This window comes from Nocardia implantans (assembly GCF_035544775.1).
Lineage (GTDB): Bacteria > Actinomycetota > Actinomycetes > Mycobacteriales > Mycobacteriaceae > Nocardia > Nocardia implantans.
The window spans coordinates 285822-340415 of record NZ_JAYKYQ010000001.1; the positions used below are offsets into that span (position 1 = coordinate 285822).

Consider the following 54594-nt stretch of genomic DNA (forward strand, 5'->3'; position numbering starts at 1 on the left):
CGCCCCGCGTGGAGTACTCGCTCACGCCGCTCGGTGAGGAACTGGCGGTGGCGCTGCGTCCGCTCGAGGAGTGGGGCGGGCGGCACAAGCACGAACTGACCGCGAACCTGCTGGCGTCGGCGAGTTAACCCAGCCACTCGGCGGCGATCCGCGCCCCGACGCGTTCGAGCAGCGCCGCCGCCTCGGTCATCGAGCGTTCCGGGTCGGGTTCCAGATCCGCGAGCGCGTAGCTGCCCGCGAAGCCCGCGGCCCGGATTTCGGCGGACCCGAGCAGCGTGCGGCCCGCCACGACGATCACCGGGACATCGGCCTCGTGCGCGGCCGCGCACACGCCGACCGGCGCCTTGCCGTGCAAACTCTGCTGATCGAGCGAGCCCTCACCAGTGACCACGAGGGTGGCGGTGGCGAGCAAGGCGGGGAAATCGAGCAATTCGAGCACGACCTCGATACCGCTGCGCACCTGCGCGCCCAGCAGCGCGAGCGCGCCGAAACCGGTGCCGCCCGCCGCGCCCGCGCCGGGCAGGCGTGCGAACTCCGGACCGGCGAGTCGCGCCCACTCGGCGAGCGCGTTGTCGAGAAGGTCCACTTCGGCTGGCCCTGCGCCCTTCTGCGGCCCGTACACCGCCGCCGCGCCGGTCGGCCCGAGTAGCGGATTGTCGACGTCACAGGCGAGCGTGACTTTCGTCCCGGCGACACCGGGGTGCAGGCCGGAACGGTCCAGCCGCGCGGCCTGGGCCAAAGCCGCTCCGCCGCGCGGCAATTCCCGGCCATCGGCATCGAGGATGCGCGCGCCGAGCGCCTGCGCCATGCCCGCGCCGCCGTCGGTGGAGGCGCTGCCACCGAGGCCGAGCACGATCTCGGTCGCGCCGTGCTCCATCGCGTGCGCCAGCACCACGCCGAGCCCGTACGTGCTCGCGCCCAACGGGTCCGGCCGCCCGTCGGGCAGTATCGCCAGTCCGACCACGGCGGCCAGTTCGACGACCGCCGTCACACCGTGCCGGGCATACGACGTGCGACGCGGAACTCCGGTCGGCCCCGGCGCGGTCACCTCCACCCGCGTCCAGCCCGCCGCGACGAACGCTTCGACCGTGCCGTCACCGCCGTCGGCGACCGGCACCTGCCGGATCTCGGCGTCCGGCACACTCCGCCGCAATCCCGCAGCCAGCGCCGCCGCCACCTCCGGCGCGGCGAGCGACCCTTTGAACTTGTCGGGAGCGAGGATCACTCGCGCAGCGGGTGTCATCCCCACATTCTCGGACCCGGCCGCACGCGTCGCACCCCACCGCGCGGGTGACCCTCAGCGCGTTGGGATCGGGGCCTCGGCGGCCCGTGTGACCTCGACCCTTCCGGTGCGCAAGTAGGCGAGTACCGCGTCGTCCACCGCCGGATTGCCGCGGCCGAACGTGCCGTGGTCGCCGCCGTCCACGACGACCAGCGCGCCGCCGAGCGCCGCGGCCATGGCCGGGCCGCCTTCGTACTTGGTCAGCGCGTCATGGCGGCTCTGCAGCACCAGCGGCGGGGTGCGCAGCCCCGCGCCCGTGATCGGCACCGGTTTCGTGACGGGCTTCCAGGAACCACAGGCCATTCCCGAGCGCACCAGGTCGGCGCGCGCGTCCATGGCGTTGCCGCCGGAGGCTATGGTGCCCGCCGCCGCGCCGAGCAGCTCCGGCCTCCCGGCCACGGCGTTCTCGTTGCAGGTGATCGCGCTGAACACGAACCGCCCGGTGGGGTCGGTGGAGGTCGCGCCCTCGATGACCCGCAGGCGCTGCACGTTCGCCGGGTCGGCCGCGGCGTCGGCCATCGCGCGGGCGAACGACGGCCAGAAGGTGCGGGTGTAGGTGGCCACGGTGGTGGCGCCGAGCAACGGCACCTGCGCGGAAACGCCGCCGCTCACCAAGGTGCGCAACAGATTCTGCAGCTTCCCCAGTTGCTCGACGCCGCCGGTGTAGCCGTCCCGCGCGATCTCCGCCAGCGGCTCGGGCAGCGCGCCGGGCAGGTCGGCGATGCTGGCGGGCGGCGGGGTCAGGTTGGCGTACCAGCCGCCGCCCTGGCCCGCCGCCAACCGGACCCAGGTGCGGTAGACCTGCAAGGCGGTATCGCCCAGGTGGTATTCGCCGTCGTGTTCGGCGATCCAGGCGAACAGATCGTCCAGGCGCTGTTTGCCCGCGACCTGCTGCTGCGCGAACTCCTCGGTCCACACCCAGTCCGGATGGACGTTGGAGTCCAGGATCATCCGATCCACGCGGTCGCCGAACAGTGCCGCGTACACCGCGCCGAGATAGGTGCCGTAGGAAGTGCCGAGGTAGCCGATTCGCTCCAGGCCGAGCGCGGCGCGCACGGCGTCGAGGTCGCGCGCGGTGTTCTCGGTGGTGATGGTGTCCAGATAACCGGGCTGCGCCGCGTCACAGGCCTTCTTGATCTCGTCGCGGTTGCCGCCGCCGAGCGAGACCTGCTGACCGTCCCCGTTCTTCGTGCTCGTCCCGCATTGCAACGGTGTGGCCCAACGCAATCCGCGCGGCTGGACGGCGATCCGGTCGTAATGCTCGGCGAGCGCCGCGGGAAGCACATCCGAGCGCCGCGCCCAATAGTCCAGCGCATCCGCGCCGGGCCCACCGGGATTGGCGAACAGCACGCCTTCTCGCTCCCCCGTGGCCGCGATGCGGCTGACCGTCAGCTCGATCCGCGCGCCGGCGGGGTCGGCGTAGTTCATCGGCACGCTGACGACGGCGCACCGCACGCCCCGATCGGCGGGCACGGAACCCTCTGGACACGTGCCGAACACGACGCCCGGCGCGGCATCCGCGACGCCGGTGACGATCGATCCGCCGAGCAGACCCGCGGCGACGACGGCGGCCGCGAGCCGCGAAACCCGCGGTGTCCTCAACATTCCGGTACCTCCCCGAGCCTGCCCGCTCGCACGCGACGACGGACCCGACCAAGAGCATTCTGCGCAGGCCCGCCCGGACAGACAAGTCGATGGCGGGATTCCGCCTGGCCTGGCGTGTGATTTACCGGGACACCGGGGCACAGAGTAGCGTCGAGCCATGTCGACCGAGGTCAGCAACAACACCGCACTGGAACGCTTCGAGATCTACGTCGACGGTGCGATCGCCGGCTACGCCGAATACCAGGACACGGCCTCCGAGCGCGCGTTCGTGCACACCGAGATCTATCCGCGCTACGAGGGGCAGGGCTACGCGCGACTGCTGATCGAGACCGCCCTCGACAGCACCCGCGACGACAAGCTCGGCGCGCTGCCCATGTGCCGGTCGGTCCACCACTTCATCGAGACCCGCCCCGAATACCTGGTGATGGTGCCGCACTGGGCGCGCGACCGGCTGAACCTGCCTCAGTAGGCCGCGACGGCTCCGTCCAGCGCCTGCTGCAGATCGGCGCGCACCAGCTTGGCGATGTCGCCGGGGCGGGGCGGCAGGTCGAGCACCGGGACATTGAAGTAGAAGCTGGCCCCCTTGGCCTCCTCCTTCGTCGGCTGCACGGCCGGGTCCTCGCGCGGTCCGTAGCTCAGCGCCATGGACACCAGCGCGGGCTCGGCGCCGAGTTTCATCGCCCGGAACGCGATGTGCCCGATGCCGCTGCCCACCGCCTGCACGCGGGTGGGGTCCACGTCGTTGCAGGTGCCTTCGGGAAAGACCGCGATGCCGTCGCCGCGGGCCATCCGCTCCGCGCAGACGTCCATCATGCGCTGGCCCGCGGCGTTCACCGCGCGAATGCCGTGGTCCTTGCCGCGGAACACCGGGATGCCGCCCATCATGTCGATCTTGCGCCGCTGATCGGGATCGGCGAACAGTTCGTCCTTGGCCAGCACGCGCACCCGGCCGATCACCCGCCGTAGCCCGCTGCGCCACGCCGCCGCGGCCACGGTGTAGGGGTCGTTCTCGGACAGATGGTTGATCGCGATAAGCAGCGGCCGGTTCTGCCTGATCACCGCGCGCAGCGCTTCGCGAGCGCCGTCGGCGTAGGTGACGCGCGGATGGTAGCGGCGGCCGAGAATGGCGTAGGCCCCCCAGGCCTTCATGCGGTTCTGACGGTGCTCGCGGTAGAAGTCGTACACGGTCTCGTTGTTCTCGAGGCGCACCTCGGGCGGTTCCATGACGTGGAACTCTACGAGGTGGCGCCGATGGCGCAACGTGACGTCCTGCACCCCGCCCGCGACCCGTTCGGCAAATCCGGAAGACAGAAGTGGGCCGCAGAAGGCGCATTGTGGGCGAACAGCTGCGATGATGTCGGAGTGGCACGCGCAGAAGACCCGGACGATCGGAAGACCCGCGGCGGGCACGGCGACCGCAGACGACGTTATTTCCGGCACGGCGAGCAGGTGGTTCGTGCCGGGACGCTGCTGGTGTCGTCCACCGAACTGGTGGAACCGACCTTCCGGCGCACCGTCGTCTACATCATCGAGCACAACGAGGCGGGCAGTCTCGGCGTGGTGCTGAACCGCCCGAGCGACACGGCCGTGCACGAGGTGCTGCCGCGCTGGACGGACGCGGTCGCGGCCCCGCGCACGCTGTTCGTCGGCGGTCCGGTGAAACGGGACGCCGCGCTGTGCCTGGGCACGGTGCGGGTGGGCGCGCGGATCGACGGCGTCCCCGGGCTGCGCCGCATCGACGGACGCGTCGTGCTGGTCGATCTGGACGCCGATCCGGAGCGGGTCGGCCCGCTGGTCGAGGGCATCCGGATCTTCGCGGGCTACGCGGGCTGGACCTTCGGCCAACTGGAGGGCGAGCTGGAGAACAACGACTGGATCGTGGTGTCGGCCCTGCCGTCCGACCCGATCAGCACGGGTCGCCCCGACCTGTGGGCGCACGTGCTGCGCCGCCAGCCGCTCCCGCTGTCCCTGCTCGCTTCACACCCGATTGAACTCGAACGCAACTGAGACCGTGTACTCCTCGAGGGGACCGAAGGAGACACGACATGAGACCCGACAACTGAACCGGCAAGAGCATGGGTGACTCGTCGGCTGCGCCCACCGACCGGCCCCGCAACTCGAGCGGAGAGGTATCCAGTTGTGCCCAAGACGCGCGGCGAGACGGGACGGCCCGACGATCAATCCGAATTGATGCGGGCGCTCTATCGCGAACACGCCACGCCGCTGTGGCGGTACACGCTCGGCCTGGTTCGGGACCCGGGACGGGCAGAGGACATCGTGCAGGAAACATTGCTGCGGGCCTGGCAACGGCCGAATGTTCTGGATCAGTCCACCATGTCGGCGCGGGCGTGGTTGTTCACCGTGGCGCGCAATCTGGCCGTGGATGAGCATCGCAGCGCCCGCAGCAGGCGCGAGTTCCGCACCGACAACCCGCCGGAGCAGGCGACACCGGACCAGTCCGACCGCGCGCTGGACGGCTGGCTGGTCGCCGACGCACTAGGCAGGCTCAGCGCCGATCATCGCGAGGTGATCGTGCGGGCCTACTACCGGGGGCTGTCGACCCACCAGATCGCCGAGGAACTCGACGTCCCCGCGGGCACGGTGAAGTCCCGGATGCACTATGGCATGCGCGCATTGCGCCTGGCACTACAGGAGATGGGGGTGACAAACCAGTGACGGACATCACCGACGATTTCAGCACGTGGGACGCCCCGTACGTGCTCGGCTCCCTGACCCGCGACGAGCGCTTGCAGTACGAGAGCCACCTCTCGAGCTGCCCCGACTGCCGAGCGGGCGTAGCCGAGCTGGCGGGTTTGCCAGGCTTGCTCGCCCTCGTGGACGCCGACGTCGCGACCTCGATGATCGAACCGCCCGCGCAAGCCGCGGCGCCGCCACCGCCACCGCCGATGCCCGAGCTTCCGCCGCCTGCGCGGCTGGCCGACGCGGCCGAGCGCCGCCGCAAGCGCAGCGGGTGGGCTTCGGCCGGTGTCGCGCTGGCCTCGGCCGCGGCCGCGGTGGCGATCGCGGTTCCGATCACGGCTTCGATCACGGGATCGAACACCGAGACGGGGCCGGGCACCAGCGAACAGGCGTTCGTCGAACGCCAGATGACGCCGGTGCAGCCGACGCCGGTCTCGGCCAGCTTCAAGCTGGTCCCCGCGGGCGATCAGACGCGAGTCGTGATGTCCTGCAGTTATCCGCCTGGTGAGCCACTGCGCTACAACGCGAACCTCGCCCTGTACGTCATCCGCGCGAACGGCCAGCAGCAGCAGCTCGACCAGTGGCCGGCGGGCCCCGGCACCGAGCTGACCATCGACCGGACCATCGACGGCCCGCCCGACCAGGTTCGCGCGGTCGAGATCCGCGCGGCGAACACCGGGAGTGTGCTGCTCACCGGCACGGTCTGAGCGAAGCGACGATCCCCCGCGGACATCGTCCGCGGGGGATCCGCTGCGCTTCGGCCGGCTCAGCGGGTCTGCCGCCGGAAGATCGAGGACGACCAGAGATATCCGACGGCGGTGAGACCTGCGCACCAAGCGAGGGAGACAACTCCGTTGGCGCCGATCTCGGTGCCCATCAGCAGACCTCGGATGGTCTCGGTGAACGGCGTGAAGGGCTGGTACTCGGCGAACTGGCGCAGCCCGGCGGGCATGGTGTCGGTGGCGACCAGGCCGCTGCCGAGGAACGGCAGCATCACCAGCGGGAAGGGCGTGTTGCTCGCGCTCTCCGGATTCGGCGCGAGCAGGCCGAGCGCCACCGAAAGCCAGGTCAGCGCGAACATCACCAACGCGAGCAGCGCGAACACCGCGAGCCATTCCAGAGGGGTGGCATTCGGGCGGAAGCCGATGAGCAGTGCCACCCCCGCCATCGCGGCGATGCCGATCAGCGCTTGGATCAGCGCGCCGACCACATGGCCGGTGAGCATGGCCGACTGGGCGATGTCCATGGTGCGGAACCGGTTCACGATGCCCTTGGTGGTGTCGGTGGCGACCGACACGGCGACCGACACCGTCATGTACGCCGGAATCATCAGCAGCATGCCCGGCGCGAGATAGTCGATGTAGTTTCCGCCGGAGGACTTCTCCAGCGCGCCGCCGAAGACGAAGTTGAACACCAGCAGCAACACCGTCGGCATGACGATGACGCCGAAGCTCAGACTCGGATAGCGCTTGGCGTGCACGAGATTGCGCCGCAGCATGGTCGCCGAATCGGCGAGGGCGTAGGACATGCTCATCGCACGGATTCCTTTTCGGTCGTCGGGTGGCCGGTGAGAGTGAGGAAGACGTCGTCGAGGTTGGGCGTGTGCACGGCCAGGCCCTCGACCTCGATCTGCTCGTAGTCGAGCCGGTCCAGCACGGCGCGCAGCGATCTCACGCCGCCGTCGCTGGGCACCGCGAGGGTGAGGTTCTCCTCGTCGTCCGGCAGCGCGGCGGCGCCCAGCGCGTCGGCCGCGGCGGTCAGGGCCGCTCGATCGGCGAATTCCAGGCGGATGTGGCCGCCGGGCACCAGTCGCTTCAACTCCGCCGCGGTGCCTTCGGCGACGAGCTCGCCTCGATCGAGTACCGCGATGCGGTCGGCGAGTTGGTCGGCCTCCTCCAGGTACTGGGTGGTGAGGAAGACCGTGACGCGGTAGTCGTCGACCAACCCCCGGATGATGTCCCAGATCGCTCGCCTGCTGCGCGGGTCGAGCCCGGTGGTCGGCTCGTCGAGGAAGATGATGCGCGGATCGCCGACCAGCGTCATGGCCAGATCGAGGCGTCTGGTCATGCCGCCGGAATAGGTGGCCGCCGTCTTGTCCGCCGCATCGACCAGGTCGAAGCGCTCCAGCAGATCCGCTGCCAGCCTGCGGTTGTCCCGGCGCGAGAGGTGGTGCAGGTCGCCCATCAGCAGCAGGTTCTCCCGGCCGGTGAGCAGTTCGTCCACGGCAGAGAACTGCCCGGTGACACCGATCTGCGCGCGCACCTGCTTGCGCTCGGCGGCGAGATCGTGGCCGCCGACCTGGATCTCGCCCGCGTCCGGGCGGATCAGAGTGGTGAGGATCTGCACGGTGGTGGTCTTGCCAGCGCCGTTCGGGCCGAGCAGGGAGAAGACCGTGCCCTCCGGGACGGTGAGGTCTATCCCGTCGAGCACTACTTGCTCGCCGAAAGATTTCCGCAGGCCGCGCACCGAGACGGCGGGCGCGCGATGGCCGTTCACCATGGGCTCTTCCTTTCTGAAATAAATTCCACTATGCGCATGTGAGCATGTTTTACCCACACCGCTCCCCTACTGGGGCGCGGTGCCGGTCGATTCGTTCGGTCTGGCGGGTACGGCGGCTAGATGTCCAGGTCCTCGATCTTCGGCCCTTCGGCCACGTCGGCCACCCGCCGGTAGAGCTTGTCGGGCAGTCGGCCCTTCAGCTCGTCGAGCGAATCCACCACGACGAAGACGAAGTCACCCCAGTCCTGCTGCCCGACGCCGAGCAAGCGGCGCCAGCTCTTCGGATCGCGCCAGTCCTTGAGCCAATTCGTGCCCACCTCGGCGGGGTATTCATCCCAATTCGAATACTGGGCGTGCATCACGAATTTGCCCTTACGGCTGCGATAGACCTGGACGTGCTCGATCCGCGTATCGTTTACCTCGTGCCACTCCCCGAGCAGAGTGCCGGAGAAGCGGACCTGTCGCACACCGTCGCGACCGACCTTGAGCACGATCTCGTCATAGCCCTCCAGCCGGCCCTCCTCGAGTTCGATGAACCGGCGCAGCGCCGTGACCACCGCCCCCGAGAGGTTGCCGCCGACCAACTCCTGCGCGCGCTGGAAGAGCGGGAGGTCGTCATCGGCAACGTAGATCGTCTTGTTGGGCATGACCCAACTATACGTAGATGTATACGTACACGCAAGATCGGTCGCCGCCTCTTCTGATCCGCCGTTGAACCGATCGGCGACCGCAGCCGTATCACTCGTGTACGCAGTCGAGGTTTCGTCAGCGGAAAGGAGTGCCGATGCGGACTCGAGTCGTGGACCATCTGGTGCGAACGGTTTCGGCGCTGGGCGTGCGCCACATCTTCGGCGTGGACGGCGCCAATATCGAAGACCTGTACGACGCGATCTTCGACGCGCGGGACCGGATCACCGGGGTGGTCGCGAAACACGAGTTCTCGGCGGCCACCATGGCCGACGGGTACGCCCGCGGCACGGGCGGGCTCGGCGTGGTCGCCGCGACCTCCGGTGGTGGCGCGATGAACCTCGTCGCCGGGCTCGCCGAATCGTTCGCCTCGCGGGTACCGGTACTCGCCCTGGTCGGGCAGCCCCCGACCGGGCTGGAGGGCAACGGAGCCTTCCAGGACACCAGCGGGCGCGCGGGCGCCATCGACGCGGTCCGTCTCTTCGGCGCGGTCAGCACCTATTGCGCACGGGTGGAAACCGCGGCCGACCTGGCGGATCGGCTGGACAGAGCGGTGCTGGCCGCCCGTCGAGGCGGTCCGGCGGTGCTGTTGCTGCCCAAAGACGTGCAGCAGGCGGACGCGGGCCCGATCACGCCGCTCTGTCCGGCCCCTAGGGCGCATCGGTCCGACTCGGCCGGGCTCGCTCGCGTCCGCGTCGCGCTCACCACGGCACGGCACACCGGGAAGATCGTGATCATCGCCGGTGATCAGGTCGCGCGCGACGACGCGCGCGCCGAGCTGGCCCGCCTGGCCACCGCCCTGGACGCCGCGGTGGGCGTCGCGCCGGACGCGAAGGACGCCTACGACAACTCCGATCCGGCCTTCTGCGGCGTCGCGGGCACCATGGGTCACCCGGAACTGGCGGCGGCCATCCGGTCCTCGGCGCTGTGCCTGCTGGTGGGCACCCGATTGCCGGTCACCGCCCGTGCCGGCGCGGAGAGCGCGCTCGCCGACCGAACCGTCGCGAGCATCGGCAGCGCGCCGCCTTACCTGCCCGCCATCCACGCGACCAGCACCGATCTGGCGCGGACGCTCGCCGAACTCGCCGGCGAACTGGACGACGGCGGCACCGGAGCCGAACGCGTGCGCGCGGCGCAACCGCTGACATCGATGCGGGTGCCCGGCTCCTCCGGTCCCGGTCTGCGGTACCGGGACGTGGTCGAGACGATCGAGGCCGCGTTGCCGGAGGGCACCGACGTGTTCGCCGACGCGGGGAACACCGGCGCTTCGGTCGTGCACCACCTCCGGGTACCGCGCGACGGGCGGTTCGTGGTGGCCCTGGGCATGGGCGGGATGGGATACGCCTTCGGCGCGGGCATCGGGTCCGCGTTCGCGCGGCACGCCCGAACCGGCGGCGTCCGGCGGACGGTGGTCATCGCCGGGGACGGCTCCTTCTACATGCACGGCATGGAGTTGCACACCGCGATCGAGCACGCCTTGCCGGTCACCTTCGTCGTGCTGAACAACAACGCGCACGCCATGTGCCTGACCAGGGAACAGCTGTATTACCGGGACCGCTACACCTTCAACCGATTCCGCCCGGCCGACCTCGGCGCCGGCATCGCCGCGATGTTCCCCGGCCTGCCCGCGTTCTCCGCGCGCACCGGCGGCGAGCTCGCCGCCGCGCTGCGAAGCTGCCTGGAATTCGAAGGGCCGTCGTTCCTCGCGATCGAATGCGATCCCGATGAGATTCCGCCGTTCCTGCCCTTCCTGACCACCGTGGAGCAATCCCGCGATCACCGATGAACGCCCCCGCGGCGGCGCCCGCCGACGCCCACCCGAAGGAGTAACACCGTGACCACCAGTTCCCTCCCCGCCCTCAGCGACATCCCGCAGGAGGCCGTGCCGGGCGTGCTCCGCATCGAGAACTCCGACAAGGACGCGACCACGCCGATCATCATGGACATGCTGCGGTCGGTGTATCCGCACGACCAGATCTACGGCGAATTCTGTCCGGTGCAGGCGTACATCGACGCGCCGCCGCGCGAGGTCTACGAATACCTCGCCGACACCAGGTCGCTGGAGGAGTGGACCTACAGCCTGCGCGGGTTCGTGGAGACCGAGGAACCCGGACTCTGGCTGGCCCACGACCGCCTCGGCTCGGAGACCAAGATCTTCACCCGCACCGTCGCCAACCCCGACGCCATGACCGTTGACTACCACTGTGCCTGGGACCAGGGGAAACACCTGTGGATGATCTACCTGCTGCGCGTCGTCGACGCGCAGGTGGTGTTCCACAAGCCCGGTTCGGTGGTGCTGTGGATGAACTGCAAGCACCCGTTCTACGACGCCAACCCCTACCCGGAGACCGCGCCGCCGCAGCGGCCGGTGTGGGTCGGCGACTTCTGGGAGATGTTCTCCGCGGGGCATCAGCTGGAGATGGACAACCTCAAAGCCATTTGCGAGTACCGGGCCGCGCACGGCCTGCCCGTCAAGCCCGACTGGATGAAGTGAGACGCACGTGATCCCCACGCAACAACATCTGCCGCAGGTCAGTCTCGTCGACGTGGCCTCGTATCTGCCCGGAGAGCCGGTCGGCACCGAGTACTTCACCCAGTTCGCGCGCTCGGACCGGATGGCGAAGAACGTGATGTTCCGCGCGCCCAAGGGCCGCCACCACGTCGCGCGCGACGAGACCGCGGTGGACATGGTCGAGCGCGCCGTCGCACCGCTGATCGAACGCAACGGCGCCGACGCGATCGCCGAGGTCGACATCCTGATCACGCACACCCAACTGCCGGACAATCCGGTGCTCGGCTGCGGGCCGGAAGTGGCGCGACGGCTCGGCATTCGTCCGTCGTACGTCTACGACGTGCACAACGGCGGGTGCGCGGCGTTCGTGCACATGATGGCGATGGCCCGCATGATCCTGCAGACCACGCCCGCCCGCACCGCGCTGATCGCGGCGACCCAGAACTGCGCTGGACCGGTGTTCACCCAGACCGAGATCCGCAAGCTGGCGCAGGCTCCGGTGCCCGGCGACGGCTGCGGAGTCGGACTGCTCCGCAAGGACGACAGCGCGCCGATCCTCGACATCGAATGCCGGACCTATCCCGAATTCGCGGGAGACATGGACTTCTCCACCAACGGCGAGCGCAAGTACTGGGAGCCGGGCGAGGGACAGGGATGCGTCAGCTTCACCGAATCCAAGGTCACAAAGGTGTTCGCCAGGGGTAATCGGCTGGTGCCGGAAGTCGCCCTCGCGGTGTGCGATCGGATCGGTGTGCGGGGACGCGACGTGGACACGTTCGTCACCAATCAGCCGAACCGGCTGTTCCTGCGCAACTGGCACGACGCGCTGGAGTTGCCGCCGGACCGCCACCCCGACACCTTCGACTCCTGCGGGAACCTGTTCGCCGCGGGCATCCCGGTGACCCTGGACGTGGAGAACCGGGCCGGGCGGCTGCCCAACGGATCGCTGGTGCTGATGGCGGCGTTCGCGCACGCGGGCGACTTCGCGGGCGCGGCCGCCGTCCGCTGGGGAGCCGCGCGATGAGCGTGCACGTCGTCGACGGCACGCGGCCCTCCCGCAGGCACCGCGCGCCGCGGGTGCTACCGCGCTTCGACCTCACCCTGAGCGAGAACCCGTTCCCGCCGCTGCCCTCGGTGCTGCGGGCGGTGCACATGACGCTGGCCCAGGCCAACCGGTACCCGGAGTTCCTGCCGCACCGCCTGCCGCTGCTGATCGCGCGGCACCTCGGTGTGCGGGCGGATCAGGTGGTGGTCGGGTCGGGGGCGACCGGCGTGGCGCTGCAGATCCTGCAGACCCTGACCACGCCCGGAGCGGAGATCGTCTACAGCGCCCCGACCTTCGACGGGTATCCGATCATGGCCGAGATGACCGGCGTCACCGCGGTGCCGGTGCCGCTGGATGCGGCGGGGAACCAGGACCTGCGGGCGATGCGGCGGGCCGTCGACCGGCGCACCGCGCTGATCGTGGTGTGCCGTCCGCACAATCCCACCGGAACGGTCGTCCCGGCCGACGAGCTGAAGGCGTTCCTGTCCGACGTGCCCAGCCGGGTTCCGGTGGTTCTGGACGAGGCGTACGTCGAATTCCTGGGCGCCACAGAGTACGCCGACCCGCGGGCGTTGATCGCGAAGCATTCCAACCTTGTTGTGCTGCGGACTTTTTCGAAGGCGTACGGTTTGGCCGGGCTGCGCATCGGCTACGCCTTCGGTCGAACCGAGTTGATCGCGCGGATCGGCAAGCTGCAACTGCCGTTCGGGATGAGCGCGGCGGCGGTGGCCGCGGTCGCCGCCTCCTACGCCGCCGAACCCGAACTCGCCGCGCGCACCCTGCGCATCACCGAAGCGCGAGACGCACTGCGCGGCGCACTGCTGGCCCGTGGCTACGCGATTCCGGAGAGCCACGCCAACTTCCTGTACGTTCCCGGCCCCGGCGCGACCACGGCCCTGCGCCGCGCGGGCATAGCAGCCAAGTACTACGCCGACGGCAGCGCCCGCATCGCCGTCGGCGACCCGTCGTCCGACCATGCGGTGCTCCGGGCCCTGAGCGCTGACGGCTCCGGAAGCTTCATCTGACCCGGCATCGCACACATCGCCGCCACGCTGCGGGCGGCGGGTTGGTTCATCCGAACAGGGCCTGCCACACCGCTGTTCGACGGTGCGGAAGGTCCCGCCTGCGCCGATCGCCCGAAGCGTCGGTGCGGCCGGGCAGCCGAACGGTCGTATTCCCCGCTATCAATGCTGGGAATTGCGGCAGTGGGGTGGTGACGCGCCGCACCGATACGGTTAGCGGGCCACGGCATCGAACGGCACGTCCGGCGGGTCACCGTGGCATCGGCGAGAACAACCATCCTCGCTGAGATCGCTCACAGCAGCGGCCAGTGGGCGTGGTCGCGCGATGAACTATCGGAACGAGGAGAATGCTCGCCATAAAGCTGCTCGTGTGGGGCTTGGTCGCGGGGCTGCTCAGCACTGCCGCGATGGCGGTCTTCTACTCGAACCCGTGGGTGGTCCGCGTCCATACCCACCACCGGAAGACCACCCTCGCCGGGCCGGGTGAACACCCTCTGCCACGGAGTTTCACCGCGAATTTCCTGGGCACGCAGCTCGAGGCGTACGTCATGACCATCGGATACGCCTGGTTGCACCCGCTGCTGCCGATGAACGGACCGACCGGAGCCATCGCACTGGCCGCGCTCTTCGCGGCATTACGCGTCTGCGCGCCGGTGTGGGCACTGTGGATGCGGCGCGCCTATTCCCACGGCTACCTCGCCGTGGAAGTCGCCGCCGGAGTCCTCAGCAGCCTCGTCGTCACGCTCGCCCTCTACGTGCTCATGTGACGCGATCTATTCGCGCCGTTTCTGCCGGAAGCCCGCGGAGGGAGATGGTTCGATCGAGGCGTGTGGTCCGAATTCGAGGTGAACGCGCCGCCCGCCCGTGGGACGGCCAGCCGGGTCCTGTTCCGGTTCACGCTGGGACGGCGAGCGGTCATACTGCGCCAGACGCGCATCGAGCCGGGTGGCAGCAGCGGGTGGCACTACCACGACGGGACGTTGTTCGTCCTGGTCGCGCGGGGGACGCTGGATCATCCCGGCGCGGACTGCGCGCCGGTCACCTACCGGCGCTGGCGGGTGTTCCGCGAACCCAGCGGGCCGCGCTACCCGCATGTGGCGCGCAACCTCGGCACGGTGCCGGTTTTGCTGTGCGTGCTCTACTGCACGCCGGTCGGCAGTCCGCTGTCCCGCAGCGTCCCGCCGCCGGAGTGCGCGGACGCGCGATGACCAGACTCCGTTCGCGGGCTCGCAGGCATCGCGGAGTGCGGGGACGCGGGGTGACCGGCTTCAGCTCGCGGCCCGACAGGGCGTCGCGACGTGCGCGCGGGCGGGGTGATCGGCCTCAGCTCGCGGGCTGGCAGGCGTCGCGCAGCGAGCAGGCGCCGCAGGAGTTGCCGCAACCACCGGTCTGCGGCGGTGGAGCGATGGCTTCGGCCGCCTGGGCGGCGGCGTTCGCGCCCGCGCCGAGGGTGAACAGCGCGACGACGGCGGCGCAGGCCGCGACCGCCAGCGCGATGAAGCCGTCCGCGGCCAGCCCGACCAGACCGCCGGCGAACAGCAGCGCCCCGGCCGCGATCGAGGTGGGAGCGGCGACGCGGTTGGCGACGCGGAAGGTCTCGTCCGTCGACAGCGCGGCCTCGGTGTGGACACCGAAGAAACGATTGCGGGGCAATCGGCCGGTCAGCCCGAGTGCTCCGGTTGCGACGGCCACCACAGCCAGCACGAACAGGACGAGAGCGACGACGAACACTCATGCAGGCTAGCGCATCGGCGCCGCGCGCCCTCCGACGGGCGGCGACCCGGCGAACCCGGCCGCAACCGCAGGCCAGCCCGATTTTCGGTCCTGCCGACGCGACGTTCTACCCTGATAGACGAAGTTTGTCGGGGATCGGCGACCACAAGAAGGCAGGACCGTGCAAGACACACGTGCAACCGAAAGCGATGTACCTGAGCACCGGTACAACGCGGAGCTTGCCGGCCGCATCGAGCGCCGGTGGCAGCGGACGTGGGACGAACGCGGAACCTTCCATGCGCCGAACCCGGTCGGGCCGCTGTCCGGCCCGACGCCGCCGGACAAGCTGTTCATCCAGGACATGTTCCCGTACCCGTCCGGCGCGGGCCTGCACGTCGGGCATCCGCTCGGCTACATCGCCACGGACGTGTTCGCCCGCTACCACCGCATGCACGGGCGCAACGTGCTGCACGCCCTCGGCTACGACGCCTTCGGCCTGCCCGCCGAGCAGTACGCGGTGCAGACCGGCGCGCACCCGCGCGACACCACCGAGTCCAACATCGCCACGATGCAGCGCCAGCTGGACCGCCTCGGGCTCGGCCACGACCGGCGGCGCTCGTTCGCGACCACGGATCCGGAGTACTACCGCTGGACGCAGTGGATCTTCCTGCGGATCTACAACGCCTGGTACGACACGGAGCTGAACCGGGCCCGCCCGATCGCCGAGCTGGAAGCCGAGTTCGCGTCGGGTGCGCGGGCCGTGCCCGAGGGCAAGTCCTGGGACGCGATGCAGGCCGCCGAGCGGAACGCGCTGCTGGACTCGTATCGCCTGGTCTATCAGACCGATTCGATGGTCAACTGGTGCCCCGGCCTGGGGACCGTGCTGGCCAACGAGGAAGTCACCGCCGACGGCCGCAGTGAACGCGGCAACTTCCCGGTGTTCCGTAAGCGGCTGCGGCAGTGGATGATGCGCATCACCGCCTACTCCGATCGCCTGGTCGACGACCTGGAGCGGCTGGACTGGCCGGAGAACGTCAAGGCCATGCAGCGCAATTGGATCGGGCGATCTCGCGGCGCGCAGGTGAAGTTCGACGCCGACGGCGAGCAGATCGAGGTCTTCACCACCCGCCCCGACACCCTGTTCGGCGCCACCTACGTGGTGCTCGCGCCGGAACACGAACTGGTCGACAAACTGACCGCCGCCGCCTGGCCGGCCGGAACCGACCCCAGGTGGACCAACGAGGGGGCCGCCACACCGGCCGAGGCCGTAGCGGCCTACCGCAAGTCGATCGCGGCCAAGTCCGACTTGGAGCGCCAGGAGAACAAGGAGAAGACCGGCGTCTTCCTGGGCAATTACGCGATCAACCCGGCCAACGGCGCGGCCGTGCCGATCTTCATCGCCGACTATGTGCTCAGCGGCTACGGCACCGGCGCCATCATGGCCGTCCCCGGGCACGACCATCGCGACTGGGAATTCGCGTCCGTGCTCGGCCTGCCGATCGTCGAGGTGATCAGCGGCGGCGACCTGGAGCAGGGCGCCCACGCGGGCGAAGGCACGCTGGTGAACTCGGACTACCTCGACGGCATGTCCGTCGAGGAGGCGAAAGCGGCGATGATCGCCCGGCTAGAGGCCGACGGCCACGGCAAGGGCACCATCCAGTACAAGCTGCGCGACTGGTTGTTCGCCCGCCAGCGCTACTGGGGCGAGCCGTTCCCCATCGTGTACGACGAGCAGGGCGCGCCCCACGCGCTGCCGGAATCCATGCTGCCGGTGCTGCTGCCCGAACTGGACGATTTCGCCCCGGTGACCTTCGATCCCGACGACGCGAATTCCGAACCCTCCCCGCCGCTGGCCAAGGCGAGCGACTGGGTGGAAGTCGAACTGGATCTCGGCGACGGACCGAAGCGCTACCGCCGCGACACCAACGTCATGCCGCAGTGGGCTGGCAGCTCCTGGTACGAGATCCGCTACGCCGACCCGACCAACACGCAGACGTTCTGCGCCAAGGAGAACGAGGCGTACTGGCTCGGCCCGCGCACCGATGTCGGCGGGCCGAACGATCCGGGCGGCGTCGACCTGTACGTCGGCGGTGTCGAGCACGCGGTGCTGCACCTGCTCTACGCCCGGTTCTGGCAGAAGGTGCTGTTCGACCTGGGTGACGTGTCCGCGAGCGAGCCCTATCGGCGGCTGTTCAACCAGGGCTACATCCAGGCGCACGCCTACACCGACGAGCGCGGCGCGTACGTGCCCGCCGCCGAGGTCGTCGAGCGCGACGGCAAATTCTTCTGGACCGACGCCGCCGGCGCCGAGATCCAGGTGCGCCAGGAGTACGGCAAGATCGGCAAGTCGCTGAAGAACGCCATCTCCCCCGACGAGATGTGCGATCTGTACGGCGCCGACACCTTCCGCTTCTACGAGATGGCGATGGGTCCGCTGGACACCTCACGCCCGTGGGCGACCAAGGACGTCGTCGGCGCGCACCGGTTCCTGCAGCGCGTGTGGCGTCTGGTGGTGAACGAGGAGACCGGCGCGGTGCGGGTCACCGACGCGGCCGCGAGCGAGGAGACGCTGCGCCTGCTGCACAAGACGATCGCAGGCGTGGACGAGGATTTCGCCGCGCTGCGCGACAACACGGCGGGCGCCAAGCTGATCGAGCTGACCAACCACCTGACCAAGAGCTACCCCGACGGTGCGCCGCGCTCGGTGGTGGAGCCGCTGGTGCTGATGCTGGCGCCGCTGGCCCCGCACATCGCCGAGGAGCTGTGGGAACGTCTGGGCCACACCGGCTCGCTGGCGCACGGCCCCTTCCCGGTGGCCGATCCCGCACTGCTGGTGGAGGAGTCGGTGGAGTACCCGATCCAGGTGAACGGCAAGGTGCGCAGCCGGATTCAGGTGGCGGCCGACGCGGACAACGCGGCGATCGAGGCGGCCGCGCTGGCCGACGAGAAAATCGCCGCGCTACTCAACGGAGCCGCGCCGCGCAAACTGATCGTCGTCCCGGGCCGCTTGGTGAACATCGTCGCCTGACGCGTCGGCGCGTGTGACCGTGGACTGGTTGCGCTCTTCGGCCGAGATCGATACGGCCGGAGCGCGACCCCGGCGACGTGCGCGCCGACAGCCGTGCGCACGGTTCGGCCGAGAGAGCGCCCGCCGGTGTGACCGCGATCAGGACGGCCGCAGCACACCCTGACGGGCTACGCGCCGACGGGCGAACATTTCGGCTACGTGAGCGCCCGCCGGTGCATCAGCGATCAGTACGGCCGCAGGACAACCTCGGTGGGATGCGCGTCGCGCGGTGTGTCGATGGCGGTGCGCACCGTGTACGCCACGGTCTCCGGTGTGAGGAAGTCCTCGGGCCGGTACTCGCGCCCCTCGCCCGCGATGATCGCCCGCTGCATATCGGTGTCGATGCGGCCGGGATGGATCGAGGTGACCCGCAACTCCGGCTCCTCTAGGCGCAACGCGTCGCCGAAGGCGCGCAGTCCGAACTTGCTCGCCGCGTAGGAGGCCCAGCCCGCGTTGGCGCGCAGCCCCGCACCCGAGTTGATCAGCACCACGTGACCCTGGCCTTCCCGCAGCGCGGGCAGCAGCAGCCGGGTGAGTTCGGCGACCGCGATAACATTGGCTTCCAATGTGTTTCGCCACTGCTCGACTGTGGATTCCGCGATCGTGCCGAGATCGGCGATGCCCGCGTTGTGCACCAGCACATTCAGGCTCCGGATCGGCGCGACAGCCTCGGCGAGGGCGGCGTAGTCGGTCAACTCGACCGGCCAGCCCCGCGCGCCGGGCAACTCGGCGAGGATGCCACGCAGCGACTGCGCCGATCGCGCACCGAGCAGCAGATCGTGGGTCGGCGCGAGTTCCCTGGCGATCGCGGCGCCGAGGCCGCGACTGGCGCCGGTGATCAACGCGGTCGGTTTCGAGGACGCGACGGAACTCATGGGCCCCACCGTAACCGGCTGGGCGAAGAAGGCGTAAAAACCCGTAGCACTGGACGAACGACTAGCGCTGCGGGCCGCATCGGGGCGAGAATCTCGGGCAGCGAATCACGGACGGGGCGTGCGAAAGTGAGAACCGCCGAACACGAAGCGGCCACAGGCCGATCGGATGGTGATGAAACGGACACCGCTGAGCGGGCATATCTGCGGGTGACATCGCAGAATAAGGGGATGGCGCATCCGGGCTTCACCCCCACCCAGCTCGCGGCCCGCGCTGCCTACCTGCTGCGCGGTAACGACCTGGGCACCATGACCAGCGCGGCGCCCCGGCTGTACCCGCACATGTGGAGCTGGGACGCGGCGTTCGTCGCGGTCGGCCTCGCGCCGTTGAGCGTGGAGCGCGCCGTGATCGAGCTGGACACCCTGCTGTCCGCGCAGTGGAAGAACGGCATGATCCCGCACATCGTCTTCGCCAACGGCGTGGACGGCTACTTCCCCGGCCCGGCCCGCTGGGAATGCCGCAAGCTGGCGGCCAACGCGCCGGACGGTCCGGACACCTCCGGGATCACCCAGCCGCCCGTGCACGCCATCGCGGTGCAGCGCATCCTGGATCATTCGCGCAGGCACGGCCGCAGCACCAGGTCGGTGGCCGAGGAGTTCCTCAATCGGCGCTGGCCGGATCTGGTGCGCTGGCACCGGTGGCTGGCGCACGCTCGCGACCCCAAGGAGACCGGCCGCATCACGCTGTACCACGGCTGGGAGTCCGGGATGGACAACTCGCCGCGCTGGGATCGCGCCTACGAGCACGTGGTCCCCGGCGACCTGCCGCCCTATCGCCGCGAGGACGTGCTGGTGGTCTCCGATCCGACCCAGCGCCCGACCGACCGGGAGTACGACCGCTACTTGTGGCTGGTCGAGCAGATGCGCCGAGCCGGTTACGACGACTATCAGCTCGCCTCGACCATGAGCTTCGCCGTCGAGGACGTGTTCGTCACCGGGATCTTCGCGCTGGCCTGCGAGGTCCTGGCCAATATCGGCGAGGAGTACAAGCAACCGCACGCCGACGTGCGCGATCTCTACGCGTGGGCCGACCGGTTCCGCGCGGGAGTCGTGGCGACGACCGACGCGCGCACCGGCGCGGCCCGCGACTTCGACGTGCGGTTGCAGCGCTGGATCAACACCGAGACGCTTTCGATGTTCGCGCCGCTGCTGTGCGGCGGTCTGCCGCGCGACACCGAGCGCGCGCTGCTGCGCCTGTTCGAGGGTCCGCGCTTCTGCGGTCACCCGGATCTGCGCTACGCGCTGCCGCCCTCCACCTCGCCGGTGTCCAAGGATTTCCGTTCCCGCGAGTACTGGCGTGGGCCGGTGTGGCCGGTGATGAGCTGGCTGTTCTCGTGGGTCTTCGCCCGGCGCGGTTGGGCCGAGCGTTCCTTCATGCTGCGCGCCGAGGGCCTGCGCCAAGCCAGCGACGGCAGCTTCGCGGAGTACTACGAGCCGTTCACCGGGGAACCGCTCGGCAGTATGCAGCAATCTTGGACGGCGGCGTCGGTGCTGGATTGGCTGGGGTGAGAGCACAGAAGAGCTCTGACACCCCAGCTGTCACACTGGTAACGGCCAGAGCGAATGGCTATCGTCCTCCGGCATGGGCATCTGGAGGTCGACCACCCGCCGCGGCGCGGCGCTGTCACTGCTCACGCTGTCCGGCGTTCTCGTCGCCACGCTACCGGCGACCGCGACGCCGACCGGTCCGGACGTCTCTTCCTGGCAGCACACCGACGGCACCCTGATCGACTGGTTCGCCGTCAAACGTTCCGGCCACGACTTCGCGATGGTCAAGGCCACCGAGGGGCTGAACTACATCAACCCGTACTTCGTGCCCGACAGCCTGCTGATGCGCGCGGCCGGAATGGCGCGGGGCACCTACCACTACGCCAGGCCCAACCTGCCGCCCGAACCGCAGGCCGCGCTGTACGCGGCGGTGGTGCTGGGCCAGAACGGGCCGCTCGATCTGCCGCCGGTGCTGGATCTCGAGGTCACCGGCGGTCTCGCCCCGGCCGCCCTGATCGACTGGACCCGCCGCTACCTGAACACCGTGGAAACGCTCACCGGCCGCGTCCCGATCGTCTACACCTATCCCGTCTTCTGGCGCACCGCGATGGCCGACACCCACGAGTTCGCCCAGTACCCCCTGTGGATCGCCGACTATCGCGGCAACTCGCAACCCGAGGTCCCCGGCGGCTGGTCCACTTGGACGTTCTGGCAGACCACCGACAGCGGCGCGATTCCGGGCATCGAGGGCCGCGTCGACCTCAACGTCTACAGCGGCGCCCAAGGCGGTTTCGCCGGCTACGCCAACATGGGCGGCACCGGCAGCGGATAGGAGTGAGGCCGCTACCCGCCCAGTCGGGTAGCGGCCTCACTCGCGGGGAGAGCCGCGGAGAGTGGCCGTGGTTGCAGGGGGCCGGAGCGCCGCGGCTGCGGTATCAGACCCCGATGCGGCCGCCTGCCTTCTTCCAGACCGCCACGACCGAGGGGCGCGGCTGGGCCGTGCCGCCGTCGGGCCAGTGCGACAACGGGTTGTCCGGGGTGGCATCGTCGGCCTCGCCGGGATGCTGCACGCACACCATGACCCGCGCCTCGCTGACCACCGGGCCGCAGGTCTCCGCACCGCGCGGAACGGTGAGGAACTGCTTGGTCTGGCCGCGATTCGGGCCGTCGAGCACCACGGAGAACAATCCGTCGTTCGACTTCAGCGCGTTGCCGTCGGTGGCGATCCACAGGTTGCCGTACGGATCGAAGGCCAGGTTGTCCGGACAGGAGATCGGACTCACCTTGGACTTGTCGTAACCGGCGAAGTAGGTGTCGGCCGCCGCGGGATCGCCGCAGACCAGCAGCAGCGACCAGGTGAACGTGGTGCCGGTGTGGTTGTCATCGATCTCCAGGATCTGGCCGTTCTTGTTCAGCTTACGCGGATTCGCCTCGTCCGGCCCCTGCTTTCCTTCCGCGCCGCGGTTGTCGTTGTTGGTCAGCGCCACGTACACCTTGCCGGTGTAGGGGCTGGCCTCGAAGTCCTCCGGGCGGTCCATCTTGGTGGCGCCCACCTTGTCGGCTGCCAGGCGGGTGAACACCGCCACCTCTTCCGCGCTCATACCGTCGACCAGCGACTTGCCCTTGCCGTCCGCGCCGGTCTCCAGCAGTGGAATCCACTGGCCGGTGCCGGTGAAGCCCTTCTCGGACGGCTCGGCGCCGGTGCCGTCGATCTTGTCCGCGTGATCGCCCGTGAGCTTGGCGACATACAGCGTGCCCGCGTCCAGGATGGTCAGGTTGTGCCGCATGCTCGCCGCTCCGGTGCCCGGCTGGATCTTGCGCGAGGACACGAACTTGTACATGTATTCGAACTTCTCGTCGTCACCGGTGTAGGAGACGACGTCGCCGTTCTTCGTGACATAGATGGTGGCGGCCTCGTGCTTCACCCGGCCCATCGCGGTGTGCTTGATCGGCGTCGAGTTCGGGTCCCACGGATCGACCTCGATGACGTACCCGAAGCGGTTGGCCTCGTTGGGTTCCTGCGCCAGGTCGAAACGCTTGTCCGCGCGCTCCCACAGGTTGGCGGTCTTGCCCGCGGCGAAACCGTAGCGCTTCAGGCGCGCCGCGGCGGCGGGCTCGATCACCTTGTCGGCGTTGGCGAAGTAGCCGTGGAAGTTCTCCTCACCCGACAGCACGGTGCCCCACGGCGTCAGGCCGCCGGAGCAGTTGGCGAAGGTGCCGAGCACCTTGGTGCCGGTCGGATCGGCCGAGGTCTTCACGAATTCGCTGCCCGCGGCGGGACCGGTCAGCTTGAACTCGGTGGTCGCGGTGATCCTGCGGTTGTACTTGCCGAAGACGGGAACCAGCTTGCCGGAGCCGGATTCGCCCTTGACCTCGACCACGCTCAAGCCGTGCGCGGCCATGGTGACCGCGATCTGCTCGTCGGTCGGCGCGTCCTTGTTGTAGCCGCGGAACATGTGCGGGCTGGTGGTGTACTCGTGATTGACCACCAGCAGGTAGCCGTTGGCCTGGCCCTCGATCGGCAGCAGAGCGGCGAAGTCGTTGTTGTAGCCGAACTGCCTTGCCTGCGCGGCGGCGGTCTGCTTGTCGAAGTCGAAAGCGGGCGCGTCCGGGAACAGCGGATCGCCCCAGCGGATCACGACGGCCTGCTCATAGCCGTCCGGGATCACCACGGCGTCTTCTTTGTTCGGCGCGACGGCCGCGAAGTCGGTGCCGGTTCCGGGCGGCCCCGCGGGCGAGGTGGAGCCTACGGTGGTCGGCTCATCGTCGTCACCGCAGGCCGCGAGGACGCTGCCCGCGCCGACCGCGAGCACGGCGGCCGCGCCGCCCTTGATCAGTCCGCGCCGGTTCAGCGAGCTGACGATGTCACCGAAGTAGGCGCCCGAAGAAGTGTTCGGCGCCTCGTGGAAGCACGCGTTCGCGCACTTGTACTCACATGTCACGGCAGCGCGCGACGACTGTCCGTCGTGCTTCACGAAAAGGGCGAGTGGCTGAAGACTCACGGTGACTCCTGGGTTGGGCCGATGGCCGCACGGTAAACCATCCGGACCATCCGGAAGGGACGACAAAGTGAACAACCGCCCAACTAGGTAACCCTCGAATTGCCGAACCGCCAGGCCTGGGAACAGACGAAAGCCGCGCCGATTCGATGATCTCGAATCGGCGCGGCGTCGGTGTCGAAAGGTGGCTGCCTCGTTTTCGGTGAAACCGGCCCGGACCGGCTCACCCATCAGGCGTTCACCGGAAGGGCGATGACGACCTCGCTCTCGTTCTCCGGCAGGTAGTGCGCCCGCACGACGCGACCCACCTGCACCTGCCCGACGCTGGCGGGGGCGAGGAACTTCGTCACCCGGGTGGAGAAGCTCGACCCGTCCGGCCGGGTGACCACCAGGCCGAGCCCGACCTCGGAGTGCCCGTCGCGGATGTTGCCGGTGACCGACAGCGACTGCACCACCGCCTGGGTGGCGATGCCGCGCTCGGCGATGTCGAGCTTGTGCCGCGTGGTGATGCCCTTGCGGATCAGGGACTCGTTCATCGCGTTCTGCGCGGCGGAGGCGTCGCCGGACAGGTCGACCTCGACCCGGTCGGTCCGGCCGGGAAGGTAGCGCACGGGCAGCACCACCCCGGCGCGCAGCAGGGCCAGCTCGGTGAACGGCACGATCATCTTCGCGGAGGAGTGGAAGATCTTGCCGTCCGCGCCTTCGACGCTGAACTCGACATGGACCTGCGGCTGGTCGTTGACCGTGACCCCGGTCTGCCGCACCGATCGGACGGTGCCGAGGCCGGTGAGTCCGTCGCGGAATTCCGCGCTGTTGCGGCCGGTCAGCGCGCTCATGATGCCTTCACCGGTGAACGCGAAGACCATGGGAACCAAGGTGAGCGCGATGATCGGCAGCGCCATCTCGAAGCCGAGCCAACCCATTCCGGCGGGCTCCCATTCGCTGGTGGGCACGTAGGTGACGGCGTGGTAGACGTAGTAGCCGATCGCGGCGGCGCCGAGGGCGAGGGCGATCAGACGGATCTTGTTCATGACGTTTCCTTTTGGTGTTCGAGAGATTCGCCGCGCCCCGTCATCCCGGATAGTCCGGGATGACGGGGGCGGATCGGGGTGCATTGCGGCGATCAGGCGCCGACGATGGACGAGCAGGCGAAGGTGATGTCGAACTTCGACGTCTTCGGCCCGGCCAGCGGGTTGGTCAGGTCGGGGGCGCCGACGCCCTCGCCGGTGACCTTGAACGTGTTGCCGTCCTTGACGACCTTCGAGGAGCCGCCCGGCATGCCGTTGCCGAAGCCCACCGCGTAAGGCAGGCCGTTGTCGCCGCCCTTGCTGCCCGCGATCGCGACCGCCTGCACGGTGTTCGAGTCGGTGATGGTCGCGCTCACCGAGAGGTTGCCGTAGGCGGAGTTCGCCGTGTCGGTCAGCGCGAGCGCCAGCGTGCCGCCCTGCTTGGCGCAGGTGGTGTCGAACTTCGCGTCGAAGGTCTTGCCGTCGACCGAAGCGACCGACTTCCCCGCCGGAGCGGCCGGCTGCGCCGAGGACGGCGCGGGCGCGGCGGGCGAGCTGCCCTTGCTGTCACCGCATCCGGTGAGCACGGCCACCGCGGCGGCGGCGGCGAAAGCGGCGGCGGCAATGCGGAGCGAAGTGGCGTTCATGGTCTGTGTCCTTGTCGTTCGAGGGGCGAAGCCCCTGGTCCTGTTCTCCGGCCCTCCTGTTGGGCCGTTGAGAAAAAGGTACGAACGATTCGCCCCCTACCGATCCCAGGTTTTCCGCATTTTCGCTGGTAGAGGACTCGCACCCCCACGCAACCCCCGCCCAGCCGCCCTCGAACGCGACGGCACCAAGCCACCCGGCCCTGCCGTCGAGTGGCACATGGCTGTGGCATTTCGCGAGAAGAGGTCTCCACCGTGTGCCGCTGATCTTGATGTGCGCCGGTCTTGCTTGGCGGCTGCCTCGGTCGCGACTGTTCGATCGACAGGTACAACGAGAACGGCCCGGCCCCTGTCCCAAGGACAGCGGGCCGGGCCGTGGTGATCGCCAGTGCTACGGGCGCTTGAACTCGCCGTCGTTCACGCCGGCGGTGAAGGCGTCCCACTCACCGGGGGTGAACACCAGCGCCGGGCCGGTCGGATTCTTCGAGTCGCGGACGCCGACCTGACCGCCGTCAAGAAACGCCACCTCGACGCAATCCTTCGACCCGCTGCTGCGGCCACTCTTGAACCACTTGGCACCGGATAGGTCAACGTGCACTGTCATACTCCTTTTCGATCTTGGAGATGAGGGCTCGACTGCCTGCCTCATCCAGCGCCAGACGGTCCAGTTCGGCGCAGGCTTGACGGTACTGCCGGACCTCGTCTGCGCTCTCAAGGTACAAGTCGCCCAGGAAACCTTGCACATAGACCACAGGTGGCACCGTCAAATCTGCGGTCGGGTGGCGCGGAAACTCCAACAGCACGAATATGCCGACCAGCAGAGCGCGGTAGGCACCCACTGTCGTCGGCACAACACGAATCGATACGTTCGGCAACTGTCCGACCTCCAGCAAGTGTCGGAGCTGGGCAGTCATGATCGCGGTGTTGCCTGTCGTGCGCCGAAGCACGGATTCATCGACAAACACGTTCAAGGTGAGGGGATTGCGTTCGTCGGTGAGCCGTGATCGGCGTTTGAGTCCGACCTGCAACATGCGTTCGGCATCCTCGGCAGGCTTGTTCGGAAACTCCGTCCAGATCAGCGCCCGCTTGTACTCCTCAGTGTGCAGCAGGCCCGGCAAGAACGTCGTCTGGTACGAGGTGATCCGGTTGGCTGCATCTTCTAGGCCGACGAACAGGTTGAAGTCTTTCGGAATCGTGTCTTCGGTAAATGCCTGCCACCAACCCTTCGCGCCCTTGGTTTCCTTGACCAGCTCCAGGACAACCTGAGTCTCCTTCTCGGTGGCGTTGTAGAGCTGACACAGTCGCTCGATCAGGACCGGGTTGAAGCGGACGGGTTGACCCGTCTCCATCTTCCAGATCGTTGATCGAGCCGAGGCGATCGCAGCAGCTGCGGCCTCTCTCGTGATGTCGGCGCGCTCGCGCAGCGTCTCCAGCTGCATGCCGAGCATGCGCCGCGCGATTGTGGAATCCGTTGCCATCTCGACCTTTCGGAGTGCGTTGCAACTCGAACAAGGATGCAACAACAACTAAAACAGCGCCAGATTTTTGGAAACGTTCGCGCTGAAATCGTCGCAGCAAGCAGGGTTGTGGGTGTCTCCTTGGTAGCGCGCCCGGTGGCGTGAGTAGGTGACGGCGATCTTCCACTCACGTTCCCGACGCCGGTCACTCCCCAGCCTGGCTGGCCGGGCCGGGCGCACCTAACCGCCTTCGATGTGAGTTGAGGTCTGCCGATGGATGAAGGAGCGTTCGGGGACACACCGCTGTCCCGCTGCATGTTCTATCGCAGGGATTGCGGTTTCAATGCCGTGATCGATCCGCCGGAACTCGGCCGGATCGTGATGCGCGCCGGGTCGGTGTGGGCGGTGACCATGCCCAGCAGGTTGGGCCGAGCGGTGAAAGCGCACATGCAGAGCGGCGGCGGCGCGCTCGGACCCATTGTCGGGCATCCGCGTTCGGGTCGCTGGACGTTCCTTGTCCGTCCCGACATCGAAGACGACGACGTCAAGCTGTTCGCCGAGATGTTCCGCCGGGACGTGAGCATCGCGCGCGAGGGAGCCGTCATCGCGCTTCCCTCCCCTAGCCCGAACGGCTCCATCCGGCAATGGGTTGTTCCGGCTCGCAACGCTTTCCTTCCGTCCGGCCATGCTGTCGTCGAGGCCGTACGGGCGTGGTCCGAAGTGGTTCCCCAGGCCCCGCGCTATGGCCGGTAGCGCAATGCTGCCTGTGCTCATCGCCTTCGGGGTCGTCTCGTGGCTCGCGATCTGCTTCTTCGTGAGCACGGCGATCCTCGAGTACCGCGTCACCCGCGCGGAAAAGCTCTATCTGGAACTCGCAGCGAATCGATCAGTTCCATCCGATGCCGATATCGAGCGCTTGTGTGACCTCACCGAACCGCGCCGCGATCCGTGGGTGCGCCCGGATCTGATCTCGGCGTAAGCGGCCGTCGCTCCACCGCAACAGGCACATAACTCCGCAGTTCTCTCGCGGCTCCACGCCGCCGTCTCGTGGGAGGTGTTCACCAATGGCCGTCGAGGGCGATGCCGAGATCGACGCCGAGTCCAACGGGCCGTGCTACGACACCAACGTTCTCGCCCGGACCCTTTCCTGGTTGGACCACAACAACCCGCACTGGCCGATGCAGAGCTACGAGGCCGCGCGCACGGCCTACCACCATCACCAAGACTGCCCACCGATGACGTGCGCCACCTACATTGCGGCGCTCTACAAAATCAGGAAATGGACTGCTGTCGAGAACGATTCCGATGTCCCTCGGCAGCGAGTGATCATGCAAACCACGCGATCCACCGCACGGCGCGAATACAAACCGGCCCTCGACAACACCCGGGAACAACTGTCACCCCACCCGGAGCAGCCGGACGTACGCCTGGCGGTAGTGATCGACGGCCACCGCCTGGACTTCGCCGCCTGCCTCACCTCCGCCCTATGGTTCCTCCAAGAACAGCACCGGCGACGATTCGTCGACTCCGTAGAGGTGATCCCCGGCGACACAACCGGCTTACGCCGCTTGCCGAACGAAAGACTCTACGACGGACCCTGAATCAGTGGTACACCCGGCAACAGCTCAGCATGACCGAGCAGTTCCTCGCCTGCGGTGTCCACAGTGCCCACCGTTGAAGATTGCCGCGACGGCGCTGGCCGCGCTCGGACAGATTAGAAGCCTTCGTCAGCTGCCTTGCCAGGCTGATGGATGCCGCAGGTCAGAGCGATCGCACGCGGGTCGGTTCAGCGAAGCGCCGTCCGACGGACATTGCTGCGCGGGCCGGTTGCGGAGCCGTCCACGGCGAACGCGTGACACATAAATTACGTTGTGCTGGAACCGATCGCGATCTGCGTGCGTCCAAAGATATCGACTGCCTTTCTTCACAGGCCGGGGGGGTGTCTCGTACTCGGGGTGACGCGTATCCGGTGCCGGGATAGGCGAGTCGATTCATGTTTCGACGAAGCAGGGGGATATCCCATGAAGGTTCGCAATGACCAATCAGCTGCGCCGACAAGCCGAGTCGGTCGAACGCTTCTCTTCGCAACGACACTGGCGATCGCTATGATCGCGAGCGTGCTGACCTCCGGTTCCGCACAAGCGTCGTATCAGCCGTGCACCAACTACAGAGTCACCACCCAATGGGGCCGAGTCGAAGTCGACACCAGGCCGAAGGACAGAGACCCCATCGGCAACATCGCATGGGCCATGTTCCTCAACAACATCGCCGACATCCCGGGCAGGTACGACTACCAGATATTGGTCAACGGCAGGGCCATCGAGACGGACAACAGGTTCAAGGACGACAACTTTCACATGTCCATCCCAAGGTATTTGGATGGGCGTTATCGGTATGAGTCTGGGGATGAAATCCAGGTCATCGCCTCTCACGCCGCGGGCAAGAACCTGTACGTGACCCCCATCAACCGCTGCACCGTCCCCTACACGGCAGGATAGTTACATGGGTCAGGAAATTTCGAGGCGAGGCGCCGACCTGCTGGCGGCCGACATCGAGTCGGCTCTCGGCTTCGAGGTACACATCGATGAAACGATCCCTGAGCGCCTTCGCCGACTACCTGATCCACCGGGGTGGCGTATCGAGTTCACCGTCCCCGACTTGAGCGTCGTGGTCGGCACCACGCCCGTCGAGAGCACACCCAACGGTGTGGCGTGCAGACTGGCGCGGGAAGTCCACGACGACATCCTGTCCCGCAGTGGAAAGATCTGGCCCGCCGACCCCGCGGGTGGGGACCAGCCGTTGCTCCCCACTCTCGACGGATGGCGTGGGCCGGGTGGCTTGATACCGTTCGGGCAGGTCAAGACAGCCAAGGATCCTGATCCCAGCCTCGACGGCGTGGTCCGATGGTGGCTGCCCGACACCTACGACGGACTCATCGCCAGCCACTCCGGCGACGTATGGTTCTCCTTCTGGCAATACCAGGGCGACGAACAACTCATCACGCCGGACATGCCGGTGACATGGGTCGTCGGCGAAGGCGGGCACGGAAAGTACCGCAAGGCAGACGAAGTCCGGCCGGCTCAACCGTAGCCCAGTGTTCGGTCGGTATGCCGCCGACTGCGAGGGCAGACCAGCGAGAACGAGGCTTTTCGGCCTGGATATGGGCGACTTCACGCGATCGTCGCAACCTCCCGATCAGGAGGTTGCGACGAGCGTGTTGCTTTCGCAAGAGCGTGGAGTTTCCGTGATCAGGTTGTGCTGGACGGCCGGTATCTCGGGGCCTACGGCTACCCAGGTAGAACCCGGGCCGGTGCCACAATCGTGTAATGACAGCCGCCAGAATGGCCCTCCATCAACGGCTTTCGGTGTCCCTGGCTTCGCGCAGCGATGCCGAACTCGCTGAGCTCGTAGACACCGGTCGAGTCACGAGCCTGGGTGTGGGCGGCGGTACGGCGGTCATCGATGTCGACGGTGCGCCGGTGTTCACCAAGCGAATCCCCCTGACCGACCGGGAGCTCGCCGAGCCGGGTTCCACAGCGAACCTCTTCGACGTGCCGCTGTTCTGCCAGTACGGCATCGGCGGCCCAGGCTTCAGTGCATGGCGGGAGCTGGCCGCGAACATCATCGTCACCGACGGCGTTCTGGCCGGAGAGACGCAGTCGTTCCCGGTGCTCTACCACTGGCGGGTGCTGCCCGGCCGGTCGCCGGTCGCAGCCGAACACGCCGACATCGACACGGTGGTCGCCGCCCAGGGCGGCTACCCCACCGTGCGGACCCGTCTCGAAGCGCTGGCCGCCGCACCGTCCAGTCTCGTGCTGTTCTGCGAATACATCCCACACCCGATAGCGGACTTGCTGCGAGAGGACCCGGCCGACAAGGCCGCCACAGTCGAACGGCAGTTCTCAGAGATCGTGGCGTTCCTGCGCGATCGGAAGTTGCTGCACATGGACTGGCACTTCGGCAACTTACGCACCGACATGGAGCGCATCTATCTCAGCGACTTCGGGCTGGCGACCTCGCCGCGATTCGACCTGTCAGCCGCCGAGCGCGACTTCGTAGAACGCCACGCCACTCATGACGCCAGCTACTCCGCCATGCGACTGGTCAACTGGCTGGTGACCGAAGTCTGCGGAGTGCCGATGCCGTCCAGCGGCGGCCCCGTCGCCCGCAACGAGTACGTCCGCCAATGCGCCACCGGCCACATCCCGGATGACGTACCACCAGCCGTGGCCGCGATCCTGACCCGCCACGCACCTGCCGCCGCGAAGCTGAACGCCTTCTTCTGGAAACTTTTCGACGGCGACATGCACGCCGCGTACCCCGGCGCGTGAACGACTGGAGACCTTTCTACGTTTTTCGCTTTCGCCCTGAGCAACCTTGTCGACCACGACGCCGCCTCCGCGATTTCGCCCTGTCCCCGCGTGAGCATGAGATATGGACAAGATCCGCGGATCAGTAGGTCAGGCAACGTCCGTTCCGGTGGTGTCGTCGAGGTGCTTGTCGACGGTTGGCTGGAGCTGAGCGAGGATCATCCAGTTGTTCGGGTTCTTGATGTAGGTTGCCCGGACTCGGTAACGCCCTGGATCGAGGGCGATGTGGAGCTGGTTGTCGAGTTCGATCTCAGTTCCCGGCCAGGCCGAGTCGAAAAGCACGACGGATTCTCGTATCTCCCAGATGAGGTCTTCGCCTTGATCCCATGTGATGTGTTCTTGTAATGCTTGCTGCGCTGCGGCGACGAGTTCTGCTTCGGAGTCTGCCGCTGCCCATCGCAGGAACGTCCGCTCGGCTGGGAGATATGTCGTGCGAGCGGGTTGGTCTCCAAGGACCAATGCCTGCTGCGAGCCGACTGTGACCAGGCCGATGTACCCCTCAACCGAGCAGGCTCGGCCGTAGTCGCCCCACGTTTCTACGGGTCCGTCCATGTCGGCTGTGCCGCCCCAGTGGCCAAGTTCTGATTCGGGGGCGATCAGCAGGGGGCCTCCAGCGGACTCGACCCAGGTGTAAAGCATGACGGCTCACTCTTTGTCGTTTGTCTGTCGGTTTCTCGTACCTGTCATTGTCAACTAGTTGGATCCTCCATGGCCGACTCCTGACCTCATGATCCGCCGAAAAACGGAGCGGTTACCGAGGGACAACGATGACCTGGTTGGGATCGTCGTAGAGAATCCGGCCTGGATCATCCGATTCCAGACGAGTCCATGCGACGCCGTGGAAGTCCAGTATCGCGAGATAGCCGCCCACGCGGGCGAGGAACTGGGTGGCAGAGGACTTGAACCATGCTTCTGCCCTGGGGTGGCGGGTTCGATCGTAGGGCGAGGGATCGAGGCGTCCGGGGTCGATGAGATGTGCCTGATACCAGGCATTTTCGCGTCGACGAAAGTGTTCCTGGCTCAGCATTGAGGCAGCCGGACCATGCCAAACCGTTGACCAACGCGAAAACGCCCGGATAGCGGCCGTTCCGGTTCGGCGCCGCCGCTTGATATCGGACGAATGCCGTCTCGGTATCGCTCGAGTCGGATGACTGCACGAGTTCAGCAGACCAGGCGATAACGGTGGGGGCAAAGTATCGGCCGGGCGCACCGCCCTACTGCCAGGTCGCGGTATCGGGGTCGATGCCGTGGGCGCGCGCGCTGGCGTCGATGATTCGACGGAACCACGGGGCAAGGCCGGAGCGGATGCCGTCGTAGTGGGCGGCAAATCCCGGATCGGCCTCGTACCTGCGGCCGAGACAGACCTGCATCTGCCTGGTGAGGGGAAAGTACGAAGCGAAAACTTCACGGTGTCGCTCGACGAGTTGATTCGCTTCCGGGCTCCCAGGTGTGACACCGGCGTCCATCGCGTCCCCGAGGGCGCGGTCGAACTCGGCAACGGTGTCCGCGATGGCCTGCCATTCCTCCGGACCGCGCGAGGCCGCGTGTTCGGCGTACTGCTGCCATTGCGTCGTGTCTCCGTAACGCTCACGCGCTCGGGCGGGCCAGTCGGGGTCCCACTGGGGGCCGAAGATCGCGGCCTGCTGCTCGGCGGTAAGCAGCAGGCCGCGCTCGTGGGCGTCGATCATCCGGTCCAGTCCGGCGCTGAGTCGCTGGAGGCGGTCGATCCGTTCGGCGACCTGAGCACGCTGCGCGTGCAACGCGCCGGGCACGTCCGCGGTCGAGTCGTCCAGGATGGCCCGAATCCGGTCCAGCCCGAGACCGAGCTCACGGTAGACGACGATGCGGTGCAGTCGTTGCAGATCACCAGCGGTGTAGAGCCGATACCCGGCAACCGTGCGCAGCGACGGCCGCGCCAGACCGATCTCATCCCAGTGGTGCAGCGCGCGGACCGTCACGCCCAAACGCGCCGAGACCTGACCGACAGTCAGGCCATCGGTATCGGCATCAGGCATGCTCACCATTGTCACCGCGACCGGCGTCCGGTGGCCTGATCCCGACGGCCTCGAGGTCCCGCGCCTCCTGACTGTCCGGATCGAAGGGTTTCGCGGCGGTGAAAACGATCCGTGCGTTCTCAGGGGTTATCACCATCACGTCGCGGGTGTTCCAGGGAGTATCCCGGGGGCCATCGACCGAGTTCGGACGCAACGCACGGCAAGCCTCGACAAGAGAATCGACCTGGTTGAGCACGCACGCGAAACTGAAGCTCACCGCCGGTGGCTGCTCCGGAACGTTCTCGGCAGGGACGAGAAGTACGTCCTGAAAAGCCCATCGGCGCAGATGCACAACGCTGCCGGGAATACTGAACAGCTCGAAGAATCCGAGGCCACGAGTCCAGAAATCCACCGACACCGCCAAATCGCTCGTGGGGATCGTCGCGAACGCGGGCATTCCATAGATGCCACGGAACGGCTCCGGCGCGACCGCATCCGGACCGGGAGTGGGGACGGGGCTCATCTCGAACGCGTTGTAGTAGTCACTCATGCACCCCACCTTCCAGCCTCACGCAACGTAAGGGTCAAGCCGCCGGGCAGGGAACATCGCACTCGTAGGGGCGGCGGAACTAGACCGATAGATTCCTGGCTTCCCGGGCGTAGCAGCCATGCCCCGCCGACAGCCCGGGCATGATAACCACGTTGGCGGCAGCCATCCCCGATGCGGATGTGGAAGGGTGAGTCCACTTAAGAATTCGATTCGGTCGATATCCGGTTCGAGTCCAAGGAGCGAGGAGCGGCTTGGTGGAAGCAACGTTCGATGTGGCTGATTTGGTGGGGTATCGCTATCGAGTGGATGACTACTACGAAGTGGGCCGGGAGAAGATCCGCGAGTACGCGCGTGCTGTCCAGGATTTCCATCCGGCACACTGGAGCGAGGACGCTGCCTGCGAGTTCGGGTACGCCGGTTTGGTCGCGCCGACCACGTTCATCTCGACGGCAGCGATGCTGGCCAACCGTAAGCTCTTCGAGACAGTCATCAGCGGCTACGACGTCTTCGTGCAAACCGATCAAGTGTTCGAGGCGTACAAGCCGGTGCTCACCGGCGACCGGTTGATCAGCGATGTCGAACTCACCTCTGTTCGCCGCATAGCAGGCAAAGACCTGCTCACCGTCACCAACACTTTCGCCGACCAGACCGGCGAGGTGGTGCAGATCATGCATACGACCGTCGTCGGTATCACCGGTGAGGAAGTCGACGCAGGCATCAGTGCCGCGATCGAACGCGTGATCATGCACGGTATCGATGTGCCCTCGCGAACCGCGGCCGCGGCCGGGCAGAGTGCGACGAACCCGGTTCCGCAAACCAGCCCACGCCTCTCCACGATCTCGCGCACGCGTGTCCCGCATACCGCGATCCGATTCGAGGACGTCGCTATCGGCTCCGAGCTTCCTGCTCGGATCGTGTCGCTGACGCGGGGCGATCTGGTGAATTACGCAGGAGTCTCCGGTGACGCGAACCCGATCCACTGGCACGACGGGGTCGCCGCGCTGGCGAATCTCCCTGATGTGATCGCACACGGCATGCTCACCATGGGCCTCGGGGCAGGATTCGTCACCGGTTGGCTCGGTGATCCGGGTGCGCTCACCAGGTACGGGGTACGGCTGTCGAATTACACAATCGTCGAAGCCGCCGCTGCCGGGAGCGTCGAGTTCACCGGGCGCGTCAAGTCGCTCGACCCCGGGACCAGGACCGCTGTCGTCGTCATCGTCGCGAAGTCCGCAGGACGCAAGGTCTTCGGCTTGGCCACGGCGGAGGTGCGCCTCGCGTAGGGCGACAAGCGGACCGGCTGGCCCGCGCCCGATCCGCGCGCAACAACTGACGGCCGCGGCCTCACAAGCGAGTCGGATCGATGACCCGGCCGAGCCCTCAGCACCCCTACTGACGCCGTAATTCGCCGATACCACCGTTGGTCACAGCCACTAGCGTCGTCGAAATTGGCCGACACACAGATGATCTGCCGACTTCCGTCGCCAACACCGCAATCCACGAGAGACGAACCGCGCTACCCCCTCGCCTGCCGCGACATGCAGGTGAAGATGCCAATTGTGCTGTTCGTCGCCGAGCGCGGTCAGAACCTGACAACTCCCGCCCCTGAGCCGCCCACGGCACCAGGATTACCCGCCAAACGGCGTCAACATTTACCGTCCTAGCCGGATGTCGGAGGTGTTCAGCAGGAGTGTGCGGGGTTCAGATGCCCGCGCTGCCGGTGGATGGGCGTGCCCGGCGCAGTTCGCAGGCCAGCCGGTCGGCGTCGGGCCGGTCCTCGCCGGAGCGGGCGCAGCCCTGCGAGGTGTAGCCCTGTCGGTCGTAACCCCAACGGTCATAACCGTAATGGTCATAACCCCAACGGTCGTAGCCCCAACGGTCGTAACCCCAGACATCGAAACCGTCGGGGCCGTAGGGGTCTTCTGGCTCAGCAGGTTTCGGCAATGACGGGGTCGTCACGGGCGGTTCGGTCGTTACCGGCGGAGCAGTGGTGACCGGCGGAGCAGTGGTGACCGGCGGAGTACTGGTCACCGGTGGGACAGTGGTGACCGGTGGGACAGTGGTCACCGGCGGAGCAGTGGTCACCGGCGGCACCGTCGTCACGGGCGCGGTGGTGACGGGTGCGGTAGCGCTCGGGCTTTGATCAGAAGTTGCGAATGCCGGTATGACAAGCGCGGCCGGAGCAAGCGCCACCGTCCCGGCGACTGCGGCCAGCAGGACAGACTGCCGAACGGTGCGCGAACTTCTCCTCCACTGCGACATAGTTGACCTCCAACGCGATATGAGCGCGCTCACCGCACCCGAGTCCCCTATCGGTCGAATGTCCAAAATCTGTTACATAGGAGTGACTTTCGCGCCCGTCATGTTTCAGGAGGCGTGAGCCCTCAGGGGCCCCGGCCTGGTTCTGGCGAACGGAGTCGATCCGTGCGGGATTGATCCCGATACTGGTCGACGAGATGCTGGTAGAAGCTGTTCTCCGGCGCTTCCAGTGGGATGGCCCGCAGGCCGATCGTGACCTTCCGGCCGACCACCTTCGAGTATCCGTCTTGGTCGATGCCGAGATCCGCTACGACCGCTGATACCAGTTCGTCCAGTTCCTCGTCCGTCACATAGACGGCGAGACGGCATTCGACCGGGACGCGCGCCGGGTCGTACGCGTCGCCCCACGCGCGCTGAGCGAACTCGTCGACCGCCGTGACCGGCCCGAAGCTCGTGAAGCACGGGATACGGTTCACCTCGCGGATCCGATGGGTGCTTTCTTCGAGCGCCAGTGCGACGGGGTGGATTCCCTCATCGTGGAGGGCGCCCGGCCCGGCCGCGTCCGGCATCCCGAGTTCTACCGCGAACTCCCACACCTGATGTTCGTCGTCCACGTACAACAATCCCTGCTACTTCTTCGATGAGCTCTCGACGCGGCATCAACCGGAATTCGCGGCTGCTCCCCCGGACCAGTTGGCCGCTATCTCACCGGCCTTGGGTGGCGATGAACGCTTGTACGGCGTCGAGGAATTCCGGGCCGCCCACTACATAGCCGCCGACGGTTCCACCGATCAGTACGCCCACGGGGACGCTGACGCCCCAGATCAGGGGCATACACGCGCCCAGGAGGCCGCCCACGATCGCGCCGCCGACCACGCCGGGCAGGTTCTTGTCGATCTGCTCCTTGAGCCGGTCGTAGGAGCTGATGTCCTCCAGTTGCGCGATATCCGCCGGGGTCGATGTCAGGGTGCGGTCGTCCGCGCCGACGTGCTGGTAATTGACGCCATGATCCGAACCGGAAGTCGCGTCCCCCGCAATCACCGCGGCCGGCTGTTCCGTTACGACCGGTTCCGCATGAGCGGTGGCCGCGGCTATGCCCACGGTCGAGATGGCCATGAAAACGGCAGCGGTGATTTTCTCGAGCTTCATCTTCGAATCCCTCCACTCAGCTGCCCCTGATGGGCGGACCGAATCAGACCTTAGGCGTCGAAGTGGAAAGTGTGTGTAAGCCACACGCAGTTCGAAGTCACCGCGCCGCATTTGTGCACCGGCCCCAGCGCCGTTCAGTACAGCATTCAGCATGAGGTCAACAGTGGGGCCGACTCGATTCCGCGCCGAGCCCACCGTGTAGTCGCCGAGCGAGGGCTCGAGCGGGAGACTTCAAATCGGCTCGATGACGTTCTTCCGAAGGTGTCCGTAGACAACGGAAGTACGTACGTCTGCGAGTTCCTTTCGCTCGGTGAGCTTGTCCAAGACCACCGAGTGCAGGTGGTCGGTGTCGCGAACAGCCACATGGAGCAGGAAGTCGTCTGCGCCTGTCAGCGTGAAGATTTCGATCACCTCGGGCATCTCCGTGACGAAGGCCTGGAACTGCTCGATGACCGCACGCGTCGGCGGTCGTATCCGTACGGCGATGATCGCCTGCAGCCCCCGGCCGAGCGAGGGGAGGTCTACTTCGGCGTGGTATCCGAGCAGCACGCCACGCTCCCGGAGGGAGCGAATCCGCTCCAAGCAGGTGGAGGGTGCGATGCCCAACTCCTGGGCCATGTCCCGGTTGGTGCGCCGACCGTCCAACTGCAGAAGCCGAAGTATCGCCGAATCTAGTTCATCCATATTCTGCCTCTCCAACGAAAATCCGAATCAAATTCGGACATACCTGTGTTCGTTCGGCAGAATGCTACCTTGGTCGCAATATCTCCGTTCATGATTCGTTTCCGTAGAAGCGGTCGAACAGAGGCCACGAGTTCGGATGAAAAGGGCAGTGGAAGTGGACGAGCGGCTGGCCAAGGTGTTGGCGATCTGTTCGGTCGTAGTGGCCGCGCTGTTGTGGAGCAGCTCGTACGCGGTGACCAAGCTGGTGCTGACAGAGGTCGGCCCGCTGAGCATCGGGGCCATCCGCTTCACCCTCGCCGCGGTACTGCTCGGGATCATCATGTTCCTGCGCCGCAACCCGGCCGTCAGACCCGATGCTCGCCAGCGGCGGCTGATCTACCTCAGCGGACTATTGGGCATTACGGCCTACTTCGTGCTGGAGAACATCGGCGTCGAGTTGTCGACGGCCTCCGACGCCTCTTTGATCGTGGCCACCTACCCACTGATGACCATGCTCCTGGAGCTGGTGGTCTTCCGGACCAGAATGCCGCCGCTGCGGGTCGGCGGCGTGCTGCTGGCCACCTCGGGGGTTTTCCTCATCGTTCGCAACGGGGCGGACGTCGGGGGCAGCGCTCGCTGGTCCGGCGACATTCTGCTGTTGCTCGGCGGACTGGTATGGGCCGGGTACAACATGCTGGGCAAGCATGCCGGGCGCGGGCAAGACGCGGTGACCCTCACCTATTACCAGACCATGGCCGGCGCCACCGGCTTCCTGTTCGCCTCGCTACCGGAGATGAAGCATTGGCGGGTACCCGGCGCCACAGCCTCGGCGCTGCTCGTCTATCTGGCCGTTGCATGTTCGGTCGGCGCCTTTCTGCTCTACAACTACGGCCTCCGCCGGATGGCCTCGAGCGTCGCGGTGAACATCCTCAACCTGGTGCCGGTGTTCGGTGTGCTCGGCGCCGTGGTGATCAATGCGGAGACGGTCCGGCCGGCGCAGGTCTTCGGCGGCGTCGTCGTCATCGCCGGGGTGACACTCGGATTGGTCGAGCACCGTTCGCCCGCCGAGAAAGTCACAGTTGCCCGAACCGACCCGGCAACCGAGTGCGTGTGAAGGATGCGGGGGTACCGAAGCGCCCATGCACCTGTTGCCCTAGCCGCGATAAATCTCGACGTAAGCGTTGGTCGCCACCGCGACAACACCGGGACCCATTCCCGTGCATCCCGTGGTGACGCGCTGGCCGGTGGGTGTGAAGGGGTAGCTGAGCGCTTGGTAAGGACCGACACCGTACTGCGGGAACGGTCCGCTGGCGTAGAGCCCGAAGCAGTCGACATGCAGGACGTAGTTGCTTCCTCCGTCGGGTTGGCAAGTCGCCGACGCACCGAAGAGATCTCGCTCGACGACGCAATCCTGCGGCGCCGCTTGGGCGGTCCCGGAGCCGACGATTGCGGCGAAAGCCAGACCCGAAACTCCAGCGGCCGCGACACGTACGGCGGCGGTGAGAACATTCCTCATGAAAACTCCTCCTGTTACGGGGTTCTCTTCGACCTTCAGCGGCTGGACGTTACGGCTGTTGGTGCGACTTCCCCGATTCGTGCGATCGACACCGTGAACACGCCGGGATCAAGTCGCGGCCAATACACTGCACGCATGCGACGACCGCGCGCCATGGTGCTCGATGAGGTGTGGCGCAAGCTCGAGGGTGTCGAACCGCTCAGCGGCCCGCACGGGGGTCCGCTGCGCCGGACGGTGAAGCTCGTGCTCGACCCGTTGGTGATCCGGCCCGTGCAGCATCCGTCGTGCGCGGGGCCGATCCTGACGGCCGACGGCGCGGTGTTGCTGGAGGCGCGCATTCAGGCTGCGGCCGATGTGCTGCGCGCGACGGCGGCCTGGTTCACGGTGCTCAAGCAGGTGCGGCGGACGCTGCGGATCACCGAGGGGCACCCGCAGGATCTGTACTTCCAGCGCTGTTTCGAACTGGCGACCACCTCGGGCATGCCGGATGCGGCGCGGGCGCGCGCGGTCGCGGAGGACGCGTTGCGCGAGATCCACGAGTACACCGCGGGGCGCACCACGCAGGCGCTGAAGGAGTACCTCACCGACCACACCCGGGAACGAGAGCTGGCCGGGCTGCTCGATCTGGCCTGGCGGCGGCGTCCGCTCACCGGCCCTGCGGGTGCCGACCACGACGCGGAGGTGCGGGAACTGCTGGAAGCCTGCGCGGCGGCACGGCTCGGCGAGGACGCCGACCGACAGCCGACCCTGGGCCGGCTGGTCGCGGCCCACGCCGGTACGCACACGGGAATCCGGCTGTGGCAGGAGGAATCCGCTCAGGAATTGGGGCTGACGGCGCATCCGGTGCCGCTGCGCCCCGCGATCGGGTCTTCGGCCTCGAAATCGACCCTCGGGCTCCCGTTCGATCGCAGCGTCTACGAGCGGGTGTTCACCGTGTTGCAGGCGTCCACCGAACGCGCGGAGCTGCCGCCGATCCCCGAACTGGTCGACGCCGAGATCGCCCGCAGTTGCGCACCGTGGGCGCTGCTGGACGAGTCGCTGCGCGTGACGGCCACGGCGGGGGCCGCCCTGGCGACCGGCTTGGCGCCCATCGAGCACCGCCGCGGACCGTCGACCGGTCGGCCGCGTCTGCGTCTGGCCGGAACGGGGACAACGCCATCCAGGGCGCACCAGCTGGTCAACAGCCGTTGGCAGCGGGAAGCCTATGTGTTGCAAGCGCGGCGGCTGGTGGTCTCGGCCGAGCCGCCCACCGGTCCGCTGGCCGCCATCGCCGCGGAACTGATCACGCCGTGGCAGCCCTACCTGCGCCGATTGTGGGTCCGCCTGCACGGAAGGGATGTCAGGGAGTACGCGATCCACGATCCGGACGAGCTGTGGGATCTGCTCGACGGCGTGGCGCGTTCGGTCATCCTGGACCATCGCACACGGGTCAAGCGGGCGCTGAGCGTGCGGGCGGGCGCGGGTGAGCCGGACGCGGCGGAATCGAAGGCGAGCTGATGAGCACGACCGTACGCATCCGCCGCCGCGACGGCCTGTGGATCATCGCGCCGGACGACGCTCCGACCGTCGTGGACGACGCGGCCGGGGTGGACGTGCTGGTGCTCGAGGTGGCGGGCGGGCACTTGACCTGGAGCCTGCTCAGCGGGCAGGTGACACCGGCCGCGGTGCTCGATGACATAGCCCTCGCACAGGAATGGATCTGGGCGGTATACGGCGAGCAGGTGGCCGTCGCCCTCGACGAAACCACCGAAGGTGAATACGCGGTCCAGCCTGCCCTGCCCGACTTGTCCGCGCGCGCCTGGCGGCTCGGTTACGCCCGCTGGGCGGCGCGCTGGTGGCCCGCGTCGACGCTGGACGGCATCGCCCCGCTGGACGAAGGGCTGCTGGACGACGAGATAGCCACGCTGAGCGAGGAATGCGACCTGATCGTCGACGGCGCCGACGCGGTCGTCGAGGAGCGCACGACCACCGCCACGCTCGGCCGAGCGGAGGACTACGCGCTGGCCGCCGGACCGGCCACCGTCGCCGCCCCCGGTGCGCTCGTCTTGGCCAGGGGAACGGCGGGCTGGGACTGGCAGCGCTGCCCACCGGGCTTGCTCGACGCCTCGGAAAGCGCCGTGTCCTGGGAAGTGGTGCGCGCGGCCGGCTCGACGATCGTGCGGGTGAGCGCGGTGGCCGCCCCGCTCTCGCCGGCGGATATCCCGGCGCACCTGCATCCCCGCGCCGCAATCCGCACTCCGGCCGACGCCGCCGACGTGCCGCTGATCCGCGACGGCGAACTCTGGCGGGCCGAGACCACGGCCCCTGCCGGTGCGGAAGCGGGCGTGACGGTGCACATCTACGTTCCCGGCGTCGGTGTGGACGAACCGGAGCCGGACGCTGCGGGCAAGCGCGCGCGGATTCGCGACCTGGTCACCTCGCGGTTGCACCGCACCGACGACGCGTCCGGCAACCCCGCCGACTCGCTTCTGCTGGCGGAAATCGCCGCCACAGCGTCGGATTCGGATTTCTGATATGGAGACTCCGGACGACGGCCGGGAATTGCTCGCCGCGGGCGCCGCCGCGTACACCCGCGGCGACCCGGCCGAGGCGAAACGCCTGTTCGAGGACGCCGCCGAACGAACCACCGGCGACATCAGGCTCGGCGCGATCATCAATGCCGCGAGCATGGCCGACGAACTCGGCGACCACGCCGCCTCGCTCGCCCTCTACCGTTCGGCGCTGGCCGAAATGCCGGGGCACGCACCGCGATTGCGCCCGAACGCCCTGGTCAACATGTCGCAGGCGCTGCAGCATCTCGGCGATCTCGACGCGGCGCAGGCGGCGCTGGAGCAGGCGCGGGCCTTGCTCGCCGACAACACCGACACCGATCTCGGCGTGCTGCGCGTGGCCTGCCTGCTCTCCCTGACCGCCGTCGCGTTGCATCGGCAGGACTGGGCCTACGCCGCCGAGCTGGCCACCGAATCACTGGAGGCGGCAAGACGTTTCGCACCGCAACTGGCCGGTCATCCGCTGATGAATCTCGCCGCCGCCTACTTCGAGACCGGACGCCGCGACCTGGCCGTGGATTTCGCGCGGCAGGCGCTGGCCGCGTTCGAGTCCGCGGGCGATCGCAACGCGGTCGCCGAGACCGAGCAGAATCTCGCCATCATGCTCGTCCGCCTCGAGCGATACGACGAGGCCGAGGCCCCGCTGCGCTCCAGTCAGGCGTATTTCGAGCAGGCCGGGTTGGGGCACCGAGCCGGGGTCGGCCTCAAGACCATGGGATTCCTCGCCGAGGGACGCGGCGATCTGGCGGGCGCGCACGAGTTCTACCAGCGGAGCTTGGCGTATTTCGGCGCGTCCGGAGCCGTTCTCGACGCCGCCGACCTGCGCATTCGCTCCGCCACCGTGGCATTCAAGTCCGGAAGGGCCGCAGAGTGCGAGCAGTTGCTGGCCGAGGCGTTCGCGATCTATGCCGAGCGTGGCCTCGGCCTGCACTGCGCCCAGCTCGATTTCTGGCACGCGACGCTGCTGGAAAGCGCGATCGACGCGACCGAGCCGCCGCAGGCGGAATTGCTCGCGCGCGCCGTCGGCATCGCCGTGCCCGCTGCCCTTGCCATCGACGCGGTGCGCCACACCTTGCCGAACGGCACGCAGCGCGAGCAGTGGAACCGGCAGATCGCCGACCCCGCCATGCGATTGGCGTTCCGCTTCGCCTACCTTTCCGGCAACGGCGTCCTCGTTGCCGATCTGATCGAAACGCAGTGTGCTGGGACGACTTTGGCGCTCGACCGCACCGAGCCGGAAACTCCCGCCCGGCTCCCGCTCGAGCTGTTGGACCCGCCGGAGGACTTCACCGATCACCCCGGCAGCGCCGCCCTGCAACTGGGGGCCGCCCTGGCGGAGGTCGCGGCCGGGGCGGGTCTGCCGGTCGCGCCGCCGCCGCGCCTCGCATCGGCCGTGGAAGGGCGGATCGCGCTCGCGCCGTTCATCGCCGCCGCCGAGCAGCGCTACGGCCGGGTGATCCGCGACGATCGGGTGCTGACGGTATGACGCGACCGACTGTGCTGGTCCGCATGGCGGACGCGGGAGACATCTACGTGTCGTGGCGATGGGTGGAGGAAAGCTATCCGCGCGGCGCGGGAATGCTTCCGCAAGAAGAGGCGATGCGGGCGGTGGAACTGCTCACCGACGCGTTGCCGCGGCCCGCCGAGCCGAGCGGTCTCGAGCGGGCGCTCACCACCGGCGCGTTCGCCGACTACGAGCGGGAATACGTCGTGGCACAGGAGCTTTCCCGCGCGCTGCTGCCCTACGGCTTGGCCGCGCAGCTCTACGACCTGTGGCAGCGCGGTGTGCGGCCGCATATCCGGCTGCAACCGTCACCCCGGGTCGCCCAGGTGCCGTGGGAGATCATCGCGCCGGACCGCGATGTCCGGCTGATCGATATCGCCGACGTGAGCCTGCTGGCTCCGGCGAGCGTCGGGCAAGCGCCAGGCCGGGTCGCGCGCACCTGGACCGAGACCGCCGCGCTTCCGGTCGTCGCGGTGCTCGATCCGCGCATTCCCGGTTTCCGCGCCGATTCGACGCTCGGCTCGGTGCTGGGCCGGATGAGCGCCGAAGCCCCGCTCGCGCGACGAATGGCGAGTTACGCCGCGAACGACCGCTTGCGGCCCGCGGTATCGAACCCGGTCGAGGCCTTCCGCCGCACGGATGTCGATCGCGACTGGCTGGGCTCCGTTCTGCGTGAGGGCGCGAGCCGCTTGCTCTACGTCGGGCACGTCACTGCCGCCGCGCCCGAATCCGGCCGCAGCGAGGAGGCCGAACTGCACCTCGCCTGTGCCGCCGATGCCGTCGGCTTCGCCGAGCCATCCCGCACGCACCGGCCGTTCTCGGCCAAAGACCTGCTGCTCGGCACGCACACCCTCGACCCGCGACCGGTTGCCGGAGCACGGCTGTGGCCGATGCCGAGCCGGGTCGCGCTGGTCGCCTGTGAAAGTGGCGGCGATCTGCGGTTCAGCGAGGCACTCGGCCTCACCACCGCGATGATCACCGGCGGCGCTGAGCTGGTCACCGCGAGCCGGTGGCCGCTGCCCACCGATTTCGCCTTCCAGCGCATCGCGGGCGCACCGGCGCAGGCCGAGCCGCTCCAAGAGGCCGTCTGCGCCATCGACGCGGCGCACGAGCAGCCCGACCCGGTGACCGCCATCGCCGCATGGCAGCGCGACCGTTTCACCGCGTGGCGCGAGACCGGCCGGATCGAGCATTCGCCGGTGCTCTGGGCTGCCTTCGCCACCGTGTGCGCCTGAGTCGGGCAAATCATCCCGCGCGGTCTACATATAGCGGTCTACGTGCGACGATGCCGCGCGAAAATGGGTAACGCAACTACTGCGCAAACCGACACCCAGCATCGAACGTGTGGATAAGCTCGAACGCCGTCACCCTCCACGATTCGCGATCAGGAGAAGCAGTTACACCAGTCGGATGACCGCCTCGACCGGCCGCTGAGGAGCCCACCAATGCGTTACTACGCCGTCTACGACAACGACGGAAACCTCGCCACCATCCTCGGACAACCTGACGACGCACCTCCGCTGCGCGCCACCGCATTCCACCGGGGGCAACGGCTCACCGAACTGGCCCTACCGGACGGGGCAGTAGACCCCGCCGACCCGGACAGCCTGACCGCTCTGCTCGACCTGGTCACGAACCGGCGAGTCGAGGCGACGGCAGGCCGCGCCGACACGGGCGCTCGCCGCTAGCCGGATGCCCGCGTGAGGGCGACCACCGGGATCACCCGGGATGTCTTCATCTCGTGTTCGGCGAAGAACGGATAGGTGTGCTTGAGCATCGCCCAGGTGCGGTCGCGGTCGTCGCCGGTCAACAGGGTGGCCAGCGCCGGGTAGCTCTCCTCGTCCAGCTCGACGGTGACGTGCGGGTCATCCCGCAGGTTCGCATACCAGTCGGGGTGTTTCGGCGCGCCGATGTTGGACGCGACGATGAGCAGGCGGTCGCCGTCGCGGTGGAACATCAGCGGGGTGGTGTAGGGGGCGCCGGATCTGCGGCCGATCGTGGTGAGCAGGATCAGACGGTCGCGCCGCATGCCATCGATCTCGCCACCCGCTCGGAACCGAGCGATGGTTCGTCGATTGACTTCCTTGACGTCCACGGTTCGCCTCCCTTGCCTGTGGTGGACCAGGCTCAGCTTTCCCTCCGGCCGCATACCGTGTCCGGGAAACGCCGGGATCGGCGGCGGCACCGGCGCATTCACTCGCGATGGGCGAGCAGGTGCTGGATCAGCAGCCGGGTCAGCGCCTCCGGCGCCTCCTCGGGAATCCAGTGCGAGACGTCCTCGAGCATCTCGAACCGGTAGGGGCCCGAGACGTATTTCGCGGTGGCCAGGGCCGCGGTGGACCCGACGGTCGCGTCTTCGGTGCCCCACACGTACAGGGTGGGAACACACGCGGGGCCGGTGGGGCCCGCGAGATCCATGGCGCGATACCAGTTCAGCGCGGCGGTGAGCGCGCCGGGCCGCGAGAGCCTGCGCACGTAGTCCTCGACCCGTTCCTCCGGGATCTTCCACTCGAAGATCCGGCGCAACGCGGCCCCTTCGTCGGCGAGCAAGGTCCGCTCCGCGGTGCGCGGTTGCCGCAGGGCGGTCAGATGCTGCGACCGCCGCGCTTGATCCTCGTCCTCGGCCATCGCCTGCTGGAGCGCGGCGGGATGCGGCTGCGACACCGCGGTGAACGTGCGCACCCGCTCGGGCAGCCGCGCCGCCACCGCCCACCCGACCCGCGCGCCGCAATCGTGGCCGATCAGGTCGAACCGCTCCCAGCCCAGCGCGTCGGCGATGGCCACCACATCGCAGGCCAGTTCCTCGAGCCGATAGTCGGCGGCTCGCTCGGGCCGCACCCCCGGTGAGTATCCGCGCTGATCGGGCGCGACGGCGCGGCATCCGCCACCGCCGAGCACGCCGAGCTGGAATTCCCACTCCCGCGCGCCCTGGGGAAACCCGTGCAGCAACAGCACTTCCCGCCCGCCGGGAGCGCCGGCGGCCAGGACGTCGAAGGTTCCCGCCCCGGTGCGAATCTCGAGTTCTTCGATCACCCGCCCGACTCTAGAACCGGGTACCGACGCGCGTCAGTGCTCGTCGAAATGGCCGTCGTGAGCGGCGTGGCGATGGCCCTCGTGCACATAGTCGACGTGGTCGCCGTGCTGGACGGCCTCGTGGCCGCAGTTGGGGCCGTGCTGGTGCGGGTGATCGCGGCACTCGGTGTGCTCGGACCGCTCGCACTCGTCGTAGTGACCTTCGTGTTCGCGGTGCAGATGACCATCATGGGCGTAGTCGATGTGATCGCCGTGCTGGAACGCCGTGTGCCCGCAGCCGGGGCCGTGCACATGATCGTGGCCGGTGTGCTGGGCGTGTGCTGTGGTCATCGAATTTCCCTCTTTCCTGGCGCGGATAGCTGGAATCGTGATGACAAATACATTAGCAGATGCGCATCAATGAAATTGCCCTGCGTGTGCTGGCTCGTGTCAGAGCACCTGGGCGAGGAACCTGCGCAGGCGCGGAGTCTGCGCGTCGTCGAACAGCGCGTCGGGCGTGCCGGTCTCCACCACCTGCCCCTGATCCATGAAGACCACGCTGTCGGACACCGTGCGCGCGAAACCCATCTCGTGGGTCACCACGACCATAGACATACCGCCGGAGGCCAGGTCGGCCATCAGGCCGAGCACGCCCTTCACCAGCTCGGGGTCCAGCGCCGAGGTGGCCTCGTCGAAGAACATGATCTCCGGCCGCATGGCCAGCGCCCGCGCGATGGCGACGCGCTGCTGCTGCCCGCCGGACAGGTTCGCCGGACGCGAATCGGCCTTGTCGGCCAGACCCACGATCTCCAACTGCTCGACGGCCAGCGCCCGCGCCTCGTCCTTGGACAGGCCGCGCAGCTTGCGCGGACCGAGCGCGACGTTGTCCGCGACGGTCTTGTGCGGGAAGAGATTGAAATGCTGGAACACCATGCCGATGCGCTGACGCAACCGGTCCGGATTCTCGGTGAGCACGGACTTGCCGTCCAGCAGCACGTCGCCCTTGTCCGGCTCGTACAACCGGTTCAGCACCCGCAGCAGCGTCGACTTGCCCGATCCGGACGGCCCGATGACGGTGACGGTCTTGCCCGCGTCGACATGGATGTCGATGCCGCGCAGCACGTGGTTGTGCCCCAGCGTCAGATGCAGTCCGGTACCGGTGAGGGAGGCACTCATCTATCCGCGCCCTTCCGTGATCGTGGCCGCCTCGACCTGGTCGATCGGCCGGTCGGGTCGTCCGGTCCGCATCCGGCGGTCGATGTAGTTCACCAGGTGGGTGAGCGGGATGGTGAGCAGCAGGTAGACCAGCCCGGCGGCCACCAATGGCGAGAGATTGCCGGTCTGCGCGTTGAGATCGCGTCCGACGGCGAACAGCTCGCGCTGGGTGGCGAGCAGGCCGAGGAAGTAGATCAGCGAGGAATCCTTGATCAGGGCGATGAACTGGTTCATCAGGGCCGGGAGCACCCGGCGCACACCCTGCGGGATCACCACCAGCGTCATCGCCTGGCGGTAACCGAAGCCGATGGCGCGCGCCGCCTCCAGCTGTCCGGCCTCGACCGATTGGATGCCGGAGCGGAAGATCTCGCCGATGTAGGCCGAGGCGAGCAACGCCAGCGCGACCGCGCCGAGCCAGTACGGGTTGTTCCCGGTGAGGTTACGCACCACCGGACCGACGCCGAGGCCGATCAGCAGGATGATCACCACGGCGGGCAGGCCACGGAAGATGTCGGTGTACACCCGCGCGGGCCAGCGCAACCAACGGGTCCGCGAAATTCCCGCGACCGCGAGCAGCATGCCGATGACGGTGCCGAGGACACCGGAGACCACCGCCAGGATCAGCGTGTTGGGCAGCCCGGTCTTGAACAGATCGGGAAACGCCTTGCGATACAGCGACCAGTCGAAGAACGTGTCCTTCAGCTGCCGCAAAGTCGATTTCGGCGCGTTCTGCCCCGTCTCGTCCTTCTGCTTGCCCGCGGCGAGCGCGGCGAAATCCGGCAGCTGCGGCGCGGGCGCGGCCCGCGACCCCGGCTTCCAGCCCGGCGGCAGCTCCCGCGGCACCCACTCGGTGTAGAGCTTGGCGTAGGTGCCGTCCGCGATCACCGCGTCCAAGCCGCTGTTGAGCGCGTCGATCAGCGGCTGATTGTTCTTGGCGACCGCGTAGCCGACGAAATTGTCCAGGCTGAAGGTGTTCTGCGATACCGACGTCCCGTCGCCCGGCTTGATCGCGCCTTCGGCTTGGGCGGACGGGGCCACCCAGGCGTCCACCTGGCCGGACTTCAGGTTGGCGTAGGCGGTGTTGTAGTCGGGGAACTTCACCGGGTCCAGATGCAGCTGGTTCACCACGAACTCGTCCTGCACGGTGCCCTGCACCACCGCGATCCGCGTGCCACGGTTCAGATCGGCGAACCCCTTGATCGCGCTGCCGCTGGGCACCACAAGCGAGAAGTAGCCGAAGTCGTAGCCGTTGGTGAATCCGACCAGCTGGCGGCGCGCGTCGGTGGTGGTGATGTTGGACGAGCCGACGTCGAAACGGCCGCCCGACACCTGGGCCAGCAGCCCGGCGAACTCGGTGCCGGAGAACTCCACCTGGAGACCGAGCTTGGCGCCGATCGCCTTCAGCAGCTCGTTGTCGAAGCCGGTGAACGTGCCCTGCCGGTCGACGCAGATGCTCGGCGGCGCGTCCGAGAGCGTGCCGACGCTGAGCTTGCCCGGCGTGATCAGGCCGAGTCTCGAGACGTCGATCGAGGTCAGCGGCGCTGTGGTCGCGGTGGTGTAGCGGTCGCCGCCCGCGGCGGCCGAGGAGGCCAGGTTGGTCGGCGCGGCGGAGGCGGCGGCCGGGCCTGGCGGCGCGCAGAGGTTGCGCTCCGTGGCCGCGTCGTCGGAGCCGGAACCGCACGCCGTCGCGCTGAGACCGACGGCGAGCAAGAGCACGGCGATCAACGCACGAGACCGCACAGCGGGCAGAACAGCCATGACGGACAACCTTAACCACGAAAGTCCGCTAATCCACGGCTACCCCGAGGCCGGTAGCGCCGGAAGCCATGCCGCCGCGACGGGTCGAGGGTTTCGATCACGGTGATTCGAATGCCACGCCGCCGTCGCGCAACAGTCGGCGCTCAGGCCAGACCGCTCACCGGTTCCGGGTTGAGCTCGTCGCGCCATCGCACGGCTTTCGCGACCTCGCTCAGGTCGTAGTCCGGGCCGCTGGTCCCGATGGTGAAGGTGGTCACGCCCGCCTCGACGAAAGCGGAAGCCTTCTCCAGTCCCGGCCACTGCACCGAACGCTCGATGCGCGCTTGGTCGGTGCCGACGGCCGCGCAGTGCTCGGCGAGCACCTTGTTCTTGTGCGCGAGCACGTCCAGGTCGGCGAAGGTGTGCCACATGTCGGCGTACTGCGCGACGAGCCGCAAGGTCTTCTTCTCGCCACCGCCGCCGATCAGGATCGGCAGATCGCGGGTCGGGCGCGGATTGAGCTTCGGCAGCCGGGCGCTGATCCGGGCGAGGGTCTCCTTCAGCAGTTCCAGCCTGCTGCCAGGGGTGCCGAAATCGTAGCCGTACTCGTCGTAGTCCTTCTTGAACCAGCCCGCGCCGAGACCGAGGATGAGCCGTCCGCCGCTGATGTGGTCGACGGTGCGCGCCATGTCGGCCAGCAGGTCCGGATTGCGGTAGCCGCCGCCGGTGACCAGCGCGCCGATCTCCACCCGCTCGGTCTGCTCGGCGAACGCGCCCAGCATCGTCCAGCACTCGAAATGCGCGCCGTCCGGATCGCCGGTGAGCGGATAGAAGTGATCCCAGTTGAACACGATGTCGACGCCCGCGTCCTCGCATCGCAACACCGCGTCCCGGATGAGCCGGTACTCCGGCGCGTGCTGCGGCTGTAGCTGAACTCCGATCCGAACTGGACGACTCATGGCATTCTCCTCGTCGCTCGGTCCCGTCCCCGCCCCGAGGCTACCGGCGCGGCGGGGTTCCCGCAGGCCGCCGCACGGGTGCTTCCGGCGTGGGCCGACCGGCTAGGTTGGGACCCGATGCCGAGCCTGCGGATGGAGGTGTCGCCCGTGGCCGACGGCGAGGACGAGGTGGTTCGCGCGGTCGTCTCGACGATGCTGCGCGGGCGCGACCAGTTGATCGCCGAACTCTCGGCGGTGATGCGCGCGCAGGTCGTCGCCCTCGACTCGGATGTCCGGTTGCGCGGCCTGTTCGAGGCGGGTACCACCGACAACCTGATGTCGGTGCTGGACTTCGTGCAGAACGACGCCGCCGAGCACGACGTGCACGCTCCGGCCAGGGCGCTGATGTACGCGCGCACTCTCGCCCAGCGCGACGTCCCGCTCTCGGCGCTGATCCGGGCCTACCGCGTGGGGCACGCCGGGTTTCTCGACATCGCGATGCGCTACGCCGTGGAGCTGGGCGGCTCCGACAGCGCGGCGGCCATCATCCGGATGGTCCATCGCTCCGCGGTGTACATCGACCGGGTGTGCGAGCAGGTCGGCATCGCCTACGAACAGGAACGCGACCGGTGGGTCGGCAGCCGCGGCGGCCTGCGCCAGGAATGGGTGGCGCGGGTGCTCGACGGCTCGGCCGACGACATCGCCCAGGCGGAGCAAGTGCTGGGCTATCCCTTGTCGGGCCGTCACGTCGCGGTGAACGCCTGGACCGAACCGCAGCTTTCGGCGCGGGCCGCGGTGGATGTCCTCGATGCCGTGCGCGCGGCTCTGGTCCCGCTGCTCGGCCACCCGCGCCGGGCGCTGCTGGTGCCGACCGACGAACGCGAGGTCCGGCTGTGGTTCTCGATCGCCCGGGACACGACCATCGATGCCGAGGCCATCCAACGGGCCTTGTCCGCGCTGGCCTTACCGGTGCGCGTGGCGGTGGGCGGCTGCGGCAGCGGTGTCGCGGGATTCCGGCGCAGCCTGCGCCAAGCCGACCGGGTGCGCGAACTCGTGCTGCTGGCAGGTCCCGGCGCGCCCCGTGCGGTGTCGCACCAGCAGGTGGCCGCCGTCGCGCTGCTCGGCGCCGACATCGAGGAACTGCGCCAGTACGTCGCCGACTGCCTGGGTGAGCTCGCCACCGACAACCAGCGCAATCTCTGGCTGCGCGAAACCCTGCGCGTCTTCCTCGCCAACAACCGCAGCTACGCCGCGGCCGCCGAGGAACTGGCCGTGCACCGCAACACCGTCCAATACCGGGTGCGGCAGGCGCTCGACCTGACCGGCCACACCTTCGACGATCACGACCGCACGCTGCACCTGCACCTGGCGTTGCAGGCTGCCCGCTGGTTCGGACCGGCGGTGCTGCGACCGTGCCCGGCCTGACGCTGTCCTTTGTGCGGTCGGCACGAAAGTTGTACGAAGTTTCAGCACCCGCGAATATGGCCCACATCACATGCCGATTCGTACGATTTCCGCGAATGCGCAGCTCAGATGAGGAGAAACCGCCGTGTCAACGCTGGAAACCGTACGCGGACCGATCGATACCGCCGATCTCGGAGTGACGCTGATGCACGAGCACGTCTTCGTGCTCACCGGAGACGTCCAGCAGAACTATCCGGCCGAATGGGGCTCCGAGGACGAACGCATCGCCGATGCCGTCCGGCGGTTGCGGGTGGCCTACGACGCGGGAGTGCGCACGATCGTCGATCCGACGGTGGTCGGGCTGGGCCGCTACATCCCGAGGATTCAGCGGATCGCCGAGCAGGTGCCGCTGAACCTGGTGGTCGCCACCGGTATCTACACCTATGGCGATGTCCCCTTCTTCTTCCACTACCGCGGCCCCGCGCTGAACGACATCGTCGGCGCGCAGGTGCCCGACCCGATGGTCGACATGTTCGTCGGCGATATCCGCGACGGGATCGCGGGCACCGGGGTCAAGGCGGGCATGCTCAAGTGCGCGATCGACAAGCAAGGGCCGACCGCGGGCGTCGAACGCGTGATGCGCGCGGTCGCGAAGGCCCATCTCGAGACCGGTGTGCCGATCACGGTGCACACCCATCCGGAGACGCGGTCGGGGCTCGACGTGAAGCGCGTGATGTGCGACGAGGAAGGCGTCGACCCCGGCCGCATCGTGCTCGGGCACAGCGGCGACACCACCGACTGCGATCACCTCGCCGAACTGGCCGACGCGGGCTTCGTGCTCGGCATGGACCGCTTCGGCATCAATCTCGACACCACCTTCGAAGCCCGCGCGGACACGCTGATCGAGATGGTGCGGCGCGGCTACACCGACCGCATGGTGCTGTCCCAGGACGCGAGCTGCTACATCGACTGGATCGAGCCCGCCGCCATGGCCGCCCTGCCGCAGTGGCACTACACCCACCTGTTCGAAGACGTGTTCCCCTACGTGCTCGAACGCGGTGTGACCGAGGAGCAGATCGACACCATGCTCGTCGACGTCCCGCGCGCGTTCTTCGAGGCGCGCACCCGCTGACGCGGCTCGCCCGATAGGATCGCCGGACCCTTGCTCGGATCGTCCGGCACGTTCCTGCCGGGATGGGATGTGAATTCGTTATGGCCACTGTGACCTTCGACAACGCGACGCGGCTCTACCCCGGCTCGACCGAACCCGCGGTGGATCGGCTGAACCTGGAGATCGAGGACGGCGAGTTCCTCGTCCTGGTCGGCCCCTCCGGCTGCGGGAAGTCCACCTCGCTGCGCATGCTCGCCGGGCTGGAGGAGGTCAACGGCGGACGCATCCTGATCGGCGCCAACGACGTCACCAACGCCGAGCCGAAGGAACGCGACATCGCCATGGTGTTCCAGAACTACGCGCTCTACCCGCACATGACCGTCGCGGAGAACATGGGCTTCGCGCTGAAATTGGCCAAGGTGGCCAAGGCGGAGAAGGAGAAGCGGGTGCTGGAGGCGGCCAAGTTGCTGGATCTGGAGCCCTTCCTGGATCGCAAGCCGAAGGCGCTGTCGGGCGGCCAGCGTCAGCGGGTGGCGATGGGCCGCGCGATCGTGCGCCAGCCCCAGGTGTTCCTGATGGACGAGCCGCTGTCGAACCTGGACGCCAAGCTGCGCGTGCAGACCCGCACCCAGATCGCGCAGTTGCAGCGCAGGCTCGGCACCACCACGGTGTACGTCACCCACGACCAGGTCGAGGCGATGACCATGGGCGATCGGGTCGCCGTGCTGAAGGACGGCCTGTTGCAGCAGTGCGCCACCCCGCGCGACCTCTACCGCGATCCGGCCAACGTGTTCGTCGCCGGGTTCATGGGCTCGCCCGCCATGAACCTGTTCACCCTTCCGGTCACCGACGGCCGGGTGGAACTGGGCGGGCACGCGATCGCGCTGCCGCGCACGGTGGCGGACGAGGCGGGCGGCACCGTGACGGTCGGCATCCGCCCGGAGCACTTCGAGCTGGGCAACGGCTCCGGCATCGAGATGGAGGTCGACGTGGTGGAGGAACTCGGTTCCGACGCCTACATCTACGGCCGCACCGTCGCCGAAGGCGGGACCGACGGCGCCGGGGAGACCATCGTCTCCCGCGCGGATTGGCGCAATCCGCCCGCGAAGGGCGCTCGGCTGCGGCTGTCCACCGCGCCGGAGCACATCTACTTCTTCGACACCGACGGGCGCAGGCTCAACTGAGCACGCCGCCGGGCATCAGTCCGTCGTGTCGGAGCGACGGCGTTCACGCCGCTGCCTGGCGTAGTCCTCGTTGAGCCGCACGCCCAGTTCCTCGAGTTCGATCTCGCGGCCGGACTCGCTGCGCACCTGCACCCGCACCGGAGCGCCGGTCGCCTCCTCGACCAAGAGCAGCGGAGCGGGTCCTGGCTGCAAGTAGGCGTCGCCCCACTGCATGAGCGCCAGCACGGCGGGCAGCAGATCGCGACCCATCCGGGTGAGCACGTATTCGTGCCTGGTGCGCTTGCCTTCCTCCTGGTACGGCCGTTTCGCCAGCAGGCCGGCTTCGGTGAGTTTGCGCAACTGGGCCGCGGCCGCCGCGTCGGTGATGCCGACCCGGCTGGCGAACCCGTCGAACCGACGAGTCCCGTAGTACGCCTCGCGCAGGATCAGCACCGCCGAGCGCGTGCCGATGAGGTCCATCGCTTTGGCGATCGAGCACTCGTCGGGCTTCCACGCGTTGAGATCGGCCAACGGTCCTTCCATCACTGCTGCCATGACCCACATCATACCCAGGCTGACTTGTGTCAACTATTGTCAGGTGTAGTCTGACTATGTGTTGATAGAGCCAGGCATGGCGGCCCGGCTCTCGGTCCGAAGGGAAGCACCATGAGAGACGCGGTGATCCTCGAAGCGGTACGCACGCCGATCGGCAAAGGGAAGCCGAACGGCGCGCTGCACGACGTCAATGCGGTTGATCTGCTGGCCCACAGCCTGCGGGAGGTGGTGAACCGCAGCGGCATC

Annotated in this window: 60 protein-coding genes and 2 pseudogenes (2 of these 62 running past the window's edge); 32 read left to right on the forward strand and 30 right to left on the reverse strand. The window is 67.9% G+C overall.

Annotation, left to right across the window (positions count from 1 at the left end; genetic code table 11):
• Window positions 1-125, forward strand: a pseudogene (locus U3653_RS01315) (winged helix-turn-helix transcriptional regulator); its annotated part reaches 190 nt to the left of the window's first position; the annotation flags it as partial.
• Here U3653_RS01315 and U3653_RS01320 read toward each other — a convergent pair.
• Together U3653_RS01320 and U3653_RS01325 are read right to left on the reverse strand one after the other, a co-directional pair.
• Window positions 125-1243 (reverse strand): glycerate kinase, encoded by a 1119-nt coding sequence (locus U3653_RS01320; protein ID WP_195080960.1) that lies wholly within the window; start codon window positions 1241-1243, stop codon window positions 125-127. The pseudogene U3653_RS01315 and the gene U3653_RS01320 overlap by 1 nt on opposite strands.
• A gap of 54 nt (window positions 1244-1297) precedes the next feature.
• Window positions 1298-2887 carry an alpha/beta fold hydrolase gene (locus U3653_RS01325; protein ID WP_195080961.1) on the reverse strand — a complete coding sequence of 530 codons (1590 nt, stop codon included), beginning with the start codon at window positions 2885-2887 and terminating at the stop codon, window positions 1298-1300.
• Between the two features lie 157 nt (window positions 2888-3044).
• Here U3653_RS01325 and U3653_RS01330 point away from each other — a divergent pair, with 157 nt between their 5' ends.
• On the forward strand, window positions 3045-3356 hold the full coding sequence (locus U3653_RS01330) for a GNAT family N-acetyltransferase (protein ID WP_067796241.1): 312 nt from the start codon (window positions 3045-3047) through the stop codon (window positions 3354-3356).
• On the opposite strand, the gene U3653_RS01335 is transcribed toward U3653_RS01330, so the two are convergent.
• Window positions 3350-4111, reverse strand: coding sequence for a lysophospholipid acyltransferase family protein (locus U3653_RS01335; protein WP_195080962.1), 762 nt, complete (start codon window positions 4109-4111; stop codon window positions 3350-3352). The genes U3653_RS01330 and U3653_RS01335 overlap by 7 nt on opposite strands.
• Window positions 4112-4249: 138 nt before the next feature.
• On the opposite strand from U3653_RS01335, the gene U3653_RS01340 reads away from it, so the two are divergent.
• The 3 genes from U3653_RS01340 (at window position 4250) to U3653_RS01350 (ending at window position 6294) form a co-directional block, all read left to right on the forward strand.
• Window positions 4250-4894, forward strand: a complete 645-nt coding sequence (locus tag U3653_RS01340; RefSeq protein WP_195081050.1) for a YqgE/AlgH family protein — start codon at window positions 4250-4252, stop codon at window positions 4892-4894.
• Between the two features lie 132 nt (window positions 4895-5026).
• Window positions 5027-5563 carry a sigma-70 family RNA polymerase sigma factor gene (locus U3653_RS01345; protein ID WP_323124618.1) on the forward strand — a complete coding sequence of 179 codons (537 nt, stop codon included), beginning with the start codon at window positions 5027-5029 and terminating at the stop codon, window positions 5561-5563.
• Window positions 5560-6294, forward strand: coding sequence for an anti-sigma factor family protein (locus tag U3653_RS01350; protein WP_195080963.1), 735 nt, complete (start codon window positions 5560-5562; stop codon window positions 6292-6294). The genes U3653_RS01345 and U3653_RS01350 overlap by 4 nt, the downstream gene beginning before the upstream one ends.
• A 59-nt stretch (window positions 6295-6353) precedes the next feature.
• Here the strand turns inward: U3653_RS01350 and U3653_RS01355 are convergent, their stop codons facing one another.
• From U3653_RS01355 to U3653_RS01365, 3 genes are all read right to left on the reverse strand, one after another.
• The gene (locus tag U3653_RS01355; protein ID WP_195080964.1) at window positions 6354-7121 is read right to left on the reverse strand and encodes an ABC transporter permease; all 768 of its coding nucleotides are present in this window, start codon (window positions 7119-7121) and stop codon (window positions 6354-6356) included.
• Entirely contained in the window at window positions 7118-8086 is a 969-nt protein-coding gene (locus U3653_RS01360; protein ID WP_195080965.1) for an ATP-binding cassette domain-containing protein, read from the reverse strand. Before U3653_RS01360 ends, U3653_RS01355 begins: the two co-directional genes overlap by 4 nt.
• Window positions 8087-8202: 116 nt before the next feature.
• A complete protein-coding gene (locus U3653_RS01365) occupies window positions 8203-8733 on the reverse strand; it encodes an EXLDI protein (protein ID WP_195080966.1) in 531 nt (176 codons plus the stop codon).
• Window positions 8734-8870: 137 nt separating this feature from the next.
• On the opposite strand from U3653_RS01365, the gene U3653_RS01370 reads away from it, so the two are divergent.
• The 6 genes from U3653_RS01370 to U3653_RS01395 all read left to right on the forward strand — a co-directional run bounded on the left by U3653_RS01370 (window position 8871) and on the right by U3653_RS01395 (window position 14560).
• Window positions 8871-10559 carry a thiamine pyrophosphate-binding protein gene (locus U3653_RS01370; protein ID WP_195080967.1) on the forward strand — a complete coding sequence of 563 codons (1689 nt, stop codon included), beginning with the start codon at window positions 8871-8873 and terminating at the stop codon, window positions 10557-10559.
• A gap of 48 nt (window positions 10560-10607) precedes the next feature.
• Window positions 10608-11267, forward strand: coding sequence for a DUF8713 domain-containing protein (locus tag U3653_RS01375; protein ID WP_195080968.1), 660 nt, complete (start codon window positions 10608-10610; stop codon window positions 11265-11267).
• Window positions 11268-11295: 28 nt separating this feature from the next.
• Complete coding sequence (locus tag U3653_RS01380; protein ID WP_195081052.1) at window positions 11296-12309, forward strand: 3-oxoacyl-ACP synthase III family protein; 1014 nt, start codon at window positions 11296-11298, stop codon at window positions 12307-12309.
• Entirely contained in the window at window positions 12306-13355 is a 1050-nt protein-coding gene (locus U3653_RS01385) for an aminotransferase class I/II-fold pyridoxal phosphate-dependent enzyme (protein WP_195080969.1), read from the forward strand. The genes U3653_RS01380 and U3653_RS01385 overlap by 4 nt, the downstream gene beginning before the upstream one ends.
• Window positions 13356-13699: 344 nt before the next feature.
• Complete coding sequence (locus U3653_RS01390; RefSeq protein WP_195080970.1) at window positions 13700-14119, forward strand: hypothetical protein; 420 nt, start codon at window positions 13700-13702, stop codon at window positions 14117-14119.
• A gap of 60 nt (window positions 14120-14179) precedes the next feature.
• Window positions 14180-14560: a cupin domain-containing protein gene (locus U3653_RS01395; protein WP_195080971.1), complete on the forward strand. Its 381-nt coding sequence runs from the start codon at window positions 14180-14182 to the stop codon at window positions 14558-14560.
• A 115-nt stretch (window positions 14561-14675) separates the two neighbouring features.
• Here the strand turns inward: U3653_RS01395 and U3653_RS01400 are convergent, their stop codons facing one another.
• Window positions 14676-15083, reverse strand: coding sequence for an SdpI family protein (locus U3653_RS01400; protein ID WP_195044020.1), 408 nt, complete (start codon window positions 15081-15083; stop codon window positions 14676-14678).
• A 163-nt stretch (window positions 15084-15246) separates the two neighbouring features.
• Between U3653_RS01400 and leuS the strand changes: the two genes are divergently transcribed.
• A complete protein-coding gene (gene leuS, locus U3653_RS01405) occupies window positions 15247-18093 on the forward strand; it encodes a leucine--tRNA ligase (RefSeq protein WP_195080972.1) in 2847 nt (948 codons plus the stop codon).
• 224 nt (window positions 18094-18317) lie between these two features.
• Here the strand turns inward: leuS and U3653_RS01410 are convergent, their stop codons facing one another.
• Window positions 18318-19007, reverse strand: a complete 690-nt coding sequence (locus tag U3653_RS01410; RefSeq protein ID WP_195080973.1) for an SDR family oxidoreductase — start codon at window positions 19005-19007, stop codon at window positions 18318-18320.
• A 228-nt stretch (window positions 19008-19235) separates the two neighbouring features.
• Here U3653_RS01410 and ggh point away from each other — a divergent pair, with 228 nt between their 5' ends.
• Entirely contained in the window at window positions 19236-20573 is a 1338-nt protein-coding gene (gene ggh, locus U3653_RS01415; RefSeq protein ID WP_195080974.1) for a glucosylglycerate hydrolase, read from the forward strand.
• 73 nt (window positions 20574-20646) lie between these two features.
• Window positions 20647-21384 carry a glycoside hydrolase family 25 protein gene (locus U3653_RS01420; protein ID WP_195080975.1) on the forward strand — a complete coding sequence of 246 codons (738 nt, stop codon included), beginning with the start codon at window positions 20647-20649 and terminating at the stop codon, window positions 21382-21384.
• Window positions 21385-21487: 103 nt separating this feature from the next.
• On the opposite strand, the gene U3653_RS01425 is transcribed toward U3653_RS01420, so the two are convergent.
• The 5 genes from U3653_RS01425 to U3653_RS01445 form a co-directional block, all read right to left on the reverse strand.
• Window positions 21488-23554, reverse strand: coding sequence for a PhoX family protein (locus tag U3653_RS01425; protein WP_195080976.1), 2067 nt, complete (start codon window positions 23552-23554; stop codon window positions 21488-21490).
• A gap of 227 nt (window positions 23555-23781) precedes the next feature.
• On the reverse strand, window positions 23782-24582 hold the full coding sequence (locus U3653_RS01430) for a hypothetical protein (RefSeq protein WP_195080977.1): 801 nt from the start codon (window positions 24580-24582) through the stop codon (window positions 23782-23784).
• A gap of 92 nt (window positions 24583-24674) precedes the next feature.
• Complete coding sequence (locus tag U3653_RS01435; protein ID WP_195080978.1) at window positions 24675-25205, reverse strand: lipoprotein LpqH; 531 nt, start codon at window positions 25203-25205, stop codon at window positions 24675-24677.
• Window positions 25206-25593: 388 nt separating this feature from the next.
• Window positions 25594-25806: a DUF397 domain-containing protein gene (locus U3653_RS01440; RefSeq protein WP_228827495.1), complete on the reverse strand. Its 213-nt coding sequence runs from the start codon at window positions 25804-25806 to the stop codon at window positions 25594-25596.
• A complete protein-coding gene (locus U3653_RS01445) occupies window positions 25790-26680 on the reverse strand; it encodes a DUF5753 domain-containing protein (protein ID WP_195080979.1) in 891 nt (296 codons plus the stop codon). Before U3653_RS01445 ends, U3653_RS01440 begins: the two co-directional genes overlap by 17 nt.
• 252 nt (window positions 26681-26932) lie before the next feature.
• Here U3653_RS01445 and U3653_RS01450 point away from each other — a divergent pair, with 252 nt between their 5' ends.
• From U3653_RS01450 to U3653_RS01475, 6 genes are all read left to right on the forward strand, one after another.
• Complete coding sequence (locus U3653_RS01450) at window positions 26933-27412, forward strand: DNA-directed RNA polymerase subunit beta (RefSeq protein ID WP_195080980.1); 480 nt, start codon at window positions 26933-26935, stop codon at window positions 27410-27412.
• Window positions 27413-27416: 4 nt separating this feature from the next.
• Window positions 27417-27638, forward strand: a complete 222-nt coding sequence (locus U3653_RS01455) for a hypothetical protein (RefSeq protein ID WP_195080981.1) — start codon at window positions 27417-27419, stop codon at window positions 27636-27638.
• Between the two features lie 85 nt (window positions 27639-27723).
• Complete coding sequence (locus U3653_RS01460; RefSeq protein ID WP_195080982.1) at window positions 27724-28260, forward strand: hypothetical protein; 537 nt, start codon at window positions 27724-27726, stop codon at window positions 28258-28260.
• A gap of 420 nt (window positions 28261-28680) precedes the next feature.
• A complete protein-coding gene (locus tag U3653_RS01465; protein ID WP_195080983.1) occupies window positions 28681-29157 on the forward strand; it encodes a hypothetical protein in 477 nt (158 codons plus the stop codon).
• Window positions 29158-29161: 4 nt separating this feature from the next.
• Window positions 29162-29749 (forward strand): hypothetical protein, encoded by a 588-nt coding sequence (locus U3653_RS01470; RefSeq protein WP_195080984.1) that lies wholly within the window; start codon window positions 29162-29164, stop codon window positions 29747-29749.
• Between the two features lie 236 nt (window positions 29750-29985).
• Window positions 29986-30990, forward strand: a complete 1005-nt coding sequence (locus tag U3653_RS01475) for a serine/threonine protein phosphatase (RefSeq protein WP_195080985.1) — start codon at window positions 29986-29988, stop codon at window positions 30988-30990.
• Window positions 30991-31119: 129 nt separating this feature from the next.
• On the opposite strand, the gene U3653_RS01480 is transcribed toward U3653_RS01475, so the two are convergent.
• From U3653_RS01480 to U3653_RS01495, 4 genes are all read right to left on the reverse strand, one after another.
• Window positions 31120-31668 (reverse strand): Imm21 family immunity protein, encoded by a 549-nt coding sequence (locus tag U3653_RS01480; RefSeq protein WP_195080986.1) that lies wholly within the window; start codon window positions 31666-31668, stop codon window positions 31120-31122.
• A 112-nt stretch (window positions 31669-31780) separates the two neighbouring features.
• Entirely contained in the window at window positions 31781-32056 is a 276-nt protein-coding gene (locus tag U3653_RS01485) for a hypothetical protein (protein ID WP_323124619.1), read from the reverse strand.
• 187 nt (window positions 32057-32243) lie between these two features.
• A complete protein-coding gene (locus tag U3653_RS01490) occupies window positions 32244-33044 on the reverse strand; it encodes a MerR family transcriptional regulator (RefSeq protein WP_195080987.1) in 801 nt (266 codons plus the stop codon).
• Window positions 33037-33573, reverse strand: a complete 537-nt coding sequence (locus U3653_RS01495) for a VOC family protein (RefSeq protein ID WP_195080988.1) — start codon at window positions 33571-33573, stop codon at window positions 33037-33039. The genes U3653_RS01490 and U3653_RS01495 overlap by 8 nt, the downstream gene beginning before the upstream one ends.
• Before the next feature lie 251 nt (window positions 33574-33824).
• Between U3653_RS01495 and U3653_RS01500 the strand changes: the two genes are divergently transcribed.
• Window positions 33825-34856 (forward strand): fused (3R)-hydroxyacyl-ACP dehydratase subunits HadA/HadB, encoded by a 1032-nt coding sequence (locus tag U3653_RS01500; RefSeq protein WP_195080989.1) that lies wholly within the window; start codon window positions 33825-33827, stop codon window positions 34854-34856.
• Window positions 34857-35274: 418 nt separating this feature from the next.
• Here the strand turns inward: U3653_RS01500 and U3653_RS01505 are convergent, their stop codons facing one another.
• Window positions 35275-35532 carry a hypothetical protein gene (locus U3653_RS01505; protein ID WP_195080990.1) on the reverse strand — a complete coding sequence of 86 codons (258 nt, stop codon included), beginning with the start codon at window positions 35530-35532 and terminating at the stop codon, window positions 35275-35277.
• 31 nt (window positions 35533-35563) lie between these two features.
• Between U3653_RS01505 and U3653_RS01510 the strand changes: the two genes are divergently transcribed.
• Window positions 35564-35716 carry a hypothetical protein gene (locus U3653_RS01510; protein ID WP_195080991.1) on the forward strand — a complete coding sequence of 51 codons (153 nt, stop codon included), beginning with the start codon at window positions 35564-35566 and terminating at the stop codon, window positions 35714-35716.
• Between the two features lie 241 nt (window positions 35717-35957).
• On the opposite strand, the gene U3653_RS01515 is transcribed toward U3653_RS01510, so the two are convergent.
• The 4 genes and pseudogenes from U3653_RS01515 to U3653_RS01530 form a co-directional block, all read right to left on the reverse strand.
• A complete protein-coding gene (locus tag U3653_RS01515; RefSeq protein WP_195080992.1) occupies window positions 35958-36446 on the reverse strand; it encodes a hypothetical protein in 489 nt (162 codons plus the stop codon).
• Window positions 36447-36537: 91 nt separating this feature from the next.
• A complete protein-coding gene (locus U3653_RS01520) occupies window positions 36538-36981 on the reverse strand; it encodes a hypothetical protein (RefSeq protein ID WP_195080993.1) in 444 nt (147 codons plus the stop codon).
• Between the two features lie 231 nt (window positions 36982-37212).
• On the reverse strand, window positions 37213-37530 hold the full coding sequence (locus U3653_RS01525) for an Lrp/AsnC family transcriptional regulator (RefSeq protein ID WP_323124628.1): 318 nt from the start codon (window positions 37528-37530) through the stop codon (window positions 37213-37215).
• Between the two features lie 9 nt (window positions 37531-37539).
• Window positions 37540-37665, reverse strand: a pseudogene (locus U3653_RS01530) (Lrp/AsnC family transcriptional regulator); the annotation flags it as partial.
• Between the two features lie 136 nt (window positions 37666-37801).
• Here U3653_RS01530 and U3653_RS01535 point away from each other — a divergent pair.
• Entirely contained in the window at window positions 37802-38758 is a 957-nt protein-coding gene (locus U3653_RS01535) for a DMT family transporter (RefSeq protein WP_195080995.1), read from the forward strand.
• 39 nt (window positions 38759-38797) lie between these two features.
• Here U3653_RS01535 and U3653_RS01540 read toward each other — a convergent pair whose 3' ends face one another.
• The gene (locus tag U3653_RS01540; protein ID WP_195080996.1) at window positions 38798-39160 is read right to left on the reverse strand and encodes a hypothetical protein; all 363 of its coding nucleotides are present in this window, start codon (window positions 39158-39160) and stop codon (window positions 38798-38800) included.
• A gap of 153 nt (window positions 39161-39313) precedes the next feature.
• Here U3653_RS01540 and U3653_RS01545 point away from each other — a divergent pair, with 153 nt between their 5' ends.
• The 5 genes from U3653_RS01545 (at window position 39314) to U3653_RS01565 (ending at window position 44901) form a co-directional block, all read left to right on the forward strand.
• Entirely contained in the window at window positions 39314-40657 is a 1344-nt protein-coding gene (locus U3653_RS01545) for a hypothetical protein (protein ID WP_195081053.1), read from the forward strand.
• Complete coding sequence (locus U3653_RS01550; protein ID WP_323124620.1) at window positions 40657-41673, forward strand: hypothetical protein; 1017 nt, start codon at window positions 40657-40659, stop codon at window positions 41671-41673. The genes U3653_RS01545 and U3653_RS01550 overlap by 1 nt, the downstream gene beginning before the upstream one ends.
• A 1-nt stretch (window position 41674) precedes the next feature.
• A complete protein-coding gene (locus tag U3653_RS01555) occupies window positions 41675-43195 on the forward strand; it encodes a tetratricopeptide repeat protein (protein WP_195080997.1) in 1521 nt (506 codons plus the stop codon).
• Window positions 43192-44448, forward strand: coding sequence for a CHAT domain-containing protein (locus U3653_RS01560; RefSeq protein ID WP_195080998.1), 1257 nt, complete (start codon window positions 43192-43194; stop codon window positions 44446-44448). Before U3653_RS01555 ends, U3653_RS01560 begins: the two co-directional genes overlap by 4 nt.
• 210 nt (window positions 44449-44658) lie before the next feature.
• Window positions 44659-44901 (forward strand): hypothetical protein, encoded by a 243-nt coding sequence (locus tag U3653_RS01565; RefSeq protein WP_195080999.1) that lies wholly within the window; start codon window positions 44659-44661, stop codon window positions 44899-44901.
• Here the strand turns inward: U3653_RS01565 and U3653_RS01570 are convergent.
• The 6 genes from U3653_RS01570 to U3653_RS01595 form a co-directional block, all read right to left on the reverse strand.
• The gene (locus U3653_RS01570; protein ID WP_323124621.1) at window positions 44898-45308 is read right to left on the reverse strand and encodes a nitroreductase family deazaflavin-dependent oxidoreductase; all 411 of its coding nucleotides are present in this window, start codon (window positions 45306-45308) and stop codon (window positions 44898-44900) included. The two genes, U3653_RS01565 and U3653_RS01570, sit on opposite strands and share 4 nt — an antisense overlap.
• A 98-nt stretch (window positions 45309-45406) precedes the next feature.
• Window positions 45407-46246 (reverse strand): alpha/beta fold hydrolase, encoded by an 840-nt coding sequence (locus tag U3653_RS01575; RefSeq protein WP_195081001.1) that lies wholly within the window; start codon window positions 46244-46246, stop codon window positions 45407-45409.
• 33 nt (window positions 46247-46279) lie between these two features.
• Window positions 46280-46576 carry a hypothetical protein gene (locus U3653_RS01580; protein WP_067796121.1) on the reverse strand — a complete coding sequence of 99 codons (297 nt, stop codon included), beginning with the start codon at window positions 46574-46576 and terminating at the stop codon, window positions 46280-46282.
• 99 nt (window positions 46577-46675) lie between these two features.
• Complete coding sequence (locus U3653_RS01585) at window positions 46676-47401, reverse strand: amino acid ABC transporter ATP-binding protein (protein WP_195081002.1); 726 nt, start codon at window positions 47399-47401, stop codon at window positions 46676-46678.
• Window positions 47402-49198 carry an ABC transporter substrate-binding protein/permease gene (locus tag U3653_RS01590; protein ID WP_195081003.1) on the reverse strand — a complete coding sequence of 599 codons (1797 nt, stop codon included), beginning with the start codon at window positions 49196-49198 and terminating at the stop codon, window positions 47402-47404.
• 143 nt (window positions 49199-49341) lie between these two features.
• Window positions 49342-50136 (reverse strand): LLM class F420-dependent oxidoreductase, encoded by a 795-nt coding sequence (locus U3653_RS01595; protein ID WP_195081004.1) that lies wholly within the window; start codon window positions 50134-50136, stop codon window positions 49342-49344.
• A 117-nt stretch (window positions 50137-50253) separates the two neighbouring features.
• On the opposite strand from U3653_RS01595, the gene U3653_RS01600 reads away from it, so the two are divergent.
• The 3 genes from U3653_RS01600 (at window position 50254) to U3653_RS01610 (ending at window position 53814) form a co-directional block, all read left to right on the forward strand.
• Window positions 50254-51540 carry a PucR family transcriptional regulator gene (locus tag U3653_RS01600; RefSeq protein ID WP_195081005.1) on the forward strand — a complete coding sequence of 429 codons (1287 nt, stop codon included), beginning with the start codon at window positions 50254-50256 and terminating at the stop codon, window positions 51538-51540.
• A 124-nt stretch (window positions 51541-51664) separates the two neighbouring features.
• On the forward strand, window positions 51665-52651 hold the full coding sequence (locus U3653_RS01605) for a phosphotriesterase family protein (RefSeq protein ID WP_195081006.1): 987 nt from the start codon (window positions 51665-51667) through the stop codon (window positions 52649-52651).
• Between the two features lie 80 nt (window positions 52652-52731).
• Window positions 52732-53814 carry an ABC transporter ATP-binding protein gene (locus U3653_RS01610; protein ID WP_195081007.1) on the forward strand — a complete coding sequence of 361 codons (1083 nt, stop codon included), beginning with the start codon at window positions 52732-52734 and terminating at the stop codon, window positions 53812-53814.
• 15 nt (window positions 53815-53829) lie between these two features.
• On the opposite strand, the gene U3653_RS01615 is transcribed toward U3653_RS01610, so the two are convergent.
• On the reverse strand, window positions 53830-54360 hold the full coding sequence (locus U3653_RS01615) for a winged helix-turn-helix transcriptional regulator (RefSeq protein WP_195081055.1): 531 nt from the start codon (window positions 54358-54360) through the stop codon (window positions 53830-53832).
• A 99-nt stretch (window positions 54361-54459) separates the two neighbouring features.
• Here U3653_RS01615 and U3653_RS01620 point away from each other — a divergent pair, with 99 nt between their 5' ends.
• On the forward strand, window positions 54460-54594 hold the beginning of the coding sequence (locus tag U3653_RS01620) for a thiolase family protein (RefSeq protein WP_195081008.1). It continues 1038 nt past the right edge of the window; only the first 135 of its 1173 coding nucleotides appear in the window; the start codon lies at window positions 54460-54462; its stop codon lies off the right edge, out of view.

Excerpts from the sequence above, each read along its gene's own strand:
- U3653_RS01320 (WP_195080960.1), bottom strand. The coding sequence starts at position 1,243 with ATGACACCCGCTGCGCGAGTGATCCTCGCTCCCGACAAGTTCAAAGGG.
- U3653_RS01325 (WP_195080961.1), bottom strand. The coding sequence starts at position 2,887 with ATGTTGAGGACACCGCGGGTTTCGCGGCTCGCGGCCGCCGTCGTCGCC.
- U3653_RS01330 (WP_067796241.1), top strand. The coding sequence starts at position 3,045 with ATGTCGACCGAGGTCAGCAACAACACCGCACTGGAACGCTTCGAGATC.
- U3653_RS01335 (WP_195080962.1), bottom strand. The coding sequence starts at position 4,111 with ATGGAACCGCCCGAGGTGCGCCTCGAGAACAACGAGACCGTGTACGAC.
- U3653_RS01355 (WP_195080964.1), bottom strand. The coding sequence starts at position 7,121 with ATGAGCATGTCCTACGCCCTCGCCGATTCGGCGACCATGCTGCGGCGC.
- U3653_RS01360 (WP_195080965.1), bottom strand. The coding sequence starts at position 8,086 with ATGGTGAACGGCCATCGCGCGCCCGCCGTCTCGGTGCGCGGCCTGCGG.
- U3653_RS01365 (WP_195080966.1), bottom strand. The coding sequence starts at position 8,733 with ATGCCCAACAAGACGATCTACGTTGCCGATGACGACCTCCCGCTCTTC.
- U3653_RS01370 (WP_195080967.1), top strand. The coding sequence starts at position 8,871 with ATGCGGACTCGAGTCGTGGACCATCTGGTGCGAACGGTTTCGGCGCTG.
- U3653_RS01385 (WP_195080969.1), top strand. The coding sequence starts at position 12,306 with ATGAGCGTGCACGTCGTCGACGGCACGCGGCCCTCCCGCAGGCACCGC.
- U3653_RS01390 (WP_195080970.1), top strand. The coding sequence starts at position 13,700 with ATGCTCGCCATAAAGCTGCTCGTGTGGGGCTTGGTCGCGGGGCTGCTC.
- U3653_RS01410 (WP_195080973.1), bottom strand. The coding sequence starts at position 19,007 with ATGAGTTCCGTCGCGTCCTCGAAACCGACCGCGTTGATCACCGGCGCC.
- ggh (WP_195080974.1), top strand. The coding sequence starts at position 19,236 with ATGGCGCATCCGGGCTTCACCCCCACCCAGCTCGCGGCCCGCGCTGCC.
- U3653_RS01420 (WP_195080975.1), top strand. The coding sequence starts at position 20,647 with ATGGGCATCTGGAGGTCGACCACCCGCCGCGGCGCGGCGCTGTCACTG.
- U3653_RS01430 (WP_195080977.1), bottom strand. The coding sequence starts at position 24,582 with ATGAACAAGATCCGTCTGATCGCCCTCGCCCTCGGCGCCGCCGCGATC.
- U3653_RS01435 (WP_195080978.1), bottom strand. The coding sequence starts at position 25,205 with ATGAACGCCACTTCGCTCCGCATTGCCGCCGCCGCTTTCGCCGCCGCC.
- U3653_RS01440 (WP_228827495.1), bottom strand. The coding sequence starts at position 25,806 with ATGACAGTGCACGTTGACCTATCCGGTGCCAAGTGGTTCAAGAGTGGC.
- U3653_RS01445 (WP_195080979.1), bottom strand. The coding sequence starts at position 26,680 with ATGGCAACGGATTCCACAATCGCGCGGCGCATGCTCGGCATGCAGCTG.
- U3653_RS01450 (WP_195080980.1), top strand. The coding sequence starts at position 26,933 with ATGGATGAAGGAGCGTTCGGGGACACACCGCTGTCCCGCTGCATGTTC.
- U3653_RS01455 (WP_195080981.1), top strand. The coding sequence starts at position 27,417 with ATGCTGCCTGTGCTCATCGCCTTCGGGGTCGTCTCGTGGCTCGCGATC.
- U3653_RS01460 (WP_195080982.1), top strand. The coding sequence starts at position 27,724 with ATGGCCGTCGAGGGCGATGCCGAGATCGACGCCGAGTCCAACGGGCCG.
- U3653_RS01465 (WP_195080983.1), top strand. The coding sequence starts at position 28,681 with ATGAAGGTTCGCAATGACCAATCAGCTGCGCCGACAAGCCGAGTCGGT.
- U3653_RS01470 (WP_195080984.1), top strand. The coding sequence starts at position 29,162 with ATGGGTCAGGAAATTTCGAGGCGAGGCGCCGACCTGCTGGCGGCCGAC.
- U3653_RS01475 (WP_195080985.1), top strand. The coding sequence starts at position 29,986 with ATGACAGCCGCCAGAATGGCCCTCCATCAACGGCTTTCGGTGTCCCTG.
- U3653_RS01480 (WP_195080986.1), bottom strand. The coding sequence starts at position 31,668 with ATGCTTTACACCTGGGTCGAGTCCGCTGGAGGCCCCCTGCTGATCGCC.
- U3653_RS01485 (WP_323124619.1), bottom strand. The coding sequence starts at position 32,056 with ATGCTGAGCCAGGAACACTTTCGTCGACGCGAAAATGCCTGGTATCAG.
- U3653_RS01490 (WP_195080987.1), bottom strand. The coding sequence starts at position 33,044 with ATGCCTGATGCCGATACCGATGGCCTGACTGTCGGTCAGGTCTCGGCG.
- U3653_RS01495 (WP_195080988.1), bottom strand. The coding sequence starts at position 33,573 with ATGAGTGACTACTACAACGCGTTCGAGATGAGCCCCGTCCCCACTCCC.
- U3653_RS01520 (WP_195080993.1), bottom strand. The coding sequence starts at position 36,981 with ATGAAGCTCGAGAAAATCACCGCTGCCGTTTTCATGGCCATCTCGACC.
- U3653_RS01535 (WP_195080995.1), top strand. The coding sequence starts at position 37,802 with ATGAAAAGGGCAGTGGAAGTGGACGAGCGGCTGGCCAAGGTGTTGGCG.
- U3653_RS01540 (WP_195080996.1), bottom strand. The coding sequence starts at position 39,160 with ATGAGGAATGTTCTCACCGCCGCCGTACGTGTCGCGGCCGCTGGAGTT.
- U3653_RS01545 (WP_195081053.1), top strand. The coding sequence starts at position 39,314 with ATGGTGCTCGATGAGGTGTGGCGCAAGCTCGAGGGTGTCGAACCGCTC.
- U3653_RS01550 (WP_323124620.1), top strand. The coding sequence starts at position 40,657 with ATGAGCACGACCGTACGCATCCGCCGCCGCGACGGCCTGTGGATCATC.
- U3653_RS01555 (WP_195080997.1), top strand. The coding sequence starts at position 41,675 with ATGGAGACTCCGGACGACGGCCGGGAATTGCTCGCCGCGGGCGCCGCC.
- U3653_RS01560 (WP_195080998.1), top strand. The coding sequence starts at position 43,192 with ATGACGCGACCGACTGTGCTGGTCCGCATGGCGGACGCGGGAGACATC.
- U3653_RS01565 (WP_195080999.1), top strand. The coding sequence starts at position 44,659 with ATGCGTTACTACGCCGTCTACGACAACGACGGAAACCTCGCCACCATC.
- U3653_RS01580 (WP_067796121.1), bottom strand. The coding sequence starts at position 46,576 with ATGACCACAGCACACGCCCAGCACACCGGCCACGATCATGTGCACGGC.
- U3653_RS01585 (WP_195081002.1), bottom strand. The coding sequence starts at position 47,401 with ATGAGTGCCTCCCTCACCGGTACCGGACTGCATCTGACGCTGGGGCAC.
- U3653_RS01590 (WP_195081003.1), bottom strand. The coding sequence starts at position 49,198 with ATGGCTGTTCTGCCCGCTGTGCGGTCTCGTGCGTTGATCGCCGTGCTC.
- U3653_RS01595 (WP_195081004.1), bottom strand. The coding sequence starts at position 50,136 with ATGAGTCGTCCAGTTCGGATCGGAGTTCAGCTACAGCCGCAGCACGCG.
- U3653_RS01600 (WP_195081005.1), top strand. The coding sequence starts at position 50,254 with ATGCCGAGCCTGCGGATGGAGGTGTCGCCCGTGGCCGACGGCGAGGAC.
- U3653_RS01610 (WP_195081007.1), top strand. The coding sequence starts at position 52,732 with ATGGCCACTGTGACCTTCGACAACGCGACGCGGCTCTACCCCGGCTCG.
- U3653_RS01615 (WP_195081055.1), bottom strand. The coding sequence starts at position 54,360 with ATGATGTGGGTCATGGCAGCAGTGATGGAAGGACCGTTGGCCGATCTC.